The organism is Bacillus sp. GW821-FHT01G09 (assembly GCF_059422205.1).
Map to the genome: position 1 here is coordinate 633,195 of NZ_JBWKWL010000001.1, position 57,671 is coordinate 690,865.

Below are 57,671 nucleotides of genomic sequence, written 5' to 3' on the forward strand. Positions count from 1 at the left end.
CAATCCTGCTCCAGGTGTTTCAAGATCAACCATTTCAGCAATCGCATCAGCAGTTGCTGCAAACATAGCAGGTGTAATGATACGCGCTTCAGCTACAATTGAACCAAGTCCAAGACCAGGGAACGCGAATGCGTTGTTAGATTGTCCGATTTCATAAGAAACACCGTTGTATTCTACATTGTCAAATGGGCTTCCTGTTGCAATAAGCACTTTTCCGTCAGTCCATTTGAACAGATCTTCAGGAACAGCTTCAGCAAGGTGAGTCGGGTTAGACATCGGCATGATAACCGGACGGTCTACGTGAGATGCCATTTCTTTTACAATTTCCTCTGTGAATGCACCTGAAACCCCAGAAGTACCAATCAAGATCGTTGGTTTCGCTTGACGAACCACTTCATCGAATGGAATTTGACCTTTTTCATCGCGCTTCCAGTCTTTCACTTCATCCGCATTGCGAAGGTAAGGTTTTTGGAAATCAAGGATGCCTTCGATGTCTTCAGTCAGCAAGCCTCTGTAATCAAGTGTGTAGAAACGTTTGTTAGCTTCTTCTTCAGATAATCCGGCTAGCACCATTGTGTCACGGATTTGGTCAGCAATACCGATACCAGCAGAACCAGCACCGAAGATAACAACACGCTGATCTTTAATAGAAGCGCCGGTTTTTTTCATAGCGGCAAGCACACCTGCAAGTGTAATCGCGCCAGTACCTTGAATATCATCATTAAATGTCAGGATTTCATGATTGTATTTTTTCATGATGTTGCGTGCATTTTTGTTGCCAAGGTCTTCCCAGTGAAGAAGCGCTTTAGGGAAGAATTTCAATGCAGCTTTTACATAAGCGTCAATGAAAGCTTCGTAGCGTTCACCTTGAACACGTTCATGCTTGTTACCAATATATAAAGGATCGTTTAGAAGTTTTTCGTTGTTCGTACCGACATCAAGCACAACCGGGATAACACGGCTAGGGTCAATACCAGCTGCAGCAGTGTAAACAGCCAATTTACCGATTGCGATATTAATACCGCCTACACCCCAGTCACCGATACCGAGAATGCTTTCGGAGTCAGTAGCAACGATAAGATCAATATCGCCTGCTGTCGCATGAAGGTTTTCAAACGCTTTTTCAATACCGTCAATGTTGTCGATTGACAAGTAGATTCCTTGAGGTCTTCTATATTCATGGCTGTATTCCTGAATCGCTTCACCAACTGTTGGCGTGTACACAACAGGAAGCATTTCGCGAAGATGGTTTTTCAGCAATTTATAGAAAAGAACTTCGTTACGGTTTGCAAGATCACTTAAGTAAACATTTTGACGAAGGCGGTCAGGCTGCGCTTGGAATTGCTCGTACGCGCGTTGTGCTTGTTGATCAAGAGAAAGTACAGTTGGCGGCAGAAGCCCTTCTAAGCCGAGTTCTTGTCTTTCTTCTAGTGAAAAAGCAACGCCTTTATTTAAAGTAGGAATAGATAAAACTTCTTTTCCTCTAAGAGTTGTTTCTAAGTGGCCTTCTTTCGTTTTTTTTATGTTATTCAAGCAAATCTCCTTCTTTCTTGAAATAGTTAACCAAGTTAAGTAATAACCCATCTAAAATATGACCGATCATGATCTTTATGCGACTTTGTGACAATTATTCGAACAATGTCTCAAAACTATTTACATTACGTAAGCTATTGTATGCCTGTCAAAATCAAAATTCAAGGGAAGAAAATTACTTAATTTTTTAATATACTTATTTAAATTTTTTAATTGCATATTATCAGAATATAAAAAAAACACCGGTGTTTTTAGCCGGTGCATTCTATCTTTATACCCATGTTTTGGACTATTTTTTAGATTTTCCTGGGACTTCGTGATGATGTCTGCATCTTGCTTCATATGATTCAGATGCACCAACCAAAATGACCGGATCATCGTAAGAAGCAGGTTTGCCGTCAATGAGGCGCTGTGTTCTGCTCGCCGGTGATCCGCAAACAGAACAGACGGCTTGCAGCTTTGTCACACTTTCCGCAATCGCCATGATATTCGGGACGACACCGAACGGCTCTCCCCTAAAATCCATATCAAGGCCTGCTGCTATCACACGGTAGCCTTTATCGGCAAGAGATGATAAAACCTCAACAATTTCCTGATCAAAAAACTGCACTTCATCAACCGCAACCACATCTGTACTTTCACTGATGTGATCCCAAATGTCCGCAGCAGACGAAATGGCATAGCTCGTCATCGATGTTCCATTATGGGAGACAACAGCAGCTTCGCTGTATCGGTTATCAATTACAGGCTTAAATACCCTGACTTCCTGCTTGGCATAAGTTGCTCTCTTCACTCTTCTGATCAGCTCTTCAGATTTCCCTGAGAACATGCTGCCGCAAATCAGCTCAAGCCACCCGCTTTGTTTCATTATGTACATAGGCTTCGCTCCCCTCTCTCTGCCAGCTGTGTTTTAGACAATATAAAAAACAGGCAAGACTGCTGCTTGCCTGTTGAGAAATCTATTATTACTTAAGACCGTATTTTTTGTTAAAGCGATCAACACGACCATCAGCAGAAGCGAATTTTTGACGGCCAGTGTAGAATGGGTGGCATTCAGAGCAAATCTCAACGCGTACCTCTTCTTTTACTGAGCCTGTTTCAAATTCATTTCCGCAAGCGCATTTAACTGTTGCTTTTTTGAAATTAGGATGAATTCCTGCTTTCATTGTATCCATCTCCTTCCGCCCTGAATCCCGTGTGGAAACAGAGTTATTATTTCGGAGCATTGTCCGAAACGCATATGAGAAAATTATATCAGTGATTTACTTCTTTTGCAAATACAATTTACCTTCTTGCAGATGATAGATTTGCCTGTTTCCATTCTTGATTGAGAATATCGAAAAATTCCTGGTTTGTTTTGGTTTTTTTCATTTTTCTCATGAACTTTTCTGCGAAATCAGGTGAATCAGACATCGTTTTGCGGATAGACCATAAACGATCAAGATGCTCTTTAGGCACAAGCAGCTCTTCTTTGCGCGTTCCTGAACGGCGAATATCGATGGCAGGGAAGATGCGGCGCTCGGCAAGAGAGCGGTCAAGATGGAGCTCCATGTTGCCTGTTCCCTTGAATTCTTCATAAATGACATCATCCATACGTGAACCTGTATCGACCAGAGCCGTAGCAAGGATGGTTAAGCTGCCGCCCTCTTCGATATTTCTCGCAGCCCCGAAGAAGCGTTTCGGACGGTGGAACGCCGCTGGGTCAATCCCCCCGGAAAGCGTTCTTCCGCTTGGCGGAATCACTAAGTTGTAGGCGCGGGCAAGCCGTGTGATGCTGTCCATCAGAATAATGACGTCTTTTTTGTGTTCCACGAGACGCATTGCACGTTCAAGCACAAGCTCGGCCACTTTGATATGGTTTTCCGGCACTTCATCAAACGTTGAGCTGACGACATCCCCAGCTACAGAGCGCTCGATATCGGTTACTTCCTCAGGTCTTTCGTCAATTAAAAGCACGATCAGCTCTGCTTCAGGCTGGTTCGCTGTAATGCTGTTGGCAATTTCCTTCAGCAGCATCGTTTTTCCGGCTTTCGGCGGCGCAACAATCAATCCGCGCTGTCCAAATCCAACCGGCGCCATCATGTCCATAATTCTTGTAGACAAGAAGTTCGGCTTTGTTTCAAGCACCATTTGACGATCCGGATAAAGTGGCGTAAGAGCCGGGAAATGCACACGCTCTTTTGCAGATTCGGGATCATCCCCATTTACTGCTTCAACGTGCAAAAGTCCATAGTAACGCTCATTTTCTTTTGGCGGGCGAACCTTGCCTGATACTTTGTCTCCGTTCCGCAAATCGAAACGGCGGATTTGTGAAGCTGAGATGTAAATGTCTTCTGAGCTTGGAGAGTAGTTGATCGGTCTCAGGAAGCCGAAACCTTCAGACTGGATGATCTCAAGAACGCCTTCCATAAACAGCAGATCTTCCTGTTCTGCATTCGCTTTCAGAATGGCGAAAATGAGTTCTTTTTTTGTCAGTTTGCTGTAATAGGAGATTTTATAATGTCTTGCAAGTTCATAAAGCTCTTTCAATTTCATATTTTCCAAAGAGGAAATAGATACGTCTTTCATAAAAACACCACGCTTTTCATAGTCAATATCTTACTCTGAACATGTCATCTGCTGCTTTTGCACAACATCCGCCAAAGCACATTCTTTTTTTAACATAAAGGAACTTCTATCGGTAACACTTCCACCCATGATCGGCGCTTTTGTTAAAAGGATTGTCTTAATGAGTTTTGAAGGAAGCGAGGACAAAAACATGAGAAGATCAATACTTATATCGTCTGTATGCGGTAGAAATTGAAACTTTCCTAGTGCTTAAAAGAAGGTATTACGCAGTAAAATTCGCAGCACTCTTTATTTTTACCTTATTTCAAAAAATTATTCAACTGAAATAAGGTTTTGACACGGAATTGATAGAGTTGACGCTTTTCTGCAAAAGTTAAAGCGGGCTCACACCCGCTTTTTCTGTTTGTTATGGACGGATTACAAGATTTGGTTTCTTTTTCAAGCTGTGTCTGCCGTCAACGAAACGAACAGTGCCCGATTTTGCACGGATAACTAAGCTTTCAGTTGTACCGACAGAGCCTTTGAATTGAACTCCTTTTAACAGCTCGCCGTCAGTAACCCCTGTAGCTGCAAAAATCGCGTCATCACCCTTCACAAGGTCTTCCATGCGAAGGACTTTGCTTAAATCAAGGCCCATTTTGTGACAGCGAGTGATTTCTTCTTCGCTTTGCGGAAGAAGTTTACCAATGATTTCTCCGCCGAGTGCTTTTAGCGCAACAGCGGAAAGCACACCCTCAGGAGCGCCGCCTGATCCGAACAGGATATCAACGCCCGTGTGGTCGAAAGCCGTGTTGATGGCGCCTGCGACATCGCCGTCATTGATCAATTTGATTCTGGCGCCGGCCTCACGAAGCTCGGAAATGATTTTTGCGTGTCTTTCACGGTTTAAAATTGTGGCAACGACGTCCTCAACGTCCTTGTTTTTCGCTTTTGCCACCGCTTTAAGATTGTCAATGACAGGTGCTTCGATGTCAATGCAGCCCACCGCTTCCGGACCGACTGCGATTTTTTGCATATACATGTCAGGAGCATTCAGAAGCGTGCCATGGTCTGCGACCGCGATAACCGTCAGCGCATTCCAGCCGCCGCTTGCTAAGATGTTTGTGCCTTCAAGAGGGTCAACTGCGACATCCACGCGCGGGCCGTACCCGTTTCCGAGTTTTTCCCCGATATACAGCATTGGCGCTTCGTCCATTTCCCCTTCACCGATTACAACAGTCCCTTTCATCGGCACTGTATCAAAAACGTCTCTCATTGCACTTGTTGCCGCTTCATCAGCCTCATCTTTTTTTCCCCGGCCCATCCATCTTGCTGATGCCAATGCCGCAGCTTCGGTCACACGTACCAATTCCATTGATAAACTTCTTTCCATTTCAACACGATCTCCTCTCACAAGAAACCATTATGAATTTTGAAGCTGTTCTATTTCTTCGTCAGTCATTCTTTCACGCCAAATTGTCGCTCCAAGCCCCTCAAGCTTCTTCTCAAGGCTGCTGTATCCGCGGTCAATATGCTCCAGTCCCGTAATTTCCGTGACGCCATCAGCCATCAGTCCGGCTACCACCAAGCAGGCTCCGGCACGCAGATCACTCGCCTTCACTTTTGCGCCTTGAAGCTCGACAGGACCTGTGATGATGGCAGATCTGCCTTCTACTTTCATATTGGCACCCATTCGTCTCAGCTCATCAATGTGCTTGAATCTTGCCGAGTAGATGGTGTCTGTGACGACACTCGTCCCTTTCGCCCTTGTCAGTAGCGCCGTCATCGGCTGCTGTAAATCAGTCGGAAACCCCGGGTATACGAGGGTTTTAACGTCAACCGGCTTTAAGTTCTTCTGCCCGCCGACAATGAGGAGCTGGTCGTCGCTTGTTTCGATATGATAGCCCATTTCTCTCAACTTTGCCGTTAACGACTCTAGATGAGTGGGAATGACGTTATCGATAATGACTTCCTTGCCCATTGCAGCCCCTGCAATCATAAATGTCCCGGCCTCAATTCTGTCCGGAATGATCGTATGCTTGCAGCCGTGCAGTTCCTTCACGCCGTCGATTCGAATCACATTGGTGCCCGCACCTTTGATTTTGGCGCCCATGCTGGTAAGCAATGTCGCGACGTCAATGATCTCAGGCTCCTTGGCAGCGTTTTCGATGATCGTTTTCCCTTCTGCCAAAACAGCGGCGAGCATAATGTTAATCGTTGCCCCAACGCTTACGACATCTAAATAAATCCGTGCGCCTCTCAGCCTTTCAGCTCGCAAATAAATGGCGCCTTGTTCATTGGTTACTTCAGCTCCGAGTGCTTCAAAGCCTTTGATATGCTGATCAATCGGACGGGGCCCTAAGTGACAGCCGCCAGGCAATCCAATGACCGCCTGCTTGAAGCGGCCGAGCATCGCCCCCATTAAATAATATGACGCGCGAAGCTTTTTTACTTTCCCGTTAGGAAGCGGCATGCTGATCATCGACGTAGGGTCAACAACCATTTCCCCATTCTCAAAATGCACGTTGCCGCCGATTTCCTTTAACAGGTCACGCAGCGTTTCAATATCTGAAATCTCTGGAAGCCCTTCAATTGTCACCTCGGAATTTGCCAAAATGGTTGCAGGTATTAACGCAACAGCGCTGTTTTTAGCGCCGCTGATATGTACTGTACCGTTTAACGAGTCACCGCCGGCAATATTCAACTTTTCCATGATAGTCTCCTTCCATAAGAAGATAGCTGCGGAGCTAAATAAAATGTCATTTTATTCTGTCTCTGCAAATAAAGCTCATGTCCAAAATCTAGCCAATTCGAAGAGAAAGAATACAACACATTGTAAAATATCAGGAAGAAAATAGCGAAGCTTTGGGGGGTACAGGTTTCAAAAGATGCACAGAGACCCGCCGGCTCGAGAGACATCGTCGTCATCCGGCAAAAGCAGTACGCATACCCTTCATTCCGATATCAGCTTCTGCAGCCCAATGATTCCTTCTCTGTAAAGCGGCGTCAGCATCTGAAGATCCGCTGTATCAGGTCGGTGAAATACAAAGGCCGCGGCAAACAGGCATAAAGCTGTTTGCCGCCCCTTTCATTATTTGTTCCAGTCTGCCAGGAATTGTTCGATTCCTTTGTCTGTTAACGGGTGTTTAGTGAGCGCATGAATGACTTTCAGCGGCATTGTGCCGATATGAGCCCCTCTAAGAGCAGCTTCTGTCACGTGCTGCGGGTGGCGGATTGACGCTGCAATGATTTGCGTGTCAAGGCCGTGAATGTCAAAAATCTGTTTAACTTCTGAAATCAGGTCAAGCCCGTTGTGGCCGATGTCATCTAAACGTCCCAGGAATGGAGATACATATGTTGCCCCCGCTCTGGCAGCAAGAAGCGCCTGGTTTGCATTGAAGATCAATGTGACGTTTGTTTTGATGCCTAAGTCAGTAAGTGCTCTTACCGCTTTTAAACCGTCAGACGTCATTGGGATTTTCACCGTAATATTCGGAGCGATCTTCGCCAGTTCTTTTCCTTCCTCGATCATTTCCTCAGCTTTCAAAGAAATAACCTCTGCGCTTACAGACCCTTTCACGACGTCTGTGATCTCGCGAAGACGGTCGTGGAATGATACGTTAGCTTCCTTTGCTACTAAACTAGGATTCGTCGTTACACCGGCGAGAATTCCTAATTCATTCGCTTCTCTAATTTCATCGATATTGGCTGTATCAACAAAGAATAACATTTTCAAAAAGCCTCCCTGATTAAGAAATTTTCTGAACTGCGAATATGATTGCGCTTTCTAAAGATAGACGGAAAACCGCCTGTCAAGCTGTCAGGCGGCTATAAAAAGTTCCAATTGAATTAAGCTTGGTTTGAAGAACCAAATTCACGCATTTTACCGATAACTGTTTCTTTGATCGCTTCACGAGCTGGTCCAAGGTATTTACGTGGATCGTACTCGTCAGGCTTAGCTGCCAATGTTTCGCGAACAGCTTTTGCAGAAGAAATTTGGTTTTCAGTATTCACGTTGATTTTAGCTGTACCAAGTGAAATTGATTTTTTGATGTCAGCAGTCGGAATTCCAGTACCGCCGTGAAGAACTAATGGAAGACCAGTTGATTTTCCGATCTCTTCCATTTCTTTGAAGCCAAGGTTTGGCTCACCTTTGTAAGGGCCGTGAACAGAACCTAATGCTGGTGCAAGGCAGTCGATGCCAGTGCGCTCAACAAGCTCTTGGCACTCTTTAGGATCAGCGTAGATTACGCCTTCAGCGATAACGTCATCTTCTTGTCCGCCTACTGTTCCAAGCTCAGCTTCTACAGATACTCCGTGGAAATGAGCAAGCTCAACAACTTTAGCAGTTGTTGCTACGTTTTCTTCAAATGGATGGTGAGAAGCGTCGATCATTACAGATGTGAAACCTGCATGAATCGCTTTCGCACAAGATTCAAAGCTTGAACCGTGGTCTAAGTGAATCGCAACAGGAACTGTCACTTTGTACTCTTCCATAAGTGCTTTTACCATAGCAACGACTGTTTTGAAGCCGCCCATGTAGCGTCCCGCACCTTCGGAAACACCAAGGATCACTGGAGATTTTTCTTCTTCAGCTGCTTGTAAAATCGCTTGAGTAAACTCAAGGTTGTTTAAGTTAAATTGTCCTACAGCGTACCCTTTTTCTTTAGCTGTATTCAACATTTCCGTCATAGAAACTAAAGGCATGTCGAATGTCCTCCTTATGTAGCCTGATTGTCTTCTAGCGAAAAAAGCTTTCCACCCTAGCATGACCCATATATTGCTGTCATATGTAAATACTCAGATCGCTTTTTCTCCATAACTAGGATACCAACTTTTCGACAAATCGGCAACATAATGACATGATTCATTTATTTCTTCTTTTTGTCAGTTAGACTTCAGGGGCAGATATTTTTTGACGGCGTCTCTGATTTCGTCGATGTCAAACGGCTTGGCAAAGTGCGTCAGGGCGCCCAATTCCTTCGATTCCTGGATCATGTCGAGCTCTCCGTATGCCGTCATGATAATGACCCGGATGTTTTCGTCAATGACCTTCATCCGTTTTAAGATTTCGATTCCGTCCATGCCGGGAATTTTCATGTCCAAAAGCACAAGATCGGGCCGTTCTTTTGTCACAATGTCAAGCGCCTGCAGGCCGTTCGCAGCCTGAAACGTCTGGTAGCCTTCTTTATTGAACACTTCATTTAGCAAAATACGAATGCCGTATTGATCATCAACGATTAAAATTTTTTCATTCATCATTTTACACCCCAATATTATGATTTTCGTCAAAAGTAAGCAGTATTGTATGTATTCTGTTTGATTTTCCTATTTCCTTTAATTATAATAGTCTACTTTACGACATTTTCTGAGCATTTTCTCTTTTGTTGTATACTGATATTGTACGTTATAAAGGAGGATTCACTTATGTTGAAAATATTCACGACGCAGTTAACAGGTATTTTTTCCCGCATTCAGGATAAGGAATCTGACGCGATTGAAGATGGGGCGCGGCTGCTTGCTCAAGCGGTGATCAGCGGGCATTCCATTTATTTATACGGAGCGAATGAGCTTCAGGGCGTCTTTTATGAGGCCACCGAAAGCAAAGAACCCTTCCCATCTGTCAAAGCCTTTCCAGAAAGCGCTGAGGAAGTGACAGAAAGCGACAGGGTGCTGATGTTTTGCTCAGGGACGGGCACAGCCGAAGAACAGGCGCTCGCAAAAGAGCTTTATGAAAAAGGTGCGGGAGTCGTATGCGTATCGCCCGCAGCCAAAGACAGTGCGGGAATAGAACAGTATTGTGATGTGCATATTGATTCTAAATTAAAAATGCCGCTTGTTCCCGATGAAGACGGCACCCGTTACGGGTTTCCCTCTTTAATGACAGCACTGTATGTCTATCACGCTTTATCGTTTACACTAAAAGAAATTCTGCAAGAGTATGCATAATATCTTATTGTACATGCTGGAACTTGCCGGAAACAAATAAAAAAGACTTGCCCGCTTTTGACAAACGGCAAGTCTTTTTTATTACTTCTGATTTGCAGCTTCGACAGACGCTCCGATAAAGCCTTTGAATAGAGGCTGAGGTCTTGTCGGTCTTGACTTGAACTCTGGATGGAACTGAGAAGCCACGAACCAAGGGTGGTCTTTCAGCTCGATGATTTCAACAAGGCGTCCATCAGGGCTTGTGCCTGAGAATACGAAGCCTTGCTCTTCCATTTGCTGTCTGAATTCATTGTTAAACTCATAGCGGTGGCGGTGGCGCTCGTACACCACTTCATCCTGATACACTTCAAAGGCTTTCGTGCCTTCTTCAAGCTTACAAGGGTAAAGGCCGAGACGAAGCGTTCCCCCGAGATCCTCCACATCCTTTTGTTCAGGAAGAAGATCAATGATCGGGTATTGAGTTGACGGATCAATTTCTGCTGAGTGAGCGCCTTTTAAGCCCAATACGTTTCGTGCGTATTCAATAGACGCCACCTGCATGCCCAAGCAAATGCCCAAGAACGGAATGTTGTTTTCGCGCGCGTATTTTGTCGCGACGATTTTGCCTTCAACACCGCGGTCTCCGAATCCGCCCGGCACAATGATGCCGTCTGTTCCGCTTGTGAGTTCTGCGATATTGTTTTCTGTCACTTCTTCCGCGTTGATCCACTTCACTTTTACATCTGTGTCAAACGCATAGCCCGCATGGCGGAGAGACTCGACAACAGAAATGTATGCGTCAGGAAGCTCAACGTATTTGCCGACAAGGCCGATTGTAATCGTTTGAGACAGGTTGCTGACTTTGTTAACAAGCTCTTTCCACTCGGACATTTCCGCTTCTTTGCATGCCAATTTCATGTGCTCGCAAACAAGCTTATCAAGACCTTGTTTTTGAAGCTCCAGCGGAATGGAGTAAAGGTTGTCCGCATCTTCACATTCAATAACCGCTTTTGTATCGATGTCGCAGAAAAGCGCGATTTTATCTTTCATATCTTGAGAAATCGGCATTTCTGTACGAACGACGATGATGTTTGGCTGAATGCCCAAGCTGCGCAATTCTTTTACGCTGTGCTGTGTCGGTTTTGTTTTTAATTCGCCAGCAGCTTTAATGTAAGGTACGAGCGTACAGTGGATGTACATTACGTTTTCACGGCCGATGTCGCTCTTCATTTGGCGGATCGCTTCAAGGAATGGCAGTGATTCGATGTCTCCGACAGTACCGCCGATTTCTGTAATGACAACATCTGCGTTTGTCTCTTTCCCTGCGCGGTAAACACGGTCTTTCAATTCGTTTGTGATGTGCGGAATGACCTGTACGGTTCCTCCAAGGTAATCTCCGCGGCGTTCTTTTTTAAGAACTGTTGAATAGATTTTACCTGTTGTCACGTTGCTGAATTTATTCAGGTTAATGTCGATAAAACGCTCATAGTGACCAAGGTCCAAGTCTGTTTCAGCGCCGTCATCCGTTACGAATACTTCACCGTGCTGGTACGGGCTCATTGTTCCCGGGTCAACGTTGATGTATGGATCGAATTTTTGAATCGTCACGTTCAGTCCGCGGTTTTTCAGCAAACGCCCTAATGAAGCTGCTACAATACCCTTTCCAAGTGAGGATACAACTCCCCCGGTTACAAAAATATATTTCGTCATTTCGTTTGCTCCTCTCTTCGCTCTTAGCTACATTTTTAAAATGTACTATTTTATAAAAAATCATTTAGCCTTTTAAATGATTTATAAGAAAAATGAGGGGTGAAAATAAGAAAGCTCCCTTTCAATTTCTTGAAAGGGAGCATAACGTACTATGTTCTCTCTTCGTTTTTGAAGAGCCCAAAATACATACTACATAGTTCGACTATGAAAGTCAAGATCGTTTTGAAGATGAAATCTGATACTATTTAATTTCCTCTTCTTCATCATCATAGTCTTCATCATCTTCATCAACAATATCTTCTTCGATCTCAAGATCGTCGTCGTCTTCGTCAAGATCTTCATCGTCAAAATCGTCGGCTTCAAGATCGAGTTCTTCCTCAACTTCATCCAAATCAAGGTCGTCTTCGTCGATCTCTTCAAACTCGTCAAGATCAAGATCTTCTTCGACTGCTTTCTTCGCTTTTTTCTTTTTCGCCTTGACTGTCGGCTGAGTTTCTTCATCAAGCTGATCATACGGATACCAGCTGCGAAGCCCCCACGTCTGGTCAGATAGCGCCAGGAAGCGGCCGTCAATGTTTAAATCTGTATAAAATTGAGCGATGCGGTCTCCAAGCTCTTCTTTTTTCACGCCGAGCAAAGATGCGATTTCATTTAAAAGCTCCTGAAAAGGAACTGGTTTTTTATGTTCTTCAAATAATTCGTGAGCGATTTCAACTAAAGCCATTTCCTTTAGCTCTTCCTGTGAATATTGTTTGATACCCAAGGTCGGACACTCCCTTTCTATTACTTATATGTATCTGTTTTATCAATAATGAAAGCGATTTTGTATCGTTCTTATACAAACCATACCTCTCATTATAAACAAAATAAAACAGAATATGCTACCCTTAACAGCGTTAATTTAAATAATTTTACAAGAGTGATCCGACTGAGAGATGTTTTCCGTTAATCCGCGAGCATTCTGGAGATGACCAGTCTTTGAATTTCTTGAGTGCCTTCATAGATTTGCGTGATTTTTGCATCACGCATATAGCGTTCTACCGGATAATCTTTTGTATAGCCGTAGCCGCCGAAAATCTGCACGGCTTCGGTCGTTACCTTCATCGCCGTATCCCCAGCCATCAGTTTGGACATGGCGGAAGCTTTTCCATATGGAAGGCCCGATGATTCTAACCACGCAGCCTGATAGGTCAATAGCCTTGAAGCTTCTATCATTGTCGCCATATCCGCGAGTTTAAAAGCGATGCCCTGCTGCTCGCCGATCGATTTTCCGAATTGCTTTCGCTCTTTTGCATATTGAAGCGCCGCATCAAGCGCTCCTTGGGCGATGCCTACGGCTTGTGCAGCTATGCCGTTTCTGCCTCCGTCAAGCGTCTTCATCGCGATTTTGAAGCCTTCTCCTTCTTGTCCGAGACGCTTTGATGCGGGCACTACACAATCTTCGAACATGATTTCCGTTGTCGGTGAAGAACGGATGCCCAGCTTCTTTTCTTTCTTGCCTGTAAAAAATCCTTCAAAATCCTTTTCTACTATAAAAGCGGTAATGCCTTTTTTCTTTTTCTCGGGATCGGTGACGGCAAAAACAATGTAAATATCAGCAACGCCGCCGTTTGTGATAAACACTTTGGAACCATTTAACACATAGTCATCGCCGATTCGTTCAGCAGTTGTTTTCATGCTGCCGGCGTCAGAGCCAGACCGTGCTTCGGTCAAAGCGAATGCGCCGATTTTCTCTCCGAGGGCCAGCTGTGTTAAGTACTCTGTCTTCTGCTCCTCCGTCCCAAAGGCAAACAGCGGCCAGCTGCAAAGAGAGATATGGGCGGAAAGCGTCACACCGGTGGATGCGCACACTTTTGACAGCTCCTCCACCGCGATGACGTAGGCCAAATAGTCACTTCCGATTCCGCCGTAATCTTCAGGCCATGGAATTCCCGTCAGCCCCAGATTTGCCATTTCCCGAAACAGCTCGCGATCGAAGCGTTCTTGTTCGTCCCGTTCTGCCGCTGTCGGGGCCACCTCATGCTTCGCAAAATCGCGCACCAATTTTCGTATCATCTGGTGTTCTTCTGATAATGAAAAATTCATTGCTTCTCCCCCATTTTCAGATCAGCGCCTAAAACGGATTGAGCCAGAAGCTCGACGACGTCGTACGTTTTGACTTGGTCTTCAGCTTCCTTCGCCTTTGTGCCGTCCCCAAGCATTGTGAGACAGTACGGACAGCCGGAACTGATCACCGATGGGTTGACTGCGAGCGCTTGCTCTGTCCTGGCGACGTTAATCCTGTTGCCTGTTTCTTCCTCCATCCACATTAATCCCCCGCCGGCTCCGCAGCACATGCCGGTTTCCCGGTTTCTCTCCATTTCAACAAGCTGCACGCCCGGAATGGCTTTCAAAATCTCTCTCGGCGGATCATAGACTTCATTGTACCGGCCCAAATAGCATGAATCATGGAAGGTAATCGTCTCATGAAGCGGGTGCTGCGGCTTTAATTTTCCGTTTTTCACAAGCTCGGCCAGCACTTCTGTATGATGATAAACCTCGCCTTCAAATCCGAAATCCGGATATTCGTTTTTAAATAAATTGTATGCATGGGGATCGATCGTAACGATTTTTTTGACATCATTTTTTTCAAATTCAGAAATATTCTTCTCAGCCAGCTCTTGGAACAAAAATTCATTTCCGAGGCGGCGCGGCGTGTCTCCTGAATTTTTTTCTTTATTGCCGAGGATCGCGAAGGACACGCCCGCGTGATTGAGCAGCTTGGCAAAGGAAATTGCGATTTTCTGGCTTCTGTTGTCGTAAGACCCCATGGAGCCTACCCAGAAAAGGTACTCAAATTCTTTTCCTTCTTTTTTCATTTCTTTTACAGTCGGAATCTCAGCATCCGGCGCCTCGTCACGCCAATTTTCACGTTCCTTGCGGTTGAGTCCCCACGGATTCCCCTGCCGCTCAATACTTGTCATTGCGCGCTGGGCGTCACTGTCCATTTTTCCTTCTGTCAGTACGAGGTAGCGGCGGAGGTCGATGATTTTATCCACGTGCTCATTCATGACCGGGCATTGATCCTCACAGTTTCGGCAAGTGGTACATGCCCAAATTTCTTCCTCTGTGATGACGTCGCCGATCAAGCTTGGATTGTAATCAAGCGCCGCTGCGGCTTCCTGCGATCCGCTGCCCGCTGACGCCGCAGCCAGCTGATTGCCTCTCGTATGCCGAAACGCTGCTGCGGGCACCCATGGGGAGCGCGAGGTGACGGCAGCGCCTTTTTCAGTGAGATGGTCTCTGAGACGCAAAATCAAGTCCATCGGAGACAGCATTTTTCCGGTGCCTGTTGCAGGACACATATTTGTACAGCGGCCGCACTCGACACACGCGTACAGATCAAGCAGCTGAGACTGCCTGAAATCCTCAATTTTTCCCGCTCCGTAGCTTTCTTTCGTTTCGTCGGTAAAATCAATTTTTTCAAGTTTTCCGGCAGATTCCATTCTGTTGAAAAAGACGTTTGCCGGGCCGGCGATTAAATGGGCATGCTTCGACTGAGGCACGTACACTAAAAAGCTAAGCAAGAATAGGAGATGGATCCACCATGCGATATAGAAAATCACCGCCGCGCCTGTTTTCCCGACACCGCTAAGCATAAACGCAATACCTGAGGCAATTGGCTCGCTCCAAGAAAGCCCATGCTCATGCCAAATCAGATTCATCCCGTTCCCAAGCAGAACGGTCAGCATTAACCCTCCGATAAAAATGAGAACGAGTCCGGCTTTGAAACCGCGTTTCAGCCTCACTAGCTTTTCGATATAACGTCTGTAAAATGCCCACCCAACAGCAATCAAAATGAGAAACGTAACAATTTCCTGAAAAAAGGTGAAGGCGGGATAGACCGGGCCAAGCGGCAGATTCCGGCCGGGAGCCAGTCCTTTGATGATAAAGTCAATTGCTCCGAACTGAACCAATATAAATCCGTAGAAAAACATGACGTGAATGATTCCGCTTTTCTTGTCCTTGAGCAGTTTTTTCTGTCCGAATACATTCACCCATATGGCGTGAAGCCGTTCCTTGAACCGTTGATCAAATTGTTCTTTCTGGCCGAGCTTGATGTAGGCCAGTCTCGTTTTGACCAAGTACACAAACAAATAGACAGCGTAAGCGGTTACAATCAGAAATAATAATGCATTTGCGATGAGAAAGCCGCTCATTCCAATTCCCCCTTTTTACTGATAAAGACCGCGATCCCCTACCCCCGAATCTGTATAAGATTATCTTTATGATAAATAATGAATGAGTGTTCAGTCAATAATTAAATTCCTGCTGTTCGGGCACACTACCTTTACTACGGAAAGGAGTGCCGGTATGAAGGTATTTATCGTGATTATGATCATTGTCGTTATTTTCTTTGCCTTGATTCTGCTTGATATCTTCATGGGCCGTGCCGGATACAGAAAAAAGGCGTACGAGCCTGTTTTTTCAAAAAAGAAGAGTGACATCGAATTGATCCACTGCGGCGCTGATCTCGTTGAGCGGATGATGAATGATATTCGCCAGGCCGCCTCTTCTGTTCACATGATGTTTTTTATTATGAAAAATGATGAGGTCAGCCACAATATGTATACCTTGCTGAAAACAAAAGCCCAAGCTGGCGTATCCGTTTATTTGCTTCTGGATTGGGCGGGCTGCCGGGCAATTAAAAAAACGGCGCTGCAGACGATGAAAAATGCCGGCGTCCATGTCCATGTGATGAATCGTCCCCGTTTTCCTTTTTTCTTTTTTCACATGCAAAAACGGAATCACCGGAAGATTACGGTGATAGACGGAAAAATCGGTTATATCGGCGGGTTTAACATCGCCGAAGAATATCTTGGAAAGAAGGCGAAGTTCGGCAATTGGGAGGATTATCATCTGCGCATGATGGGAGAAGGCGTACATGATCTTCAAACGCTTTTTGCTTCTGATCTAAAACGAAATACCGGAATCGAACTGGGTTCGGATGTTTGGCCAAAGCTTCAGCAAGGGACTATTTCTCACAAGATATATGCGACTGACGGTTATTCCCTTGAAAACATATACTTGGCCAACATTGCCCAAGCGAAGAATCGCCTTACGGTTTGCACGCCTTATTACATTCCATCAAAACCGCTTCAAGAGGCCCTTATTAACGCAAGAAAAAACGGCGTATCCGTGAGAATCATTGTACCGATGAAATCAGACCATCCGCTGGTACGAGAAGCGGCTTTTACGTATTATTCGGAGCTCTTGGATGCCGGCTGTCTTATTTATCGTTATTATCAAGGGTTTTATCATGTAAAAGCCCTCATCATAGACGACCATCTCAGCATAATCGGAACAGCCAACTTCGATAAACGAAGCCTGTTTTTAAATGAAGAGGTGAATGTCGAAATTGATGACGAAGCGTTTACAAGTGAAGTCTATGCCACGATTGAGGAGGATATGAAAAAGTCGGCGCGGCTGACCATGGAGGATTTCAGCAAGCGCACATTCAGGCAGCGCCCGGCGGAATGGCTCGGCAGGGCATTATCTTATTTCTTATAAAGGAGAGTTCCTATGATTTTCAGATTCGGGTTCGTTTCAAATGCGATGAGCCTTTGGGATGCGTCTCCCGCTAAAACATTGACATTCGCGCGTTATTCAAAGCTTTCAAAGACTGAAAGAAAAGAAGCGCTTCTGACTGTGACAAAAGCCAATTTGCGCAATACGATGAGAACCCTTCACTATATCATCGGACACGGCATTCCTTTGTACCGTTTTTCCAGTTCGATTGTGCCGCTGGCTACGCATCCCGACGTGATGTGGGATTTTGTAACACCGTTTCAAAAAGAGTTTCGGGAGATTGGAGAGCTTGTTAAAACGCATCAACTGCGAACAAGCTTTCATCCAAATCAATTCACTCTGTTTACGAGCACGAAGGAATCCGTCACAAAAAATGCGGTAACCGATATGGCCTATCACTACCGCATGCTTGAGGCCATGGGCATTGCTGATCGCTCCGTTATCAACATTCATATTGGCGGCGCTTACGGAAATAAAGACACCGCCACTGCACAATTTCATCAAAATATAAAACAGCTGCCGCAGGAGATCAAAGAGCGGATGACACTTGAAAATGATGATAAAACATATACAACGGAAGAAACGCTTCAGGTCTGTGAGCAGGAGGATGTTCCGTTTGTCTTTGACTTTCATCATTTTTACGCCAATCCAGACGATCACGCCGACCTGAATGTAGCACTGCCCCGCATGATCAAAACGTGGGAGCGGATCGGCCTTCAGCCAAAGGTTCACTTGTCTTCCCCAAAATCGGAGCAAGCGATACGCAGCCATGCCGATTATGTTGACGCCAACTTTTTGCTGCCGCTGTTGGAACGCTTTAGGCAATGGGGAACAAATATTGATTTCATGATTGAAGCAAAGCAGAAAGACAAGGCGCTTCTCCGCTTGATGGATGAATTAAGCTCCATCCGCGGTGTCAAACGCATCGGGGGCGGTGCGCTGCAATGGAAGTCATAAATGTGCAAAAATAGGTTTACGACTTGTCAGCTTTGGGAACTTAGGCTATATAAGACAACAATCGATGGAGGAGAAAGATCATGAAAAATATCAAGTCTCTGAAAGTAGCCGCACAGGCCTTTACTTTAAGAAATTTGATTCATCTTTATAAAATGTGCCATTCCGGAAGCCACGAGGTTTATATTTATTCAAAGAAAACGATGTGCAAAATCAAAAGCTTAATTGAGCTTGAAACATTCCGCATGGCTCATAATGAAAAGGAATATTTGATCGTAGTTGAAGGAACAAAAGCATCGCAGCTCATTGAAAAATTCCAAAATCTCATCGAGCCTGCTGAGAGAGAAGCGCTCTAACTTACATAATGGAGCTGAACCGCTTGTCCAAATTGTTTTGTCCCTATTAACCGCAGTTTTGTTTCATATGTTAGTTCGTGAAACAGCGGGATGCCGCTTCCTAAAACGACGGGAATAACAGTGATGATGAATTCGTCGATGGCATCTTCTTTCATAAAGGCATTCACCAGCTCCGCCCCGCCAGCTATCCAGATGTTTGAGCCTTTTTCCTGTTTCAAACGGTCAGTGAAGGCTCTGGCTCCCTCATTGATAAACGTCACATGTTCATCTTGATAACTGTCGGGCGATCCTGTAAAAACATAGCAGGTTTTATCCTGATACGGGAAAACCGGTGTTAGCACTTTTACGTGCTCATATGTGCTCCGCCCTAAAATGACTGTATCAACAGTCTGATAAAAATCACTGTAGCCGTTGTCGCCCTCACCTTCAAATTCATCCAGCCAATCGATGCTTCCATCTTCTTTTGCGATCATCCCGTCCAATGAAACAGCAATGTACAGCACAGTTTTTCTTTCCATGTTCTCCTCCTATCGCTGCACCATTTGCCCGAATTGCGCTTGATGCAGCCTGCTGTATAGGCCTCCGGCTTCGATCAGGTCTTGATGACGGCCTTGTTCTTCAATACCGTTGTTTGTGACGACTACAATTCTGTCCGCGTCTTTGATCGTCGCCAGCCTGTGGGCGATGACAAGCGTCGTGCGCCCCTCAGACAACTCTTGAAGCGCCTTTTGGATCGCCGCTTCCGTCTCTGTATCAAGGGCTGAGGTGGCTTCGTCGAGAATCAAGATCGACGGATTTTTCAAGAACATCCTTGCAATTGACAGACGCTGTTTTTGCCCGCCGGAAAGCTTCACGCCGCGTTCGCCAATCATAGTATCCAACCCATCGGGCATGTTATGGACGAGCTCTTCCAGATGCGCCTGCTTCACAGCTTGCCAAATGTCTTCTTCTGATGCGCCTAATCGGCCGTAGGCGATATTTTCTCTAAGCGTGCCCGAGAATAAGAAAACGTCCTGCTGTACGACGCCAATCTGCCCGCGCAACGAAGAAAGCGTCATGTCTTTTATACTGATGCCGTCAATCGTAATGTCGCCCTCCGATGCTTCATAAAAACGCGGAAGCAGACTGCAAAGCGTTGATTTCCCCGCACCTGACGGACCGACGAACGCCACCGTTTCCCCCGCTTGAATGGATAGGTTGATGTCATTGAGGACATTGTGATGGCCATCATAGCCAAACGAAACATGTTTATAGCGGATATTGCCCTTCAGGCCGGAAACATCTTTCGAATCAGGTGAGTCCTGAATATCCGGCTCTGTCTCCATGAGCTCCATATAGCTTTTGAAACCCGCGATCCCCCTCGGATACATTTCGATAATGGCATTAATTTTGTCAATAGGCCTGAACAGCACATTCGTCAAGAGTACAAACGCCACAAATTCCCCGTACGATAAGGAGCCGCGAATGACAAACCACGTCCCGCACAAAAGGACAAACAGCGTGACAAACCGGGTCAGCATATAGCTGATTGAACCGTTTTTCGCCATGATTTTGTAGGAAGAAAGCTTTGTGACACGAAAACGCTGGTTGTTGACGGCGAAGCGTTCTTTTTCAAATGCTTCATTTCCGAACGCCTGCACAAGCCGGATGCCGCCGATGTTATTTTCTACACGCGCGCTGAAGTCTCCGATATCCTTGTTCAGCGTGGTAAATGCTTTGGTCATTTTTTTGTTAAAATAAAGCGCTAGCCAAATGACGATCGGCATAATGATAAACGTTAATAAAGCAAGCTGCCAGTTAATAAACAGCATCACTCCGAACGCCCCGAGAATGGTCATGACCGCAATGAATAAGTCTTCCGGTCCGTGATGGGCGACTTCACCGATATACATTAAATCGTTCGTGAGCTTCGACATCAGCGTTCCCGTCTTGTTGTTGTCGTAAAATTTGAACGAGAGCTTTTGCAAATGGTCAAAAAGCGACTTTCTCATATCAGTCTCAATATTGATACCAAGCATGTGTCCCCAGTAGGTCACGATATACTGAAGAGCCGAGCTGAGCGCGTACACCGCAAATAACCCGATTGAGGTCGCGATGATCAGTCCCCAATCCCTGCCCGGCAGCAAGGTATCAATAAAATAATTGACGATCAAAGGAAAACTCAGCTCCATTAAACCTCCCGCGATCGCTGAGAAAAAGTCGAGAAAGAACAACGTTTTATATGGTTTATAATATGAAAAAAATTGCCGCAGCACCCTATCTTCCCCCAATGTATAAATAACTGATAATATTTCTCAATTATACTATACACGGGCTGTTTTGAAAGATCAGATTTCTTTTTTCTTACAGAACACCTGAAAACAGGCGGGCAAATGACTCTTTTGTCCGGTCAGCCACGCCTCTTTTATAAAAGCCGACAGGGCTGAGCTTTTCACTTTCCTGCATATCCTCCTCAAAATGGGCCTCAAGGGTTCGGATCGCTTCGGCATCCGTGAAGAACACATTCACTTCAAAGTTGAGCTGAAAGCTGCGCATATCCATATTCGCGGTACCGACGGAGGCGAGATCGCCATCAATGATCATGACTTTTTGATGCATGAAGCCTTTTTGGTAGGAGTACACTTCAATGCCCTCAAGGAGCAGCTCCGGGAAATAGGACCTCGACGCGTATTGGGTCAAAAAGCTGTCGTTCTTCTCCGGCACCATAACCCTTACCTCTACCCCCTTTGTCGCCGCTGCTTTTAGCGCCGTGCGAATGGATTCATTGGGGACAAAATAGGGCGTGGCGATCCATATTGATTTCTGTGCTGAAGAAATCATTTCATAATAAAGGTCGCTCATGCTTTCCTTCATGTCAGGGCCTGTTGCGACAATTTGATAAATGCCTCCTCCTTCCACGGGAACCGGGGTATTGTACTCCTCTTGATCAATTAGCACTTCATTGGAGACATATTCCCAATCCAGCATAAAGATAGCGTGGAGCGTTTGCACAATTTCCCCCTCAAGCCGCAGGTGTGTATCTCTCCAAAATCCGATGTACGGATCTCTGCTGATATATTCCTTCCCAACATTTAATCCGCCCACAAAACCGGTTTTCCCATCGATGATCACGATTTTCCGGTGATTTCTGAAATTCAGCTTCTGGTTGAAAAACCCGTATTTCAGCGGAGAAAACGGGACGATGTCCACCCCCGCTTGTTCCATTCTCATAATATCTCTTCTTGCCAGCTTCATGCTTCCTGCCGCATCGTATAAAAACCTCACCTCGACACCCTGGCGCGCTTTCTCCATCATAATATCCATCATGCCGCGTCCGAGCATGTCTGATTTAAACATGTAGTATTCAATATGTATGTAAGATTCCGCTTTTCTCATTGCTTTGAAAATGTCCGGGAAGGTTTCTTCGCCGTTTTTCAGCACTTTGATGTTGCTTTTCGTATTGATATTCATATGGGCAGCCCTGATGGAATATGTAAAGAACCTCTCTTGATTGTCCTTCAGCCCTGTCACTTCGGGCGTTTCCTCCTTGTCAAACAGCTTCCTGAGCTTTTCCCTGTTGTACATTCGTTTTGTCTTAAACAGCTTTCCCTTTACATAAAGCTGTCCCGAAAACAGATAAAACACGTAGCCGACGATTGGAAAAAAGACAAGAATATGGATCCATAGCAGCGTGTGCTGCGAGGTGCGGTTTTCAAGAATTAATGAATAGATGCTGAACAAAATAATGCTTATATAGCAAAGCAATCCTCCGTAAAACTCAAGCCTGGAAACCGGGAAAAACCAAATGACATATGCCCCGATGAGCATCATATATAAAAAGAAAAATTCCAGTCTCCTTTTCAGCATCCTGATTCTCTCCAATCTGATTCAATTACCTCTGTATTACCTCTTTTTTCTAATCGATAAACCTTGTAAGCAAAAAACCTCTCCGCCAAAGGAGGAGAGGTTTAGAGAAAACTAACTGTCAAGGGGTTCATCCGCATCGTTTCTGCAGAAATAAAGCAAGACTATTGACAACGCCGAGTGAAGCCTGATGCTACAACATGAACGGCAGGCCGAACCCGCTCAGCACTCCGGCAAGCGCCGAAAAAGAGGCGGCGCTGTGACTGCAAATACGGTGGATAGAGTAAATTTGATACCCATTCTGATGAGAGAAAATATATAAAACGGGATATTGATCACAAAGGTATAAGGAGTTAGTCAGGCTGAGTCATAATCTGCTGTTCCGCCGGTTTAAAATGAGTAAAATCCGTTTTATTCTTGATGTTATTTCCAAATACAAACACAACAGGATTCCCGGTCGCCCAGCGATTACCTTGGCAGAAAATATCTTATGTTTCCATCAAGATAAAAAAATCCCCCTCTTGCAAGGGGGATTTTCACGAGCGTTTCCGATATACAACGTAGCTGCGGGTCAGATACTTGAGCGGCAGACTGAACACATGAACCAATCTTGTAAACGGCCACAGGATAAAAACGACGTATCCTATTACAATATGAAACTTAAACCATAGCGGGACACTCTCCATCAACGAGGGGTCAGGCCGGAACAAAGCGATTTCCCTGAACCACGGTCCGACTGTTGTCCGGTAATCGAAGCCTTTCGAATCAATGTTGAGAAACGTGGCCGCAACGCCTGACAGCATCATGAACAGCAGCAGGAGGAGCGTAAGGATATCTGATGGCGAGCTGGTTTTGCGGATCCTTTTGTCAAACAGCCTTCTGTACGTCAGGATGACAAGTCCGGTACATGCCGCAATGCCCGCCGGCAAGCCAGCGCCAATCGCCATTTTGTGATACATATGCTCTGAAATGCCAAGGGAAGCATACACGCCTTCCGGGATCAGAATCCCCATGACATGCCCGCCGACAACGCACAGCAGTCCCCAGTGAAAAAGTGTGCTGCCCGCGGCGAGTTTTTTCTTTTCTAACAGCTCGCTTGATTTCGCCGTCCAGCCAAATTGGTCATGCTGGTAGCGGTAAATATGGCCGCCGATAAAGATTGTCAATACAATGTATGGCATAATACCCCAGAGGATCTGCCCGCTCATGCCTGAACAGCCCCTTCAACGCTTTCACGTACGCCAATGTTTTCAAGCGCTGCCAGCAGCACGTGCAGCAGTTCAGCGTATATACTGTCATTTTTTTCGAGACGGGATGCCAGCTCCCTCACATTGGACAGATATTTCTCAAACACGCTTCTCGCTGCTTCAATTTCTGCAGCCGCAGCAAATTCCAGCATCAGCGGCAGATAATCAGGCAGCTCTTTCTCTGTCGGCAGGAAACCGGATTGCTCGTATGTGTTTTTTAAATGCAGCAATTCAACGCCGCGTTCCCTTTGCTCGCCCGAGTTAAAGTAGGTGACATACATATTTGTTTTTTTCCCAAAGTCGAATGTATAGACATAGTGTTCAATCAGCGCTTCCGGTGAAAAGCTGGCTGACGCTTCGAAAAAGTGCAGCAGCTTCTCCCGGATTTGCCGGTTGCTGATTTCATGGATAAGAGCCTTCCAATCGGGAATCTCGGCTCTCCACTCTTCATCCGGATAAGAGAGAAGAGTGGAAAGAGCGGAGAACGTCATTTGCCGGTCTGTGGTGTTCATCTTGTTACACCTCATTTATCAAAAGTTAGAAACAGGAGCCGGGGCCGCCTGAAAATGATAAGCCGCAGCTCCCTTGTTCAGCATATAAATCTGAAACTTCTTCTCGATGACTGCTCGGTATCACAAAGCGGTCATCATATTTGGCAATCGCAAGCAGCCGATACATATCTTCAATTTGCTGTTCTGTTAAGCCGACACTGGAGATCAGTTCCGGGTCGATTGATTTATTCGTCTGGATCGCTCTCATATACTGGCGCATGACAGACATTTTCTTCAACGTTGACCGAATATGATCCGTATCACCGGCTGTTAACAGCTGCGCCAAATAATCTATCGGGATTCTCATTTGGTCGATAGCCGGAAAAATATCTTCCGCGGATTGCCGGCTGCCTTTTCCTTCAAAGAGATTCATAATCGGGCTGAGCGGCGGAATGTACCACACCATTGGCAGGGTGCGGTACTCAGGATGAAGCGGCAGCGCAATCTTCCAGTCAATGATCATTTTATAAATCGGCGATTGCTGCGCAGCCTCTATCCATTCAGCCGGAATGCCTTGTTCTTTTGCCAGTTTGGCAACCTCAGGATCATTCGGATCAAGAAAAACGTCCAATTGGGAATGGTAGAGATCCTTTTCATTTTCAACAGATGCCGCTTCCTCCACTTTGTCCGCGTCATACAGCATGACGCCGAGGTAGCGGATTCTGCCAACACACGTCTCAGAGCAGATGGTTGGCAGTCCCGCCTCCAAACGCGGAAAGCAGAGTGTGCATTTTTCCGCTTTGTTCGTTTGCCAGTTAAAATAGACTTTTTTATAAGGACAGGATGAGACGCAATATCTCCATGAACGGCATGCGTTTTGATCCACAAGCACAATGCCGTCCTCCTCGCGTTTGTACATGGCGCCGGATGGACAGGATGAGACGCACGCCGGGTTGATGCAGTGCTCGCAAATACGGGGCAAATACATCATAAAAACCTCATCGAATTCTGTTTTGATCGATTCCTCCATCTTTTGTACGTTGGGATCTTCAAGTCCCGTTATGTGGCCGCCCGCGAGATCATCCTCCCAGTTCGGTCCCCATTCGATATTCATGAAATCCCCCGTCAAGGACGATTTCGGGCGTGCAACCGGCTGGTGTTTTTTCTGCGGGCTGTTCGTTAATGTTTCATAATCATAGTTCCAAGGTTCATAGTAATCATCAATCGACGGCTGATTCGGATTATAGAAAAGGCCTGCAAGCCGATTGGTTTTCGAGCCCGATTTCAGCTCGAGCTTTCCTTTTTTCAATGTCCAGCCGCCTTTATATTTGTCCTGGTCCTCCCATTGCTTCGGGTAGCCGATGCCCGGCTTTGTTTCTACATTATTGAAGTACATATATTCCGCACCGGAACGGTTTGTCCACGTGTTTTTGCAGGTGACGCTGCACGTGTGGCAGCCGATGCATTTATCCAAGTTCATGACCATACCGATTTGCGCTTTAATCTTCAAGCCAATCGACCTCCTTCAGCTTGCGGATGACGACGTTCAGGTCGCGCTGATTCCCCGTTGGACCGTAATAATTAAAGCCGTAGCTGAGCTGGGCATAGCCCCCGATCATCTGGGTCGGCTTGACGTGAATCCTTGTCGGGCTGTTATGGGTGCCTCCGCGGTTATTCGTTAGCTTTGTGCCGGGCACGTTGATGTGGCGGTCCTGGGCATGATGCATAAACGCCATTCCTTTAGGAATCCGATGAGACAAAACCGCTCTCGCGACGACAACACCGTTTCGGTTAAAGCATTCAATCCAATCGTTGTCTTTGATATCCGTGTCCTCTGCATCATCTTTATTCATCCACACGGTCGGCCCGCCGCGGAACAGCGTCAGCATCGGCAGAGAATCAAAATACATGCTGTGGACAGACCATTTATTATGCGGCGTCAAATAATTGAGGACGATTTCTTTTCCCTCTTGATCAGGCCGCTTGCTCAGAAACGGGCGATGCTGGAGGATCGGTTTGAATGTCGCCATCGTTTCACCGAATTCCATCATCAGTTCATGATCGACATAATAGGATTGTCTGCCTGTCAGCGTCCGCCACGGGATTAATTTTTCAACATTTGTCGTAAACGGCGAATACCTGCGCCCTCCTTTTTCAGAGCCTGAAAACGCTGGAGACGTGATCACCGTTTTCGGCTGGGCTGTAATTTGTTCGAACGTAAAGCATTCTTCCTCGCGTTCTTCCGCCAGGTCTTTCAGTTTCAGGTTCGTGATGTTTTCAAGTGATTCCCATGCTTTGACGGCGACCTTTCCATTCGAAGTGGATGATAGGGTTAAAATCGCTTCTGCTGCCTGCTTTGCTTCACTTATATTTGGACATCCCTTTGCGACACTGTCCGAGGTGATTTCTCCCAATCTCTGTTTGAGTGATTCATATTCATCGGCTATTGACCAGCTCATCCCTTTTGTTCCGCTCGGCTTTAAAGCAACGTTCGGACCAAGTGCAGTCATTTTATGAAAAATGTGTTTGTAATCCCGTTCAACGACTTGGATGTTCGGCATCGTTTTTCCCGGAATGGCTTCACATTCGCCTTTGCTCCAGTCATTGATTTTGCCGAATGGCTGGGCCAATTCCTGCATGGTGTCGTGGAGGAGCGGCGTCGCAACCACTTCTTTCACGGGCTCCATATCGACTTCTTCTGCCAGATCGGAAACGGCTTTTGACAGCGCCTTGAAAATATCCCAGTCTGACTTCGATTCCCACGGAGCCGAGATCGCAGGAGCAAAAGGATGAATGAACGGGTGCATATCCGTGCTGCTGAGATCGTGTTTTTCATACCATGTCGCCGCCGGCAGCACGATATCGGAATACAGCGCCGTACCGGCCATTCGGAAGTCAAGATTGATTAACAAGTCGAGCTTTCCTTCCGGCGCCTGCTCCCGCCATTTGATTTCTTCAGGGCGGATGCTGTCGCTGTCGTCATTCATCAAGCCGTTCGTCGTCCCTAACAAATGCTTGAGAAAATATTCATGCCCTTTTCCTGAGCTTGAGATCAGATTTGCCCGCCATACGAAGAGATTTCTTGGGAAATTCACTTCATTGTCAGGATCTTCAATCGCGAATTTCAGTTTTCTCTTTTGGAGCTGTGAGGCCACGTACGCACCAACGTCTTCAGGTGTTGCTGCCCCTGCTTTTTCAGCTTCTTTATACAGATCGATGCCATTTTGATTGAAAGTCGGGTAAGACGGAAGCCACCCCAGCCGCGCGGCCAGCACATTGTAATCAGCGTGGTGCTTGTAGCGGGATGACGCAGCAATCGGTGATGCCAAATCACTGATCGGCTGGTCCTCATAACGCCACTGATCTGTCGCAAAGTAGAAAAATGAGGTGCCATTTTGCAGCTTGGGCACGCCTTCCCAGTCCTTTGCAGTTGCAATCGTCTGCCACCCTTCAGCAGGTCGGAGCTTTTCCTGCCCCACATAATGGGCCCAGCCTCCGCCGTTTACGCCTTGGGCGCCTACAAGTAAAACAAGATTTAACACCGCTCGGTAGATCGTGTCGGAGTTGAACCAGTGGTTAATGCCGGCCCCTACGATAATCATGGACCGGCCGTCTGTATCGATCGCATTTTGGGCAAACTCTCTGGCAATCTTAACGACAGCTTCTTTTTTGATTCCTGTCATTTGTTCCTGCCAGGCAGGCGTAAACGGCTCAGGATCATCATAGGAGACAGCCGATCGTTCGCCGATGCCCCGGTTCACGCCGTAGTTAGCCAGTATCAAGTCAAACACGGTCGTGATGTACGTTTCTTCACCGTTCAGGTTCATTTTTTTAATAGGAAGATCCCGCTCGAGCACTTTGTTTCCGTCATTTGAAAAATACGGGATGCGCACCGTGCCGATCTCGTCCTCTATTCCCAGAACAGAGAGACGGGGTTCAATCGGTTCCCCGGTTTCTTCATCAATCATGTGCAGGTTCCATTTCTGCTGCCCGTCCCAGCGCGAGCCCATTGTCCCTTGGGGTATGGCAAATGAACTTGTCTGTTCATCCCAAACCGCAGGCTTCCACTGATCATGCTTTGTCTGCCGCCCGATGTCCTTCGCATGCAGAAACCGTCCCGCTGTGTATACGCCATTTTCTTTTGACAGAGTGACGAGAAATGGAAAATCAGTGTATTGCTTCGCGTACTCAATAAAACGTTCAGTTTCTTGGTTCACGTAAAATTCCTGCAGAATAACGTGACCCATCGCCATCGCAAGCGCCCCGTCAGTCCCTTGGCGAATACTCAGCCAGTCATCCGCGAACTTTGAGGATTCCGCAAAATCTGGACTGATCGAAATGACCTTAGCGCCTTTATAGCGGGCCTCCGCCAAAAAATGCGCGTCAGGCGTTCTCGTTAACGGAACGTTGGAGCCCCATGTGATAATATAGCCGGAATTGTACCAATCACTGCTTTCCGGAACGTCCGTCTGGTCACCCCAAATTTGCGGGGATGCTGGAGGAAGATCCGCATACCAGTCATAAAAACTGAGCATAGGGCCTCCGATTAACGACATAAACCGGGAGCCTGATGCGTGGCTGATCATGGACATGGCCGGAATCGGAGAAAAACCGACGTTTCGGTCAGGCCCGTATTTCATCACTGTATACAGCAGAGAGGCTGAAATCAGCTTCAGCACCTCCGGCCATTCAGCGCGCACAAAACCGCCTTTCCCTCTCGCCTGTTTATAGGACTTCGCTTTTTCAGGGTTTTCGACGATCGATTTCCAGGCTTCCAATGGATTTTGATGCGTCTGCAATGCCTCCCGCCACAAATTGATCAGCACACCGCGCACGTATGGATATTTCACACGGAGCGGGCTGTAGATATACCATGAAAAACTGGCCCCCCGCGGGCAGCCTCTCGGTTCAAAATCAGGCATATCCGGGCCTGTTGATGGATAATTCAAATTTTGCCCTTCCCACGTGACAATTCCGTTTTTCACATAAATATTCCAGCTGCAAGACCCTGTACAGTTGACGCCGTGGGTGGAGCGAACGACTTTGTCGTACTGCCATCTGTTTCTGTATACATTCTCCCAATCGCGATCCTCGCGGGTAGTTTGGCTATGTTTATTTGAATGGTGTTCGATAGGAGAGAAATAATTCAATCTCCTAAACAACGGACTCATTTTCTTTTTCTTCATGAGAGTTCACTCCTTCCGAGTCAGGTGATGCTAAGTTCACTATAAACAGAGACAGCGTGTTTCCTTGTGAACTATGTCACACACTCTGCTTTTTTCACAAAATGTTCACACAAAGGAGAAGGAAGGCTGCGTTCAGGCAGGACGCTTGGGTTATTAGCTGCCTTTTATTCAAAGATCAAAAAAACCGGCTCTATTTAAGAACCGGGCTCAGCGTTTTCATCCTGTGATGTATACAGATACCGCAAAAATAATTGATAGGAACAAAAAACATTTTGCTGAAGCATAGCCAAAAAGTTCATTTGCAGCTGCGGATGATAAGACATCATTTTCTTAAATATGTAATATGGGATATTGAGAATCAGAATGTCTGAAGTGGCATTGACTGAGATAAAGGGCGATAAATAAAGCCCGCCTTTTTCATCAATCGGAAACACATCGCCTTTTTCCCACAGCGCAACGGTTTTCGACCCTTCAGGGAGCCTTGTGTCCATAAAACGGACACTGCCTTTTAATACAATATAAACAGATTGAGAATGAAGAAAAGATGGAGACTGATCACATGAGCCGCGGATAAACGTGCCGTTTTTCAGCAAGGTTTCGACAATGGATAGAGGCACTTCATTAAACATAGGAAGTTGTTTCAGAAATAATAAATAGTCACACTGATTCATAGGAAAACCTCCTGTGCTAAGGATAGCTTTAGTGTAGCTCGATCGAGCCTGTACAGCAGTGATGTATTTCACAGCCTGTATGATGAATGTCACTTATCAGGAGGGTGACTGCATTTATAATGAAAGAAAAAAGGAGGATTTCGATGAAGGCGCTGATTTCGAAGCAGCACGGCGCGTGGGCGATGCTGCTGATCCCATTTTTACTCGGCATGGTCAAGGGAGGCCCCGTTATTTGGCATATTCCGCTCTTCCTTGGCTGGCTTTTCCTATACTTAGCGGTTTATCCCGTTACGCTTGCCTTAAAAAAGAAACAAAGCAAACCATATCAAAAGTGGATGTGTTATTACGGTTTTCCCGCCTGCTGCTTTTTGATGATCTCGGTCTTTCATAAGCCGCCTCTCATCTGGGTGGGCGTTTCTTTACTGCCGCTGTTTCTCATACATATGTATTTTGCCCGCAGAAAAAACGAACGAGCCTTATTGAATGATGTTGCAGGTGTCTTGTTCTTTTGTTCGGGCGGGTTTGCGAGCTGCTGGCTGGGGATGGGAACCCTTGACGGCTGGGCTTGGTTTATTTTCTTGCAGTCTGCTTTATTTTTTATCGGGAGTTCCTTTTATGTGAAATCGGTGATTCGTGAAAGAAAGAACAGGGCATTTGCATACTGGTCATGGGGGTATCACCTGCTGCTCCCCTTTTTATCCGCTCTTTTCGGAGCAGGATGGGCGTTTCTCGCTTTTATCCCGAGCAGCTTGCGGGCATGGTTTTTTCATGGAAGGGATTGGCCCGTGAAAACGATTGGCATTCTGGAAATCGTGAATGCCTGCTTCTTTCTTGCCGTCATGTGCCTGTTTATCACAAGGTAAAAAAACAAGGACATCACTGTCCTTGTTTTTTCAGTCAATATTGCAAATCTCCAGCGGGCAATTTTCACACTCAATCTCACATCGTAAATAGTCCCGCTTGTGCAAAATAATTTTTCCGGATTCGTCTATCGAAATAACCCCTTTTTTGCGGAGATCTCCGAGCATACGATTGACGCTTTCCCGTGCAGCCGCGCAAAACTTTGCCAAATCCTGATTTGTCAGGACAATGTTAATCAGAATGCCGTCGCTTCGCTCCACTCCGTAGCTGTTTGATAAGCGGATAAGGGTAGAATAGAGCGCCCCCTTTTTGCCATGAAGAAGCAGATCCCTGATTTTGGACTGAATCTTCCGGAGGTGCGTGCTCATCCATTTCATGAACTCAAATGTCAAAGCGCCGTTTTGGATTAATTCTTTTTCCAGCTTATTTTTATTAATGACGAGCACCTCGCCATCCTCTAGCACTTTTGCACTGAGCATATACCTTGGTTCTTCAGTGAAAAGTGTTAATTCACCGACGATATCATGCTTTTGGCAGATTCTAAGCGTCAGGTCTTTTCCGTCAGATGTCAGCTTGCCGATTTCAATGAGTCCTGATTGAATCAGATAAAGCTCTTCTGCATCCATTCCTTCTCGAAACAAATACGTGTGTTTTTCCATTTTTCTTTTCGTGCTGATCGATTCCAGCAATTCATGCAGATCGCTGGATATAAGATCACTATCAGATGGTCGAACAGAGAGAAAATTCATGAGCTCACCTCGAAGAAAGTCACGTTGTGTGTTTATTGTAACGTGAATTGATTTGTACCCATCGAGAAAAAACTAACAATCTTGTGAATGCCCCAGTGTTAGTTGATGCTCTGGCTGTTTCTCTCCGTGTGTGTTTTCATTCTTTCCTGCCAATACATCCATATGACAAGGACAAAACTGGCTAACGCCACCTCTGAAAGCGCCATAAACCCGATCGCGTACTGGCCTGTTGCCTGAAACACACTCGCCAATATGAGCGGAGGAAAAAAGCCGCCTAATCCGCCCATGGCAGACACAATCCCATTGGCAATCCCCGCTTGCTTCGAAAAATAGAAAGGCACCAGTTTAAAAACAGTCCCGTTTCCTATGCCTGAGCAGACGGCCACGGTTAATGATCCAAACGTATAAAGGCCGATTGTCGGCGAGAATGATAGGATAATGCCTGATAATGTAAGCCCGGCAAAAACAAACATCAAGATGCGGAGCGGGCTCATTTTATCAGCCAGGAATCCGCCTGCAGGCCTGAGCAGCGTAGAAACCGCAATAAAGCCAGCCGTCCGCAAGCCGGCATCTGCAGGATTCAGCCCAAAATGCTCCACCAGAAAGTTCGGCAGATAGATAGTGAAGGCGACAAAGGCACCGAACGTAATAAAATAAAACAGGCTCAGAAACCATAGCACATGATTTCGGTAAACGGCTTTGATTTGAGTCTTAACAGAAACTTTGACCTTCTTCTCATGCCTGTCACCGAACAAAACGTGCAGTAAGGCAAAGACAGCCAGCAAAACCAGATACATCTGCACGGTTGATTTCCACCCGACAGCTTGAGCGATAACCGGCGCTGCAAATGTCGTAACGGCTGTCCCGATATTTCCTGCACCGTAAATCCCATTGACGACACCGTGCTTTTCTTTCGGATAATATTTCGGGAGGGAGGTCACCCCAATGGAAAACACCGCTCCCCCGATCCCTAAGAAAAAGCCGCCTGCGATTAAATCAAACAGAGAATCCGCGATACTGATCCAAAATACAGGAAATAAAAGCAGGATGAAGCTGACCATAAACATGAGCCGCGCGCCAAACCTGTTCGTTAAATACCCTAAAGGAATGCGGAGAAGCGACCCGAGGATCACAGGAATCGCCGTCACCAAAGAAATCTCACCCTTGCTTAAATGAATATCTAATGTGATTTGGGATATGAGTGATGAAATCAGCACCCAAACCATAAACCCTGCCACCAAGCTTAATGACTGTAACGATAATTGAATGTGTTGACGGTTGATCATTTGGCTTGCCCCTTTCAATGATTCAATAATCAGTCTTATCATACAAAAACTCGCCAAACAGGATTGTGAATTACATCACACGTTTTTCTCATAAAAAAGGACAAAGCCCGAAGACTTTGTCCTTTTGATCGTGATTACATTTTTTCCGGAGCCGATACGCCGATCAGCTGAAGCGCATTGTTCAGCGTAATTTGCGTTGCCTTCATTAAAGCCAGGCGCGCGCGGCTTTTCTCTTCATTTTCAGGGTCGATGACTTTCTCTGCGTTGTAGAAGCTGTGCAGAGCAGAAGCCAGATCATAAATATAGTTAGTGACACGGTGCGGAATTCGTTTTTCCGCTGCTTCCGCCACTGCCTCTGGGAAGCCGCCGATCGTTTTCAGCAGATCGTATTCTTTTTCTGATTGAATATGGCTGAAATCAAGATCTGCCGCCGGTTTAAGTCCCTGCTCTTCCCCTTGGCGAAGCATGCTGCAAATACGTGCATGCGCGTATTGTGCATAATACACAGGGTTTTCGTTAGATGTTGATACAGCAAGATCTAAGTCAAAATCCATATGGGTGTCTGCACTTCGCATTGCAAAGAAGTAACGCACGGCATCCAAGCCGACTTCTTCAATCAGGTCACGCATCGTTACGGCTTTACCGGTCCGTTTGCTCATTTTCATTTTCTCGCCGTTTTTGTAAAGGTGAACGAGCTGAATGATTTCTACTTCAAGCGTTCCTTTTTCATAGCCCAGCGCTTCGATTGCCGCTTTCATACGCGGGATGTAGCCGTGGTGATCGGCGCCCCAAACGTTGATCAGCTTATCAAAGCCGCGGTCAAGCTTGTCCTTATGATACGCGATATCAGGAAGAAGGTACGTGTACGTGCCGTCCTTCTTGATCAATACGCGGTCTTTATCATCGCCGAACGTCGTGGAACGGAACCAAGTCGCGCCGTCTTCTTCATAGACATGGCCTTTTTCGCGGAGCGCTTCAAGCGCCTTGTCAATTTTTCCATTTTGGTACAGTGAAGTTTCTGAATACCACACATCAAACGGCACACGGAAGTTTTCCAAGTCCTTGCGAAGCTTTTCCAGCTCGTATTTCAGGCCGTATTCACGGAAAAACGCGAGGCGTTCACTTTCCTCTTCGTTAACGAAACGATCACCGTATTCCTCAGCGAGACGCTTTCCGATCGCAATGATATCCTCACCGCGGTAGCCATCCTCCGGCATCGGTTTTTCCAATCCGAGTGCTTCAAAGTAACGGACTTCAACAGAGAGCGCCAGATTGTTGATTTGGTTTCCCGCATCGTTAATGTAGTATTCGCGGCTTACATCGTAACCCGCTTTTGAAAGCACGTTGCACAAGGAATCGCCGACAGCCGCCCCGCGCGCATGCCCGAGGTGAAGGTCTCCCGTCGGATTCGCTGATACGAATTCTACCTGAACTCGTTCACCGTTTCCGATGTTCGTTTCCCCGTATGCTTCCCCTGCTTCCAGTACAGACGGAATCAGCTTTGTTAAATACTGATTGTTCATATAGAAATTGATAAAACCCGGGCCGGCGATATCCAGTTTTTCAATCGAAGCCTTCCCTTTATCAAAATGGGCGACAATCTCTTCAGCGATTTGACGCGGCGCTTTTTTTGCCACTCTTGCCAGCTGCATCGCCATATTCGTTGAGTAGTCGCCGTGTGTTTTATCTTTCGGTGTTTCTAAAACAACATTGGGAATCTGGCTTTCTTCAGCCAGTCCCGCTTTCAGAACGGCCGCTTTGATTTCTTCTTTCAGCACGTCCTTCATTTGTTCCGCAATGTTCATGCGTGAGTTCCTCCCTCATACGTGATCGTCATATTATGTAAATGCTCCTGCTCGTCTCCGACATGCATGTCATATGCGATGCTGATACGGCCTTTTTCTTCATCGAGATCAGATTGAATCGATTTTGTGCTTGTTTTCAGCTCAAGCTCACCAAATGACATTTTATATTTAGCAATTGTGGAAGCTCCCGTTACGAAACGCTGATTCATTTTGACAGCGCCTGACCTCATGACCAGGACTTCGCCTTCGCTTACTTTCACAATCGTTTTGACTTTGCCTAAGTCGTGTTCTTCATAATAAGATAGATACACTTTATTTTGTTTTACATAGTAAAATCCGGTGGTGCGGAATTCGATGACTTCTTGGTTTCCGTCATCCTCGATCACAGACTTCACATGGAGTGTTATCGGTGTCTCTTGCTTCATTCTGACACGTCCTTTTCATCATTCCACTTTGACTTGAATAGTATAATCATTCGGTTTGTAAACTTCAACTGCTTCTATCTTACCATCATTGCTCATCAGATTTGAAGATAAACCTCATAAAAAGCATTTCCTTATATAGAAGAGAAAATCATATCACTAATTACCTTTAGGAAATGTTACATTTTTCCGAAATCTATCATTTCCTTTTCACATTTTTTTCAAAATATATGTATTGAATTAGTAATTTGATAGTTTTAAGATAAAAGTACAACATAGATCTGCTAGAAAAACAAAAAAAGGGAGGATTCAATTATGAAAAAAGCTGTCATTGTAGAAAACAAAGGTTGTGCAACATGCTCGATCGGAGCCGCTTGTCTAGTGGACGGTCCTATCCCTGATTTTGAAATTGCCGGTGCAACAGGTCTATTCGGTCTATGGGGGTAAGGATCTCCCAAAAGGGCATAGTCATTCTACTATGCCCTTTTTAAGTAAATTACAATTTTTAACTAAAATCTACCTCTTGGATATACATACACAACCGTTTTTCATTTGAATCATATGTATAGGGGATGGTATTTTGTTTATAGAGCAGATGTTTCCATTTATTAATGAAAGTGTAAGAGTTCACCAGCTTCCTGAGGGCGGCGTGTTAGAAATCGACTACTTGCGCGATAATGTCTCCATTTCTGACTTTGAGTATTTGGATCTCAACAAAACGGCTTACGAGCTCTGCATGCGCATGGATGGCCAAAAAACAGCTGAGCAGATTTTAGCTGAGCAATGTGCAGTGTATGATGAATCACCGGAAGACCATAAAGATTGGTATTACGACATGCTCAACATGCTCCAGAACAAGCAGGTGATCCAGCTTGGAAACCGGGCCAGCCGCCATACAATCACCACGAGCGGAAGCAATGAATTTCCGATGCCCCTGCACGCCACCTTTGAACTGACGCACCGCTGTAATTTGAAATGCGCCCACTGTTATTTGGAAAGCTCGCCTGAAGCGCTCGGCACCGTGTCGATTGAGCAATTCAAAAAAACGGCTGATATGCTGTTTGATAACGGTGTATTGACATGCGAAATCACAGGTGGAGAAATTTTTGTCCATCCAAACGCCAATGAGATTCTTGACTATGTGTGTAAAAAGTTCAAAAAAGTCGCTGTCTTAACAAACGGAACACTCATGCGAAAAGAGAGCCTGGAGCTTTTGAAGACTTACAAGCAAAAAATCATCGTCGGCATTTCTCTTGATAGTGTCAATTCCGAGGTCCATGACTCCTTTAGAGGGAGAAAAGGCTCTTTTGCCCAAACTTGTAAAACGATAAAATTGTTGAGTGACCACGGTATATTTGTCAGAGTCGCCATGTCTGTCTTCGAAAAAAACATGTGGGAAATCCACGATATGGCCCAAAAGGTTCGGGATCTCGGGGCGAAGGCGTTCTCTTACAATTGGGTTGATGATTTCGGAAGAGGCAGGGATATTGTCCATCCAACGAAAGACGCCGAGCAGCACCGCAAGTTTATGGAATACGAGCAAAATGTGATTGATGAGTTTAAAGATCTGATTCCGATTATTCCCTATGAAAGAAAACGCGCGGCAAATTGCGGCGCTGGCTGGAAGTCCATTGTGATCAGCCCGTTCGGCGAAGTACGTCCTTGCGCCCTCTTTCCAAAGGAATTTTCATTGGGAAATATTTTTCATGATTCCTATGAAAGCATCTTTAACTCCCCTCTCGTCCATAAACTGTGGCAAGCGCAAGCGCCGCGGTTCAGCGAACATTGCATGAAAGACAAATGCCCGTTCAGCGGCTATTGCGGAGGCTGTTACTTAAAAGGGCTGAACTCTAACAAATATCACCGAAAAAACATTTGCTCTTGGGCGAAAAATGAACAATTAGAAGACGTGGTCCAGCTTATTTAGGAGGGAAACGATTTGTCACCAGCACAAAGAAGAATTTTACTGTATATCCTTTCATTTATCTTTGTCATCGGCGCAGTCGTCTATTTTGTCAAAAGCGATTATCTGTTTACGCTGATTTTCATTGCCATTGCCATTCTGTTCGGGATGCGCGCGCGGAAGGCTGACTCGCGATGAGCATTTTGGATATACACGATGTATCCGTTTGGTATGAACGGGACAACGTCATCTTAGAACAAGTGGATTTACATTTAGAAAAAGGCGCCGTTTACGGGTTGCTTGGGGTAAACGGCGCCGGAAAAACGACACTGATTAATACGCTGACAGGCGTGAACCGCAATTTCAGCGGGCGCTTTACACTGTGCGGAATTGAAGCGGAGGCCGGCATGCCGCAGAAAACATCAGATCAGCTGAAGACTCACCGTTACTTCGCCGCCGATTATCCGCTGCTATTTACAGAAATTACGGCGAAGGACTATGTGTCTTTCGTCCATTCGCTTTATCAAAAGGATTTTTCAGAGCAGCAGTTTGCCAGTTTGGCCGAGGCCTTTCATTTTTCAAAATACATCAACAGGAGAATTTCGGAGCTGTCCTTGGGGAACAGGCAAAAGGTTGTATTGATGACAGGCTTATTGCTGCGCGCTCCCCTATTTATTTTGGATGAGCCGCTCGTCGGTTTGGATGTGGAATCGATAGAGGTTTTTTATCAGAAAATGCGCGAGTACTGTGAAGCAGGCGGGACCATTTTGTTTTCTTCTCACCTGCTCGATGTCGTGCAAAGATTTTGTGATTATGCGGCTATTCTTCACAACAAACAGATCCAAAAGGTCATTCCGATTGGAGAGGAGACCGATCTGCGGCGGGAATTTTTCGAGGTGATCGGCCATGAATAACATAATCCCCATCATGTCTTTGCTGTTCAAACAGCTTTACAGCCGGCAAGGGAAAAAGGACGCCATCCGCATTGCCGCAGGCCTTGTCATTCTGGCCGTGTTTGAAATCGGGCTGATCCGCCAGGCCGGCATTGATGAATCGGTGTTGCGCAAAACGTATATCATACTCGCGCTTCTCTTAATGAACGCATATATGGTGTTTCTTTCTGTGACATCTCAATGGAAGGAATCTTATATGAAACTGAGCTGCCTGCTGCCGATTTCTTCACGGAGCTTTTGGCTCGCCCAGAGTGTCGTTTTGTTTGTCGATACCTGTTTGAGAAGAACTTTATTCTTTTTTATTTTACCGCTGTTCTTATTTGGAAACGGAACGCTGTCAGGGGCGCAGACATTGTTTTGGCTCGGCAGGTTTTCGTTTTTTACCGTTTACTCCATTATTTTCGGAGTTGTGCTAAGCAACCACTTCGTCAAAAAGAAGAACTGGATGTTTCTGCTGCATGTGGCGATATTCGCCTGTGTATGTCTCAGCGCCGCTTTGATGCCGGCCGCCACGATTCCGCTTTGCGCGGTCCATATCCTGTGGGCGGTGGTCATTGACTTTCCTGTCTTTCTGCAGGCACCTCCGCAGCAGGGCAAGATGCATTCATTTATGCGGCGATCTGAATTTTCGTTTTACAAAAGAGAATGGAACCGATTTATCTCTTCTAAAGCGATGCTGTTAAATTACGCGGTAATGGCGGCGTTCAGCGGCTTCTTTTCGTTCCAGATGATGAATACCGGCATCTTTAATCAGCAAGTGATTTATATCGTGATTTCCGCGCTTTTGCTCATCTGCTCGCCGATCGCCCTTTTGTACTCGATTGAAAAAAATGACCGGATGCTGCTCATCACGCTTCCGATCAAGCGGAAAACGATGTTTTGGGCGAAATATCGCTTTTATTCAGGCCTATTGGCAGGCGGATTTCTCCTTGTCGTGATGATTGTGGGTTTCATCAGCGGCCGTCCGATTTCAGTTCTCACTTTTTTGCAGTGCATTGAGTTGCTGCTGGCGGGAGCTTTTATCAGGTTAACTGCGGATGAAAAAAGGCCCTCCTTCAGCTGGCAGACGGAGCAGCAGCTATGGAGCGGTTTCTCAAAATATCGGTCTTATCTGTTTTGTCTTCCCCTATTCTTAGCCACATTAGCCGGCACCGCTGTATCCTTGGCGGTCATTCCGATAGCCGGTCTGGTCATAGTCTATTACCTGCAAAAACAGGATGGTGGTTTCTTTGATACAAGCAAAAGAGAACGGCTTGGAAGTTAACCTGCTGAAGACTCATCAATTTTCAACTATTTCAATCGCCGCGAGCTTTCTGAAACCGATCGAAAGCGCGGCGGAACCTGAGGAAGAAACAATTTATTTTTACGGCGCCGCCGCATACCTGAAGGAGCAAATCATTGACGCTTTTGGTTATGCTGCCGGCAGCCGTTTCATGTACTCAGCGAATCTCTTTTTTGATCAACAGCTGAAAACCTGCGGGACCCGTTTGATTCACCCATTATATAACGGGAATCTTCATGTTGACGCCCTGATGAAAACTTTTGCAGACTTGTCTTTCCCTTCTTCTCTTTCATTCGAAGCAGTTGAAAAGGCCAGGAATGAGCTGCTGCTGAAAATCGAAAAGAAATTCACTGATCCCTTCTCCTACTCTGCGGCTCGCTTGGCTGAGGAGGTCTTTGGAAACCCGATGTACGGCACAGGCATGTTTGGCCGGAAAGACAGGATAAAGGCGATTCATCCTAAACGGTTTCTCGACGCAACGGACTTTATCGTTGATTTAGTGTCCCAGCAAAAACAGCTGAACATATTGGGACAAGTACATGCATGTGATGTTCGGGGACATGCCCCGCAAACGTCCGCTATAACGTCCGGAAGAATACCCGTAAACCGGCATGTGTTTGAAACAGAGACACGCAGCGCTGCAGGTCCTTCCGTCTTGACACTCGGATTTTACTGCGGAGAGATGAAAGATGCCAGCGATTATATCAAAATACAGCTAATAGACGGATTACTGGGAAAGTACGGCCATTCCGCTTTATTCAAGCACTTCAGAGAGAAGGATCTGGCAGTCTATCACGTTATCACCCGTTACGATGTCATGAACAATTTGCTGCTTGTTTCAATATGTACAGATCAGCTTCATGAGAAAGACATTCCCCCGCGCGTTTTGGAAGCTGTCTCAGCTTTTCATACAGATGAGCGGGAACTAGAACAGGCAAAGCAGTTTTTACGCAATGAATTGCTGCTGCAATTCGATTCTCCCGAAGGTCTATTGGCCTATATGGGGGTCCTACGCCGCTTCTCCTGCACGAAAGAAGCCTTGCTGGATGGCATCTCAGCGGTTACATGCCGCGATGTATTGCAATTCATAGCGACCATCAATTATATCGGAGCTCATGTAGTAAGGGGATGAAGAGATGGAAAAGAAAGCCTTTTTTCAACAGCTGGATGAACGAACCGATATCAGATACACAGACAGCGGACTAAAAATATTCAGATTGAAATTCCCCCGCGCCCACCTGCGGCTGTGCAATGTAAAAATCGATTTTGGAAGCCGGGATGTATGTATACGGGCAGAATCCGGTGATACACTGCTTCCGTATGGCACAGCGCATTTTTTAGAGCATCTTCTCTTCTGGCATAACGGCCGCAATCTGTACAGTGATTTTTTTGCGCATGGCGCGCTTTTAAACGCATTCACTACCTACACCGATACCAATTTCATGTTTACCTCATTACCGGATCGGCTCAGACAAACGATTCCCATCCTGCTTGATGCTTTATGGAACCACTCATTTGACAAGAAGATTGTCGCTCAGGAAAAAGCTGTGATTACAAGCGAAATTCAAACAGCACACCTTAACCATCAGCTCTCATATCATTATCAGCTGATCAGCATGCTTTCTCCCTCCTCACCAGCTGCCGTTTTCCCCGCAGGCAGAATCGAAGATATTGAGGCGCTGGACATCAGTGATTTACAAAAAGCCTATAAGGCTGCCTATCAAGCCCATCGGATGACGCTGTTTTTGATTGGGGGCTCAGAAAATACAGAAACGCTTTTGCCTCCTCACCTCCAGCTGGAAAAGCGTCCGGATTATCATGCTGAAAGAAAAATCATCCCGGCATGCCCTCCAGCCCTCTCACAAAAAATGGTGCTGGGTGATGAGGAGCGGATGGAAGATACCTGGACCGGATTACAGATCGGCGCACTTCCCGGGCAAAACGATCTGTTGACGATAAAGCTTTATTGGGATATCGCGGCTCGTATTCTATTTCAATTAGATTCACCGTTTTTTCAAGAGATTCAGCAAACGTACCGCCTAGAAATCGATCGCTTGTCAGCCGAGACTTATATATATGAGGATGGCGGTTTCTTGATCCTTCACAGTCATGGGACCCATTCTTCAGCTTATATCGATGTGGCTTCATACTATGTTACACAGAAGAAAGAACAGGTTGCCGCCTGGCTTCAATACGGCAAGGACTCTTTGACAGACGCGATCATTTATGACAGCGATTATGTGCGTAAATGCTTCGAGTGGGCAGCCGAGTGTGACAGGTGCGATTGCTCGTTTCTTGACATGTACCACATCATTCAAGATATGGATACGCAGGTTTTCTTGTCTCTCATTGATGCAATGGCATCTTCTAACAAAGCGATCATTCACGTTTCTCAGAAAGAGGCGATCAGACAATGAAAAAAAACACTGTCTTTACCCTTTTATTGCTGCTTATAGGTATGGCGGCTTATTCCTTCGGCTGGGTTCAGGCCGTGGCCGAAGCCGCCGCCCAATATGTACAGATGATCAACAATGACGCTGTGCGGCTCGGGCTGCTGGCTTGTACCGCTGCCCTCCTGATGCTGCCTGCTTTTCTATATCTTCATTATGTCACCCAATCCGTGAAAAACATGACAGCAGCTTTTCAGAAACTCACACAGTCTCATCAAAGCTGCTGTGACTTTCAGCAACACAACTTGTGCAGCCGATATGCAGAAGACGTCAAATCGCTGCGTGACAGCTATAAAAACGTCCGCCAAACATACGTGATGGCTGCCGTGTTGTGCCAAGTCATCATATTCGGCTGCATGTTCGAAATCGTTAAAGCCGTCCCTTTCCGCCTTCACACGCCCCCTGCCCTTTCAATGGGACTTGCGATGCTACTGATTCTGTATTTATTGTTTTGCATGCGAACATATTTGCGGCAGCTTTTCCGGCACGGCAGCCTGTTCAGAAAAGTGTTTGCGGGAGCGCTGGCAGCAGCCGGGATTTGGTGGATGCTCAGTTTCTCTATAAGTGAACTGCTGTTTCTGATTATCCTGGCTGCCATTCAGCAAATCGGATCATTTATTTATAAACGATTCTCTTATCGCAGCACCGCTTCTCTTGATCTATAAAATAGCTACATCGCAATCGCAGACGGACCCGCGCCAACCGGAATCACCGTCACGGCTGTATAATCACTTGTGCGGTACACGGTCACAGCATTGTCGTTGGGCTGTGCCGCATAAATATACTGTTTGTCCGGCGTTACGGCGAGGTCAAAAGCGCCGGGGAGAGACACGTTTGCAATGATCCTCTGTCTGGCCGTATTAACTACGTATAAGTTATTAATGAGAAACGGTTCACTATATGGCTCTAGAAAATAAGCTCTAGTGCTATCGAGAGAAAATACAATCGTCCTCAGCGTTTCAAATAAACGGCTGAAGTCCCCTCCCCTGCTTAATGGAGACAATCTAATCTCCGTTACACCTTTCGGCCACAGCTCACCATTCAACACGTACGCAAAATTTCCAGCGTAAGGAGTTGCAATTAAACTGGGAAATTCAAATGAATCTATGATACTTTCTACCAACTGCCCAGTATTTACATCATATTTATCAACCGACCAACTGCTTCCATTAGCGGTATAGAAATACTGTCCATTCGGATCAAGAGCAAAGTCTAAAGCGCCGGGTATCGGAATGACATCAATGACCGATTGAGAGGCCGTGTTAATCACATATATAGATCCGGCGGCCATCACGTATGCGAACTCATCTGTTGGATCAAATTCAATCTTTCTCGGCCCTCCTCCAACAGTGATAGTATTTATGATGGTTAATGTTTTATTATCAATCACTGAGACAAGGTTGGTATTCCCATGGAGGATATACGTGAATGCTTTATCGAAAGTAACGCCTAGATTAGTTGGCACAGCAGAAAACGGGATTGTTTTTACAATAGTGTTTAAATCTGCATCAATGACCGAAACCGTGCTGTCTCCAGTATTGGCAGTAAACACATACGATTGAGGGTCTGGCGATGGCGGCAAAACAAGTGTCCCGGCCACCGTGAGCGGACTGCCGTAGAAAGGCGGCACGATGAGAAGATCTTCCACTGTCATTTGACTAAAATCAGGACAGCGGCCAGACTGTGCTGCATAATAAACAACTTGATCAATCTCTTCAGTATGAATCACAGAAACAGCCCCGTCTCCTTGTCCATATTGATTTCGCACAGGCGACACACTGACAAGAAGCGTAATGGCCCCTTGTACTCTCACGGCATATCGAACACCGATATCTTCTGGTTCCGACCCAGTCTGGATTAAGCAAGGCTCACTGATACAGGACAAATTGTCTGTACTCCATGTAACAGCCGCTGACGCTTCGGCCGAATCAACCTTGAAGCCCTCAGGGATATCTATCGGCACTTGAAACGGCGCTTCCCGGCTAATTTCCTCATCACAAAAACAGAAACAATTTTCCTGTAAAGCAGAAAGATCATTCTTTTTCATGATTTCACGTCCTTTTAGAAATGCACCACACATAGTTGATTAAATCGCAATAGCTCCCGGTGAAACCCCAAGAGATATGACAGTCTCCACGGAGTAATCATCCGTGTTGTAAACAGTGATGCTCTGTTCTAGGACATGAGTTGCATACAGAAACTCGCCATTCGGGGTAAACGCAAAGTCTCTTGCCGACTGTGGAACATTTCCTATAACGCCTGCTCCATTTGGACTGACAGAATATAAATTGCCAGTGAAGCCGTCATGTAAATACACACCTGTTCCGCTCGTAAACATTCGATATTCCCCTTCATACTCCAGCTCTTGGGTGCTGCTGATGGTAAACGTATTTAAATCAATAACCGTCAAATAATTAAAAAAGAATTCTTGTTCTAATACATAGGCATACCGCTCCGGCCAATTTGTTTCTATGGTTGATACGATAAGCTCTCGTTCAATTGTTCCTGTGACTTCACCGGTAGTTAGGTCCACTTTTTGCACTATACCAAAATTAAGAACATAGGCGAATAACCCATTGGGATCGATTGCAACATCATACCCTTCCACAGGAATCGACCTATCCACAGTTAACGTATCAATTCCAATCACAGAAACCGCAGTACCGGTGAAAACATAAGCAAACTCATGATTAGGGATAAATCTAATCAATCGAGGCGGCTGATCCAGCAATATAGATGCTGTCACTGTTAATGTGTCATAATCGATGACAGAAATCACATTATTGTTGGGATGTAAGAGAAACACAGCGCTTTTATCTGGGGTAATTTCAATACCTGCCGGATTGTACGGAAGAGCAATCGTTGTCACAACAGTATGAGTGTTTGTATCAATCACAGAAACTGATTGATCATTTGGATTCGCTGTAAACGCGTAGACGGGTTCCGGCTCCGGTACAAGCACAATCGTCCCCGTCACCGATAAAGGACTGCCGTAAAACGGCGGAACAACAACAAGGTTCTCAATCGTGATGTCACTGATATCCGGGCAATCATCCGGTTCATCGGAATAATAGACGACTTGATCGATCTCTGCATTGTGAATGACGGAAACAGCCCCGTCCCCTTGTCCATATTGATTTCGCACAGGTGAGACACTGACGAGTAGCGTAACGGTTCCCTGCAGGCGCACTGCAAATTGAACACCGACCTCATCAGGCTCAGGCCCCGTTTGAATTAAGCAACGGTCACTGACACAAGAAAGGCTGTCTGCATTCCACGTCACGTTTGCAACAGCTTCAGCCGGATCAACGACAAACCCTTCAGGTAATTCAATCGGTGCTTGAAACATGGCTTCTCGGCTTGCTTCTCCCTCACAAAAACATAAGCACTCTTCTTGTTCTGCTCCTGCTTTTTCTTTAAAGGAAAGCTTGTTTTTTCTCATTCCTTCACTTCCTTTTCAGACATACACTGCTCACGCAGATACAACAGAATATGGAAGGTTAACGTGTTTGCTTGTACAAATTGCTGAGGGTAAAAGCTTCTTTTTGAAAATATATCTCCAAACATGCGGTGTAACGAAAGAAAAAATTGCGGTTTTTTTGCGCTTCTCACAAGAATGTTGATGATAAAATATGACATATATAGAATTATGAAGGGAGGGATTTGCAAACGTGACAGGTGTCATATCTTCTTCTTCCATCGGAGAAAAGATTAACGAATGGTATATGTACATACGCCGATTCAGCATACCCGATGCAGAATATTTGCGACGAGAAATCAAGCAAGAGCTGGATCAAATGGAAGAAGATCAAGACCTTCATTTGTACTATTCACTAATGGAGTTTCGGCACAACCTGATGCTTGAGTACCTTGAACCGTTAGAAAAAATGAGGATTGAGGAACAGCCGAGACTGTCTGATCTGCTGCTTGAGATTGATAAAAAACAGGCTCGTTTAACTGGTCTGCTTGAGTACTATTTTAATTTCTTCAGAGGCATGTATGAGCTGGACCAGCGGGAATATCTGTCGGCTATTAAATTTTTCAAAAAGGCCGAAAGCAAGCTGATATTCGTTAAGGATCAGATAGAGAAAGCTGAGTTTTTCTTTAAGATGTCTGAATCTTATTACTATATGAAACAAACGTATTTTTCAATGGACTATGCACGGCAAGCATATGAAATATACAAAGAACATGAAGCTTATAATATAAGATTGCTGCAGTGTCATTCTTTATTTGCCACCAATTTTTTAGATTTAAAACAGTATGAGGATGCCATCTCACATTTTCAAAAAGCTTATTCTATGGCAGAAGCTGAAAAGCAGCCCCAATTAATGGGGAGAACTTTGTACAATATCGGGCTTTGTAAAAACAGCCAAAGCCAATATGAGGATGCCATAACTTATTTCAAAAGAGCAATAGCTGTTTTTGAAGAATCAAATATTCTTCCTTCCTTACCTCAAGCGTATTTTTTAATTACACAGATCCATTATAAATTAGGAAAAATGGATAAAGCTCATGAATATCATAGTAAGGGAATGGCTTATTCACAAAAGGCCGGAGATGTAATATATTTATCAGAGTTTGAATTTTTGAAATCTTTATACTTATCAGGCCCGGATGAAGAAGCAATTCAAGGATTTTTTGATTTTCTCGAAAGTAAAATGTTGTATGCTGATCTTGAAGATTTCGCTATTGATGTGGCAAAATATTATCATGAACGTAAAAATTTTCAAAAAGCTTCTGCTTATTTTTTGAAGGTGGAACAAGTAAGGCAACTTATTCAAGGAGGAGTGAGTTTGTATGAAATTGAAGTCTAAACTATTACTCTCTTGTCTGGCTCTATGCACTGTGTTCGTGGCAACAACTATTGCAAATGCACCTACACACCAAATTGAAGTTGCACAACGAGGAATGATTTAATGAATACAACCGGTTTTCACCGGTTGTTTTTTTGTTAAATAAACAATCGGGACAAAAGTTTTATTTTTTGAATCTCTAAATATTATTACTAACTAATTTAAATTGGTTACCTAACCCACAAACATAGGAAACAAGATAATTTTTATTATATGAAAATAAAAATATGTTTACTTTTCCTTTTTTTTGAACTAATATATATATGACTTAAGTTCAGTATCACTTCAATTGAAGTTTAAAAATGGAGGATTTATTTTGAAAGTTCAATTCAAAAAAAGGATTAGTTTACTCATCATCATGTTTGGGATCGCAGTTTCCTCACTGGGTGTTACACAGGCGGTTCATGCAAAAGCAAATACGAGCGATTCAAGGGTGCATTTTACTTTCAGATGGTACAGCCCTTACGACTATACAACTGCTCGAAGAAAACAAAATAGAAGCTACATGTATATGCATCTCCTAAAGAAAGATGATGGAGGTAAATTTAATGTATGGGCAGAGGCAGATAAAAACGTTCACTCTGGCGGGCGCGACTGGCACAATGTATCCGGTGGTGGAACTCACGAAGGAACAGTACACCCGGGTCATACATACTTATTTTCCAACACTGCTGTTGAAGATTACGGGAGAAATGTACCCGTAAGGTTTGGCGGTTACAGCCGCAGCAGTGATTCCTTCTCAACTGATTGGAGTCCTGACAGCGTAAAACCTAAGGGAAATTACACAATCTATTAATAGCTTTCTCAAAACAAAGCGATCTTACATTAAACATGTAAGATCGCTTTTTAAGGTAAAAATAATATCCACTCTTCAAGATTGTTTATTAAAATAAAACTATCCAAAACTCACACAGAGTTTTAATAAAAAAAACAGGAGCCTCGCACATGATTTCTTTCTTTTTAAAGCGTTTATTGAAAAATAAAGAGATTTATTTTTCTTTATTCATTAGTATCGTTCTTATGATCGTCAGTTATCTAGGTATACTCTTCTTTCATCAGAAGATCAATCTTCCTTATGAAATCCATAACTCACCGTTTTTATCGAATATTGCAGAAGGAAATACAACCTCAGCTCAGACTGTCTGGATTCTCATTCTTCCGTTATTAGCATCACTTCCAATGTCCGGTATGTACCGTGAAGATAAAAATACTGGATTTTTTATGAATGTTATAACAAAAACAACTAAAAAGAAATACTTTACAGTATTATTCGGATTGAATGTTGTGATTTCTTTTTTGGTTATTTTTTTACCGTTATTATTAAACCTTTACTTGCTGATGATGACATATCCTTCAGTAAATCCGGACGGAATCGTCAATTATATGGACCCAATCGTTTTGGGCGGAACTGATTTAGCAAACCTTTATTATGAAAACTCGCTGATTTATACTCTCATTTTATTTATACTAAATGGTTTGTACGGTGCCATTCTCTCTTCCATTGGATTAGCTTTATCATTTTTTATTAAAAAGAAATATTTTGTTTATATCATACCTTTCTTAATCAATTTAATAGGCTTTACTTTACTCAACAACCATTACAATCCAATGAAATATATTGTTAACGATGGAGGGTTTTTGAGTGTAGATAAGTTTATTTATTTGAACCTTAGCGTGTTCATTGTAACTACTTTACTTTATATGTGGGGAAAAAAACGCCGTGTTTTATTATAATACTCTAAAATCAACATTAAGAATGAAGTGGCCGGGTATCACCGTCGCATTACTGCTGCAGTTAATTGCTGTTTATTTCTTTTTTCATCAAGAAAATGGTAGTGATGATGGTTTTGTACTGGAAAATATTTTTTCCTATTGGCATCTCGTTTCTATTTTATGCCCTGCTGCCGTTGTATTTTCTGTTTTGATCTCATCCGATTACTTTTCAATTTACACTGTAATCCGAGTAAACAATGCACCTTATCTAACAATGATATACCTTTTAAAAACACTTTTATTTTCAGCAGTATACGGGATTATCATTATGGGTGAATTATATACTTTATGTGTATTCAATGATACGGGACTATTGTATGTGACCCCGATATCTTTCATCACTCATGTCTTTGCATTTATTTTCATTTGTTATGTTGTTTCATTTATTTTACTGTATTTGAATCAAATCATTGTAGTTTTTCTATTCATTCTTTTATTTTTGATTGATTACCTTGCATGTAATGGTATGCTCTTTTTAAATGGTTTTGTGCTGGAATTAAGTGATTCGGCTGAATTATTATTGATTAGATTAGGGATTATGTTGTTATTATTCGGGATTTCTATAGAATCTATAAAGCGACGCAATTATTTACAGCAGGTTGAGGAGAAAGGAGCAAACTGATTGTCTTTTATGAATATGCTGAAACGTGATATTGTCATGCGTTTCAATGAAAGTAAGATTACATACTTTGTCATTAGCTTAGCTGTTGCCCTCCTTCTTTTATGCTTCCTCTGGAATAGCAATAAGACGGGACAGCTAGAATATCAAAGTTTTTCCGACAGCCTGACCACACTATTTCATTCGATGAATTTCTTTGATCTACATATCTTATATACACAGCATAGATTATCTATCCCTCTACAATGGATTAGTTTTCAAGTGCTGCCTTTGTTGATTGTGGGTAATTTTATGTTTAGTGACATTCAAATTTCTGGAGCTTATATCCTTCCAAAACTCCCCAAAAAAGGAGTATATATATTCAGCAAACTTCTGTCACTGTTTGTTCTGATTGGATCTATTTGGTGCGTATGGCTTTTTATATACATTATGTTATTTACCTCATTTAATGGCTTTACAGCAGAGCTGAACAGCAAGGTAATATTATTTATGTTAATTCAAATCTTAGTTTCGTTTATGTATGCAGTTTTGCTAGAAACTTTAACTTTCATGATATCTTTTATATCAGCATTTATTATTATTGTTGCTTATATTGTAATATCTATTTTTTTTCACAGCTCTTTATTCATCGCTTCATTTGCTATGGCTGGAAAGTGGGCTTTTATTGATTATTCGCGCATGAACATTAACTACTCAGATGGTCGTTTTTTTCATGCCTCTGACTTTTTATTAATTGCACTTATTTTCTGTGCAGCTTGTACTTTTATCAGCCTAGTTTTTATTAAAAAAACAGATATTTTAGGAGAGTAATTATGACGTCGTATATCGAGTGTAAAAATATAGTAAAAAAATTAAAGGGAAATCATGTATTAGATGATATCAGTTTTTCAATTAAAGAAAACGAATTTGTCGTGTTAAGAGGCCATAATGGATCTGGAAAGACAATGATTTTAAGAGCCATCGCCGGACTTCTAACATTAACAAAAGGCGAAGTTTCTGTTAACGGCCTCGTGATCGGAAAAGATATTGACTTCTCGGAACATACAGGTCTGTTAATTGAATACCCGAGCTTCATCCCTGTCTATTCGGGATTTCAAAATCTGAAATTCCTTGCTTCTATCAAGAAAAAAGTATCTGATGAAGAAATCAAAGAAGTAATAAGAAAAGTTGGGTTAGACCCCGAAGATAAGCGTAAAGTCAAACGCTATTCTTTAGGGATGAAGCAACGCTTAGGAATTGCTCAAGCAATAATGGAAAAACCCAAATTACTTCTTTTAGATGAACCGACAAATGCATTAGACAAAAAAGGGATTAATCTTATACTGGATATCCTAAAAACCGAAAAAGAAAACGGCACAACGATTGTAGTGGCTAGTCATGATGATACACTATGTGAAAATAGTGTTGTCGACAGAATTATTGATATTAGTGAAGGTAAACTGGAGGATACAGATGAATAAACGTTGGATTTTCTTTATTGTTTTATTAATAATAGTAACATTCAGCTGTGTTCGTTTCTATACAGTGAATGCCCAAAATGATAAATATACTCCAAAAAATATTAATATTGCCGCAAACCAAACAATCGATACAGGAAAAGGAATAAAATTTCATATTTTAAAACCATTAAAGCCGGTCAAGTCATTTGATAAAGATACAAATTCCATAAAATATATATACATTTTGCCTTTTAATGCTGAAAATACTTCTAATCATAAAATTACTCTAGAAGATCTTTCACCGGACGGAAAAAACTTTTTATTTTTTGGTCAGTATCAATATAATAAACAATTGATGCCTTATAATTATGATTTGCCGGATAAGTATCAATTCAATACAGAGATTCCATCAGGGAAAACAGTACTAGGATATGTAGGATTAAGTTTGTATCCCGACGAAAAAGTAAATTATAAAAATTTCAATCCTGAATCATCAAAAGTATCTGCTTATTATACTGTAATAGACGACGAATCTAATAAAAGAATTTCTTATAAAATGACTTTAAATAATTAAAAGATAAAAAAGGGCCTGGATGTAATTCAGACCCTTTTTTATTAAAAACTATTTCACAAAACCAAGCAGCATCTCACGGATGATTTTGCTGGCTGTGTTTGCCGTTTGCTCTGAGTGGTCATACACCGGTGCGACTTCCACTAAATCAGCGCCCTTTACGTTTACCTCTGAACGCGCAATTTCATGGACGGATGCAAGCAGTTCTTTAGACGTGATGCCGCCGGCGTCAACCGTTCCTGTACCCGGTGCGTGTGCAGGGTCTAATACGTCAATGTCAATTGTGACATAAACCGGACGGCCCGCCAGCTTCGGAAGCACCTCTTTCAGCGGTTCAAGCACTTCAAATTTTGAGATGTGCATGCCGTTTTCCTTCGCCCATTCAAACTCTTCTTTCATGCCGGAACGGATTCCGAATGAATACACATTGTGCGGTCCGATCAATTCTGCCGCCTTACGGATCGGCGTGGAGTGAGAAAGCGGTTCTCCCTCATAATCAACACGAAGATCTGTATGTGCGTCAAAATGGATAATCGCAAGGTCTGGGTATTTCTTGTACATCGCTTTAATGACAGGCCATGACACGAGGTGCTCCCCGCCCATACCCATCGGGAACTTCCCTTTTTCTAAAATGCTGTCCACGTATTCCTCAATCATATCAAGGCTTCTCTGCGGATTTCCGAACGGCAGCGGAATGTCGCCCGCGTCAAAGAAGTTCAGGTCGGCCAGATCACGGTCTAAATACGGGCTGTATTCTTCAAGGCCGATTGATACCTCACGGATTCTGCTTGGGCCAAAGCGTGAGCCCGGGCGATAGCTGACTGTCCAGTCCATCGGCATGCCGTAAAGAATGGCGTCCGCTTCTTCCCACTCGGGACGGCTCGCGATAAATACTTTTCCTGAATAAGCTTCATCAAATCTCATCTATAATACCCTCGCTTTCCTGTAAAAAAGCGCAAGATTCGCTCCTGCGCCATACCTTCATTATTTAATCAGGTCACTCACAAATTTCGGCAGAACAAACGCCGCTTTATGAATATCTTTTGTGTAATATTTCGTCTCAATATCGAAGAAACGGCTGTCTTCCACTGCAAGCGGATCATATTTTTTCGAGCCAATTGTAAATGTCCACAAACCGCTTGGATATGTCGGAATGTTCGCCGTATACAGCTTCGTAATCGGGAAGATTTCCTTCACGTCGCGCTGTACATTTGTGATTAATTCCGGTGTAAACCATGGGTTGTCCGTCTGCGCAACGAAAATACCGTCTTCTTTCAGCGCTTTTGCGATTCCTGCGTAGAATCCTTTTGTAAACAGGTTTACAGCCGGTCCGACTGGTTCAGTTGAATCTACCATGATGACGTCGTATTGATTTTCAGATTTTGCAATGTGCATAAATCCGTCATCTACCTGCACGTCAACGCGCGGATCATCCAGTTTGCCTGCGATAGAAGGAAGGAACTTTTTAGAGTATTCGATAACCTTGCCGTCAATGTCTACAAGTGTCGCTTTTTTCACGCTTGGGTGCTTCAGGATTTCTCTGATAACGCCGCCGTCACCGCCGCCGACTACGAGAACGTGCTCCGGATTTGGGTGCGTAAATAATGGCACATGCGCCACCATTTCGTGATAAACGAATTCGTCTTTTTCAGATGTCATCACCATGCCGTCCAAAAACAGCATGTTGCCGAACTCTTCTGTTTCCACCATTTCTAAATGCTGAAACTCCGTTTGTTCTGTATGTAACGTTTTGTTAACCTTCATCGTAATGCCAAAGTTTTTCGTCTGCTTCTCTGTGTACCAAAGTTCGCTCAATTGTCATCTCCCTTTCGAGGCTGTATTCATTTATTGTAAGCGTCTTATCAGCTTTTATTCTCGGTTGAAATCTCATTTTCACCTAAGGAAAAAGTATAGAGGATGGCGGGGAAAAAGTAAAGATGCGTCCTGTTCTGCGATGTTTAAAAACGATCTTTTTTTCTCATAATAGTAGAAACATAAAAAAAGGGGGAACCCGTTGTGGATGCAATGACAAATAAACGGCTGAGACTGACGCTGAAAACCGTTCGCGCCTTTATCTTTTTAGGGGCTTTCGCGGCCTTTGCGGCAGCGGCCGTGTTTATGACTGTCATTTTGATAGCCAAATACCAGGGCGCTCCCTCGGTGCAGGTGCCGCAATCCACGATTTTGTATGCGAGTGACGGATCAAAGCTCGGGGAAACGAACTACGGCGAAAAGCGCTATTGGGTCCCCTTAAAGGACATGAATCCGACGATCGTAAAAGCGACAGTGGCGATTGAAGACCAGAATTTCTACGATCATCACGGCTTTGATTATAAACGCATGGCAGGCGCGGCGCTTGCTGATCTGAAAGCATTTGCCAAGGTTCAGGGCGCAAGCACCATCACCCAGCAATATGCGAGAAACTTATACCTTGAACACGACAAAACGTGGAAACGGAAATGGAATGAGGCGTTCTACACGATCCGTCTGGAACAAAACTATTCTAAGGACGAGATATTAGAAGGCTATTTAAATACGATTTACTACGGACACGGCGCCTACGGCATTGAAGCAGCTTCCCGCCTGTATTTCGGCAAGCATGCCAAAAACCTGACGGATGCGGAGGCGGCGCTTTTGGCAGGAATCCCGAAAGGCCCTTCCGGCTATTCACCGTATGTCAATGAGACGAAGGCCAAGGAACGCCAGAAAACGATTGTGCGGATGATGGAAAAGCAGCAGATGATCAGCCAAAAGAAAGCGGATGAATTGATCAAGGAACCTCTTTCCTATCAGCCTTTGAATAAACAAGTTTCCAAGAGAAAGGCTCCTTATTTCTATGACAATGCGATGAGAGAGCTGGAGAAAAAGCTCGGCATGACACGGGAGCAAATTGAAACGAGCGGGTTAAACGTCTATACAACGGTAGATAAACGGATGCAGCGCATCGCCGAGGAGACCATTACCGAAACGGTTAACGCGGGCTCTGACATTCAAGTCGGGTTTTCAGCCATTGATCCCCGCACCGGAAACGTTCTCGCCCTTGTCGGCGGCAGGGATTATCAAAAAAGCCCGTTTGACCGGACGACACAGGCGAAGCGCCAGCCTGCTTCGACGATCAAGCCGTTGCTGTACTATAAAGCGATTCAGAGTGGATTTACGCCAGTCACTTTGATGAAAAGCGAAGAAACCGAGTTTCAAATTGATGCAAAGGGAGAAACCTATTCTCCAAGCAACTATAACGGATACTATGCCAACAAGCCGATTACGCTTCTGCAGGCGCTGGCGCTTTCAGACAATATTTACGCTGTGAAAACGCATCTTTTTCTCGGCACGAACAAACTTGTAAAGACGGCAAAGGAATTCGGCATTACCACCCATCTTCAAGCACTGCCGTCTCTGGCACTCGGCACCGAACCCGTGCGTCCGATTGAGATGGTCAACGCCTATGCCATGCTCGCAAATGGCGGAAAGAAAATCGAACCGACTTTTATTTCAAGGGTAACGGACGCAGCCGGCCACGTGCTGTACGAAAACCCGAATCAGCATAAACAGGTGCTTGATGAAAAAGCCGCTTTTGTCACAGCGAGTATGATGACAGGCATGTTTGATACCGATTTAAATGGATACACGTCGGTTACGGGGCGAACGATAGCCAACCGCCTGACAAGAACGTATGCCGGAAAATCAGGAACCACCAGCGCAGACAGCTGGATGATCGGCTTCAATCCGAAGCTGGCCGCAGGTGTTTGGACCGGCTATGACAAAAACAGCACCATCGACTCGGTCGAAGAAAAAAGCTATGCTAAAACCATTTGGGCGGACTTCATGGAGGACGCGCTCAAAGGCGAACCAGAAACCGCGTTCAAGCCGCCAAAAGGCGTAACCGGTGTGTACATTGATCCGGAAACAGGCTACTCATCAGGTCCCGGCTGCGCCGCTAAGCATTACACATATTTTGTGAAAGGCACAGAACCAGCAAACGTGTGCTACGGGGCAGAACCCGCAAAACAAACAAAAGACCGGCTTCCATCCAAAGAAAAGCCCGCTTCCGAGAAAAAGTGGTGGGACAAATGGCTGGGGCGACATCATTGAAAATAACCCGGCTCCTCGGAGACCGGGTTATTCGTATGGTTCCTTCATAATCGATGGAAGAATGTTAGACAATCGAGCTGAACAATCAGTTTTGGGATAAAGTGGTGAATTTCTCATTTCTTCGACGCCGGCTTTCATCTCCCAGTCGCCGACTCATATCCCCCTAAAAATGAAAAACCCCGAGTCTTGTTTCGGCTCGGGATTTTCCATGTCCTATTTCTGTATCACCAGTTTACTCAATGTTTACGAAAAATATCTCAAATACTTTAAAATTTCACAGAAAATTCACAAATTAATTATCTTCCGGAAGCAGGCTTGTTTTTAATTCATCTGAGGAACGGTCCCATAGGCCCTGATCATGCTTTTTCAGAAATTCGCCTAGTACACGCTTCGAGCTGTCGTCCATTTTATCAACGATGATTTTCCGTTTCATGGATTTATCCATCAAATTCACATGCTCAGGCAGCGACTTGTAGCCTCTTCTGATGCTTCTGTCGACCGTCATTTCACAAGCTGTCACACCAGCGTAATAAGGCCCCTCTTCTTTTCTGTCAATCGTTACCCACACAAGCCAGTATAGTTTTCCGTTCGGCACTTCTTCTTTATTCGGGAGAAATTTAATTCCTTTTTCAACGGTGCTGCGGGCATGCATGGCGCCGATGTCTACGAACGCTTCTTTTTCCTCTACATCAACGAATACGGGAGAAATGTTATCAAGGCTGAGTGCCCCTACGCCAAAACCGCCGTGTCCGTCTGTCGGATCACTTTTGATAATATTAAACCCGATTGATTTTTTCTTTTTTTCTTCCATGAAGTTCTACCTCCTACAAAAGCGGTTGAAATATCGCTGAAAACAGCTTTAAAATCGAATCTCTTCCTGCATTGAGCATCGGCCACAGCACGTAAGATCCGAGCGGTGTCACAAACAGCACCAAAAATACGATAAAGCCGTAGCTCTCCGCCTGCGTCATTTTGGCACGCACGCCCGGCGGAACGAGATCTTCTATAATTCGATAGCCATCGAGCGGAGGAAGCGGCAGCAGATTAAATAAAAACAAGACAAGATTCAGCTGTATCCAAATAGAAAAAAACTGATCCAGCCCCGTGCTGAACGCCGCAAGCATTTCCATTCCGTACGCATGCATCAACACTAACAAAAAGAAACCAATAAACGCAAGAATCAGGTTACTGACGGGCCCGGCTATAGATACGAGCACACCGGCAAGCCGGGGTTTCTTAAAGAAGCGGCGATTCACGGGAATGGGGCGCGCCCACCCGAATCCGGCCACCAGAATCAAAATGGTTCCGAACGGATCAAGGTGTTTAATGGGATTCAGCGTCAGTCTTCCTTGTTTTTTCGCCGTATCGTCACCGAATTTGTATGCGACATAAGCGTGGGCAAGCTCGTGCATCGTAAACGAAACAATTAGCGTGATGACGAGGTATGGCATTAAAGATAACGGATAATATAAAAAACGGTCCAAGTGAGATATCCCTCTTTCTCAAAATGCAAGAATTTACTTTATTCAGTATACTATAAGAAGCCTCTTTTTCTAAAGAGAGGAAACGAGATAAAGGAGGATTCAGCACCCATGCCATACGTAACTGTCAAAATGCTCGAAGGCCGTACAGACGAGCAAAAACGCAATCTTGTCGAGAAAGTAACAGAAGCCGTAAAGGAAACAACCGGTGCTTCTGAAGAAAAAATTGTTGTCTTTATAGAAGAAATGAGAAAAGACCATTATGCCGTGGCAGGCAAACGCCTGAGCGATATGGAATAATCTCTATAAAGCCGGCGCTTCGCGCACCGGCTTTTTTATCCCTATTGAGCCAGCTTCGCAATAATCGCCAAGAACGTCTTTTTCTCTTCGGCTGTTAAACGTTCAAACATCCCGTCAATCAGCTGCTGGCGGTTTTCGATCATTTGTTCAGCCGCTCCCCGGCCCGATTCAGAAAGCGTAATCCATACAGTGCGGCGGTCATTGTTATTTCTGGATCTCTCAATAAACCCTTCCTGCTCTAAATGATTCAGAGCTGTGGTCGTGGCAGAGGGAGACAGTGTGACCTCCTTCAAAATATCCTTTATGGTGCAGCTCCCATGTCTGTATATGATCCGCAGAATAAATCCTCTTACATTATTCACGTGTTTCGGAACGGTGGCTTCATCTAATTGCTTCGTGCTTTTCAAATATTTTGTAAGTGCGTGATCCAGCAAATTTGCTTCCAGTTTGTCATGGTCCATGTAAATTTCCCCATTTCGAGATGCATTCATAACATACGAACGATATGATTTACTTATTATTTTACTGATTCCGAATAGGGAAAGTCAAAAAAGCAAAATGTGAATTCACAGCTTTTATCCTACATGCCTCGATTTTCCACCTGTTTGACAAGTTTATCTTTAAAAGTTTGGAAAGGAACGTGTTCACTCTGCTGATGTCCGAATTGGCGGACGTTTACCGCATTCTCCTGCTCCTCATGATCTCCAAGCACCAGCACGTACGGGATTTTCTGCACCTGCGATTCTCTGATTTTATAGCCGAGCTTCTCATTGCGCTCATCAATGCCGGCTCTTA

General features: G+C 44.7%; 59 protein-coding genes and 1 pseudogene (2 of these 60 cut by a window edge). 24 read left to right on the top strand and 36 right to left on the bottom strand.

Annotated elements, in window-relative coordinates:
• The 10 genes from malS to spo0F all read right to left on the bottom strand — a co-directional run.
• Positions 1–1,533: the 5' portion of an oxaloacetate-decarboxylating malate dehydrogenase gene (gene malS / locus AC07VD_RS03170; protein WP_003244309.1), read on the bottom strand. It extends 165 nt beyond the left edge of the window; 1,533 of the gene's 1,698 nt are visible here — the first part of the coding sequence; its start codon is at positions 1,531–1,533; its stop codon lies off the left edge, out of view.
• A 289-nt stretch (positions 1,534–1,822) separates the two neighbouring features.
• Complete coding sequence (locus AC07VD_RS03175; RefSeq protein WP_024572668.1) at positions 1,823–2,410, bottom strand: thymidine kinase; 588 nt, start codon at positions 2,408–2,410, stop codon at positions 1,823–1,825.
• A gap of 88 nt (positions 2,411–2,498) precedes the next feature.
• Positions 2,499–2,699 (bottom strand): 50S ribosomal protein L31, encoded by a 201-nt coding sequence (gene rpmE / locus AC07VD_RS03180; RefSeq protein WP_003151132.1) that lies wholly within the window; start codon positions 2,697–2,699, stop codon positions 2,499–2,501.
• A gap of 118 nt (positions 2,700–2,817) precedes the next feature.
• Positions 2,818–4,101 carry a transcription termination factor Rho gene (rho, locus tag AC07VD_RS03185; protein WP_003221939.1) on the bottom strand — a complete coding sequence of 428 codons (1,284 nt, stop codon included), beginning with the start codon at positions 4,099–4,101 and terminating at the stop codon, positions 2,818–2,820.
• Positions 4,102–4,131: 30 nt separating this feature from the next.
• Positions 4,132–4,293: a hypothetical protein gene (locus AC07VD_RS03190; protein ID WP_003227632.1), complete on the bottom strand. Its 162-nt coding sequence runs from the start codon at positions 4,291–4,293 to the stop codon at positions 4,132–4,134.
• A 214-nt stretch (positions 4,294–4,507) separates the two neighbouring features.
• Complete coding sequence (gene glpX / locus AC07VD_RS03195; RefSeq protein WP_003242962.1) at positions 4,508–5,473, bottom strand: class II fructose-bisphosphatase; 966 nt, start codon at positions 5,471–5,473, stop codon at positions 4,508–4,510.
• A 30-nt stretch (positions 5,474–5,503) separates the two neighbouring features.
• Positions 5,504–6,793: a UDP-N-acetylglucosamine 1-carboxyvinyltransferase gene (gene murA / locus AC07VD_RS03200; protein WP_003227628.1), complete on the bottom strand. Its 1,290-nt coding sequence runs from the start codon at positions 6,791–6,793 to the stop codon at positions 5,504–5,506.
• Between the two features lie 378 nt (positions 6,794–7,171).
• Positions 7,172–7,810, bottom strand: a complete 639-nt coding sequence (gene fsa, locus AC07VD_RS03205) for a fructose-6-phosphate aldolase (RefSeq protein WP_003227626.1) — start codon at positions 7,808–7,810, stop codon at positions 7,172–7,174.
• A gap of 119 nt (positions 7,811–7,929) precedes the next feature.
• Entirely contained in the window at positions 7,930–8,787 is an 858-nt protein-coding gene (locus AC07VD_RS03210; protein ID WP_003243339.1) for a class II fructose-bisphosphate aldolase, read from the bottom strand.
• Positions 8,788–8,967: 180 nt separating this feature from the next.
• Positions 8,968–9,342 (bottom strand): sporulation initiation phosphotransferase Spo0F, encoded by a 375-nt coding sequence (gene spo0F, locus AC07VD_RS03215; RefSeq protein ID WP_003227621.1) that lies wholly within the window; start codon positions 9,340–9,342, stop codon positions 8,968–8,970.
• Positions 9,343–9,507: 165 nt separating this feature from the next.
• Between spo0F and AC07VD_RS03220 the strand changes: the two genes are divergently transcribed.
• Entirely contained in the window at positions 9,508–10,029 is a 522-nt protein-coding gene (locus AC07VD_RS03220; RefSeq protein WP_024572667.1) for a DUF2529 domain-containing protein, read from the top strand.
• Between the two features lie 81 nt (positions 10,030–10,110).
• Here AC07VD_RS03220 and pyrG read toward each other — a convergent pair whose 3' ends face one another.
• From pyrG to AC07VD_RS03240, 4 genes are all read right to left on the bottom strand, one after another.
• Complete coding sequence (pyrG, locus tag AC07VD_RS03225) at positions 10,111–11,718, bottom strand: glutamine hydrolyzing CTP synthase (protein ID WP_003227612.1); 1,608 nt, start codon at positions 11,716–11,718, stop codon at positions 10,111–10,113.
• A 241-nt stretch (positions 11,719–11,959) separates the two neighbouring features.
• On the bottom strand, positions 11,960–12,481 hold the full coding sequence (gene rpoE / locus AC07VD_RS03230; RefSeq protein WP_014665742.1) for a DNA-directed RNA polymerase subunit delta: 522 nt from the start codon (positions 12,479–12,481) through the stop codon (positions 11,960–11,962).
• 182 nt (positions 12,482–12,663) lie between these two features.
• Complete coding sequence (gene acdA, locus AC07VD_RS03235) at positions 12,664–13,803, bottom strand: acyl-CoA dehydrogenase AcdA (protein WP_014481201.1); 1,140 nt, start codon at positions 13,801–13,803, stop codon at positions 12,664–12,666.
• Positions 13,800–15,917 carry a heterodisulfide reductase-related iron-sulfur binding cluster gene (locus tag AC07VD_RS03240; RefSeq protein WP_029318706.1) on the bottom strand — a complete coding sequence of 706 codons (2,118 nt, stop codon included), beginning with the start codon at positions 15,915–15,917 and terminating at the stop codon, positions 13,800–13,802. The genes acdA and AC07VD_RS03240 overlap by 4 nt, the downstream gene beginning before the upstream one ends.
• 154 nt (positions 15,918–16,071) lie before the next feature.
• On the opposite strand from AC07VD_RS03240, the gene cls (AC07VD_RS03245) reads away from it, so the two are divergent.
• The 3 genes from cls (AC07VD_RS03245) (at position 16,072) to AC07VD_RS03255 (ending at position 18,596) form a co-directional block, all read left to right on the top strand.
• A complete protein-coding gene (gene cls, locus AC07VD_RS03245; protein ID WP_124059344.1) occupies positions 16,072–17,268 on the top strand; it encodes a cardiolipin synthase in 1,197 nt (398 codons plus the stop codon).
• A gap of 12 nt (positions 17,269–17,280) precedes the next feature.
• Complete coding sequence (gene uvsE, locus AC07VD_RS03250) at positions 17,281–18,243, top strand: UV DNA damage repair endonuclease UvsE (protein WP_124059346.1); 963 nt, start codon at positions 17,281–17,283, stop codon at positions 18,241–18,243.
• 80 nt (positions 18,244–18,323) lie between these two features.
• Positions 18,324–18,596 carry a hypothetical protein gene (locus tag AC07VD_RS03255; RefSeq protein ID WP_003227597.1) on the top strand — a complete coding sequence of 91 codons (273 nt, stop codon included), beginning with the start codon at positions 18,324–18,326 and terminating at the stop codon, positions 18,594–18,596.
• Here AC07VD_RS03255 and AC07VD_RS03260 read toward each other — a convergent pair.
• The 9 genes and pseudogenes from AC07VD_RS03260 to arfM all read right to left on the bottom strand — a co-directional run bounded on the left by AC07VD_RS03260 (position 18,593) and on the right by arfM (position 30,034).
• Positions 18,593–19,114 (bottom strand): dihydrofolate reductase family protein, encoded by a 522-nt coding sequence (locus AC07VD_RS03260; protein ID WP_494721553.1) that lies wholly within the window; start codon positions 19,112–19,114, stop codon positions 18,593–18,595. The genes AC07VD_RS03255 and AC07VD_RS03260 overlap by 4 nt on opposite strands.
• Positions 19,115–19,123: 9 nt before the next feature.
• Positions 19,124–20,851, bottom strand: coding sequence for an ABC transporter ATP-binding protein (locus AC07VD_RS03265; protein WP_076457463.1), 1,728 nt, complete (start codon positions 20,849–20,851; stop codon positions 19,124–19,126).
• 88 nt (positions 20,852–20,939) lie between these two features.
• The gene (gene cls / locus AC07VD_RS03270) at positions 20,940–22,442 is read right to left on the bottom strand and encodes a cardiolipin synthase (RefSeq protein ID WP_003227591.1); all 1,503 of its coding nucleotides are present in this window, start codon (positions 22,440–22,442) and stop codon (positions 20,940–20,942) included.
• 104 nt (positions 22,443–22,546) lie between these two features.
• Positions 22,547–22,781: pseudogene (locus tag AC07VD_RS03275) on the bottom strand (YitT family protein); the annotation flags it as partial.
• 194 nt (positions 22,782–22,975) lie between these two features.
• Positions 22,976–23,647 carry a respiratory nitrate reductase subunit gamma gene (narI, locus tag AC07VD_RS03280; protein ID WP_024571808.1) on the bottom strand — a complete coding sequence of 224 codons (672 nt, stop codon included), beginning with the start codon at positions 23,645–23,647 and terminating at the stop codon, positions 22,976–22,978.
• Positions 23,644–24,198, bottom strand: a complete 555-nt coding sequence (gene narJ, locus AC07VD_RS03285; protein WP_017696266.1) for a nitrate reductase molybdenum cofactor assembly chaperone — start codon at positions 24,196–24,198, stop codon at positions 23,644–23,646. The genes narI and narJ overlap by 4 nt, the downstream gene beginning before the upstream one ends.
• Positions 24,199–24,223: 25 nt before the next feature.
• Positions 24,224–25,687 carry a nitrate reductase subunit beta gene (gene narH, locus AC07VD_RS03290; RefSeq protein ID WP_014481212.1) on the bottom strand — a complete coding sequence of 488 codons (1,464 nt, stop codon included), beginning with the start codon at positions 25,685–25,687 and terminating at the stop codon, positions 24,224–24,226.
• Entirely contained in the window at positions 25,677–29,363 is a 3,687-nt protein-coding gene (locus tag AC07VD_RS03295; RefSeq protein WP_494721552.1) for a nitrate reductase subunit alpha, read from the bottom strand. The genes narH and AC07VD_RS03295 overlap by 11 nt, the downstream gene beginning before the upstream one ends.
• A gap of 194 nt (positions 29,364–29,557) precedes the next feature.
• Positions 29,558–30,034, bottom strand: a complete 477-nt coding sequence (gene arfM, locus AC07VD_RS03300) for a Crp/Fnr family transcriptional regulator ArfM (RefSeq protein ID WP_285299344.1) — start codon at positions 30,032–30,034, stop codon at positions 29,558–29,560.
• Between the two features lie 143 nt (positions 30,035–30,177).
• Between arfM and AC07VD_RS03305 the strand changes: the two genes are divergently transcribed.
• Entirely contained in the window at positions 30,178–30,897 is a 720-nt protein-coding gene (locus AC07VD_RS03305; protein WP_494721551.1) for a YwiC-like family protein, read from the top strand.
• A 30-nt stretch (positions 30,898–30,927) separates the two neighbouring features.
• On the opposite strand, the gene fnr is transcribed toward AC07VD_RS03305, so the two are convergent.
• The 4 genes from fnr to AC07VD_RS03325 all read right to left on the bottom strand — a co-directional run bounded on the left by fnr (position 30,928) and on the right by AC07VD_RS03325 (position 35,160).
• Positions 30,928–31,644, bottom strand: a complete 717-nt coding sequence (gene fnr / locus AC07VD_RS03310; RefSeq protein WP_003227573.1) for a fumarate/nitrate reduction transcriptional regulator Fnr — start codon at positions 31,642–31,644, stop codon at positions 30,928–30,930.
• A 98-nt stretch (positions 31,645–31,742) separates the two neighbouring features.
• Positions 31,743–32,930, bottom strand: coding sequence for a nitrate transporter NarK (gene narK, locus AC07VD_RS03315; RefSeq protein ID WP_014478287.1), 1,188 nt, complete (start codon positions 32,928–32,930; stop codon positions 31,743–31,745).
• A gap of 134 nt (positions 32,931–33,064) precedes the next feature.
• Entirely contained in the window at positions 33,065–34,735 is a 1,671-nt protein-coding gene (gene argS, locus AC07VD_RS03320; protein WP_003227570.1) for an arginine--tRNA ligase, read from the bottom strand.
• The gene (locus AC07VD_RS03325; protein ID WP_003243604.1) at positions 34,732–35,160 is read right to left on the bottom strand and encodes a YwiB family protein; all 429 of its coding nucleotides are present in this window, start codon (positions 35,158–35,160) and stop codon (positions 34,732–34,734) included. The genes argS and AC07VD_RS03325 overlap by 4 nt, the downstream gene beginning before the upstream one ends.
• A 312-nt stretch (positions 35,161–35,472) precedes the next feature.
• Between AC07VD_RS03325 and sboA the strand changes: the two genes are divergently transcribed.
• From sboA to albG, 9 genes are read left to right on the top strand one after another with little or no spacing between them, the layout of a single operon-like run.
• Entirely contained in the window at positions 35,473–35,604 is a 132-nt protein-coding gene (gene sboA / locus AC07VD_RS03330) for a subtilosin A (protein ID WP_003222002.1), read from the top strand.
• Positions 35,561–35,713: a bacteriocin-like protein SboX gene (gene sboX / locus AC07VD_RS03335; RefSeq protein ID WP_010886632.1), complete on the top strand. Its 153-nt coding sequence runs from the start codon at positions 35,561–35,563 to the stop codon at positions 35,711–35,713. The genes sboA and sboX overlap by 44 nt, the downstream gene beginning before the upstream one ends.
• A gap of 24 nt (positions 35,714–35,737) precedes the next feature.
• A complete protein-coding gene (gene albA, locus AC07VD_RS03340) occupies positions 35,738–37,084 on the top strand; it encodes a subtilosin maturase AlbA (protein WP_024573031.1) in 1,347 nt (448 codons plus the stop codon).
• Between the two features lie 12 nt (positions 37,085–37,096).
• Complete coding sequence (albB, locus tag AC07VD_RS03345; protein WP_003222006.1) at positions 37,097–37,258, top strand: antilisterial bacteriocin subtilosin biosynthesis protein AlbB; 162 nt, start codon at positions 37,097–37,099, stop codon at positions 37,256–37,258.
• Complete coding sequence (locus AC07VD_RS03350; RefSeq protein ID WP_003227564.1) at positions 37,255–37,974, top strand: ABC transporter ATP-binding protein; 720 nt, start codon at positions 37,255–37,257, stop codon at positions 37,972–37,974. Before albB ends, AC07VD_RS03350 begins: the two co-directional genes overlap by 4 nt.
• The gene (gene albD, locus AC07VD_RS03355; protein WP_160832158.1) at positions 37,967–39,277 is read left to right on the top strand and encodes an antilisterial bacteriocin subtilosin biosynthesis protein AlbD; all 1,311 of its coding nucleotides are present in this window, start codon (positions 37,967–37,969) and stop codon (positions 39,275–39,277) included. Before AC07VD_RS03350 ends, albD begins: the two co-directional genes overlap by 8 nt.
• The gene (gene albE, locus AC07VD_RS03360; RefSeq protein ID WP_080262599.1) at positions 39,267–40,427 is read left to right on the top strand and encodes an antilisterial bacteriocin subtilosin biosynthesis protein AlbE; all 1,161 of its coding nucleotides are present in this window, start codon (positions 39,267–39,269) and stop codon (positions 40,425–40,427) included. Before albD ends, albE begins: the two co-directional genes overlap by 11 nt.
• A gap of 4 nt (positions 40,428–40,431) precedes the next feature.
• A complete protein-coding gene (locus AC07VD_RS03365; protein ID WP_494721550.1) occupies positions 40,432–41,712 on the top strand; it encodes a M16 family metallopeptidase in 1,281 nt (426 codons plus the stop codon).
• A complete protein-coding gene (gene albG, locus AC07VD_RS03370) occupies positions 41,709–42,410 on the top strand; it encodes an antilisterial bacteriocin subtilosin biosynthesis protein AlbG (RefSeq protein WP_029726080.1) in 702 nt (233 codons plus the stop codon). The genes AC07VD_RS03365 and albG overlap by 4 nt, the downstream gene beginning before the upstream one ends.
• Before the next feature lie 5 nt (positions 42,411–42,415).
• Here albG and AC07VD_RS03375 read toward each other — a convergent pair whose 3' ends face one another.
• Genes AC07VD_RS03375 through AC07VD_RS03385 form a run of 3 tightly spaced genes read right to left on the bottom strand, consistent with a single transcriptional unit; the run spans position 42,416 to position 45,414 of the window.
• A complete protein-coding gene (locus AC07VD_RS03375) occupies positions 42,416–43,792 on the bottom strand; it encodes a YncE family protein (protein WP_494721549.1) in 1,377 nt (458 codons plus the stop codon).
• Positions 43,793–43,831: 39 nt separating this feature from the next.
• Positions 43,832–45,187, bottom strand: a complete 1,356-nt coding sequence (locus AC07VD_RS03380; RefSeq protein ID WP_494721548.1) for a YncE family protein — start codon at positions 45,185–45,187, stop codon at positions 43,832–43,834.
• On the bottom strand, positions 45,184–45,414 hold the full coding sequence (locus AC07VD_RS03385) for a hypothetical protein (protein ID WP_038429796.1): 231 nt from the start codon (positions 45,412–45,414) through the stop codon (positions 45,184–45,186). Before AC07VD_RS03385 ends, AC07VD_RS03380 begins: the two co-directional genes overlap by 4 nt.
• Positions 45,415–45,416: 2 nt before the next feature.
• On the opposite strand from AC07VD_RS03385, the gene rapF reads away from it, so the two are divergent.
• The 8 genes from rapF to AC07VD_RS03425 all read left to right on the top strand — a co-directional run bounded on the left by rapF (position 45,417) and on the right by AC07VD_RS03425 (position 51,006).
• Entirely contained in the window at positions 45,417–46,562 is a 1,146-nt protein-coding gene (gene rapF, locus AC07VD_RS03390; protein WP_217017213.1) for a response regulator aspartate phosphatase RapF, read from the top strand.
• The gene (gene phrF / locus AC07VD_RS03395; RefSeq protein WP_041334633.1) at positions 46,546–46,665 is read left to right on the top strand and encodes a phosphatase RapF inhibitor PhrF; all 120 of its coding nucleotides are present in this window, start codon (positions 46,546–46,548) and stop codon (positions 46,663–46,665) included. Before rapF ends, phrF begins: the two co-directional genes overlap by 17 nt.
• A gap of 252 nt (positions 46,666–46,917) precedes the next feature.
• Positions 46,918–47,397 (top strand): DUF2712 domain-containing protein, encoded by a 480-nt coding sequence (locus AC07VD_RS03400; protein ID WP_015714892.1) that lies wholly within the window; start codon positions 46,918–46,920, stop codon positions 47,395–47,397.
• A 149-nt stretch (positions 47,398–47,546) separates the two neighbouring features.
• On the top strand, positions 47,547–48,335 hold the full coding sequence (locus tag AC07VD_RS03405; RefSeq protein WP_015714893.1) for a membrane protein: 789 nt from the start codon (positions 47,547–47,549) through the stop codon (positions 48,333–48,335).
• Entirely contained in the window at positions 48,322–48,996 is a 675-nt protein-coding gene (locus AC07VD_RS03410) for a hypothetical protein (protein ID WP_217017214.1), read from the top strand. The genes AC07VD_RS03405 and AC07VD_RS03410 overlap by 14 nt, the downstream gene beginning before the upstream one ends.
• A 9-nt stretch (positions 48,997–49,005) precedes the next feature.
• A complete protein-coding gene (locus AC07VD_RS03415; RefSeq protein WP_254149906.1) occupies positions 49,006–49,803 on the top strand; it encodes a hypothetical protein in 798 nt (265 codons plus the stop codon).
• 2 nt (positions 49,804–49,805) lie between these two features.
• Positions 49,806–50,453, top strand: a complete 648-nt coding sequence (locus AC07VD_RS03420) for an ABC transporter ATP-binding protein (RefSeq protein ID WP_015714896.1) — start codon at positions 49,806–49,808, stop codon at positions 50,451–50,453.
• On the top strand, positions 50,446–51,006 hold the full coding sequence (locus tag AC07VD_RS03425) for a hypothetical protein (protein WP_217017220.1): 561 nt from the start codon (positions 50,446–50,448) through the stop codon (positions 51,004–51,006). Before AC07VD_RS03420 ends, AC07VD_RS03425 begins: the two co-directional genes overlap by 8 nt.
• A 48-nt stretch (positions 51,007–51,054) precedes the next feature.
• Here AC07VD_RS03425 and speB read toward each other — a convergent pair whose 3' ends face one another.
• The gene (gene speB / locus AC07VD_RS03430; protein ID WP_003227545.1) at positions 51,055–51,927 is read right to left on the bottom strand and encodes an agmatinase; all 873 of its coding nucleotides are present in this window, start codon (positions 51,925–51,927) and stop codon (positions 51,055–51,057) included.
• A gap of 60 nt (positions 51,928–51,987) precedes the next feature.
• Complete coding sequence (gene speE, locus AC07VD_RS03435) at positions 51,988–52,818, bottom strand: spermidine synthase (protein ID WP_003227543.1); 831 nt, start codon at positions 52,816–52,818, stop codon at positions 51,988–51,990.
• Between the two features lie 201 nt (positions 52,819–53,019).
• Here speE and AC07VD_RS03440 point away from each other — a divergent pair, with 201 nt between their 5' ends.
• Positions 53,020–55,095, top strand: coding sequence for a transglycosylase domain-containing protein (locus AC07VD_RS03440; RefSeq protein WP_217017222.1), 2,076 nt, complete (start codon positions 53,020–53,022; stop codon positions 55,093–55,095).
• A gap of 292 nt (positions 55,096–55,387) precedes the next feature.
• On the opposite strand, the gene AC07VD_RS03445 is transcribed toward AC07VD_RS03440, so the two are convergent.
• Positions 55,388–55,906 (bottom strand): YwhD family protein, encoded by a 519-nt coding sequence (locus AC07VD_RS03445; RefSeq protein WP_217017225.1) that lies wholly within the window; start codon positions 55,904–55,906, stop codon positions 55,388–55,390.
• Between the two features lie 13 nt (positions 55,907–55,919).
• Positions 55,920–56,579: a site-2 protease family protein gene (locus AC07VD_RS03450; RefSeq protein ID WP_003243167.1), complete on the bottom strand. Its 660-nt coding sequence runs from the start codon at positions 56,577–56,579 to the stop codon at positions 55,920–55,922.
• Between the two features lie 108 nt (positions 56,580–56,687).
• Here AC07VD_RS03450 and thmT point away from each other — a divergent pair, with 108 nt between their 5' ends.
• A complete protein-coding gene (gene thmT / locus AC07VD_RS03455; protein WP_003222038.1) occupies positions 56,688–56,876 on the top strand; it encodes a 2-hydroxymuconate tautomerase in 189 nt (62 codons plus the stop codon).
• Between the two features lie 41 nt (positions 56,877–56,917).
• Here thmT and AC07VD_RS03460 read toward each other — a convergent pair whose 3' ends face one another.
• Together AC07VD_RS03460 and thrS are read right to left on the bottom strand one after the other, a co-directional pair.
• Positions 56,918–57,337, bottom strand: a complete 420-nt coding sequence (locus tag AC07VD_RS03460) for a MarR family transcriptional regulator (protein WP_003242889.1) — start codon at positions 57,335–57,337, stop codon at positions 56,918–56,920.
• A 119-nt stretch (positions 57,338–57,456) separates the two neighbouring features.
• A protein-coding gene (gene thrS, locus AC07VD_RS03465; RefSeq protein ID WP_494721547.1) for a threonine--tRNA ligase crosses the window boundary here: on the bottom strand, positions 57,457–57,671 show its final stretch. It continues 1,702 nt past the right edge of the window; 215 of the gene's 1,917 nt are visible here — the last part of the coding sequence; its start codon lies beyond the right edge, outside the window; the stop codon is at positions 57,457–57,459.

Excerpts from the sequence above, each read along its gene's own strand:
- AC07VD_RS03175 (WP_024572668.1), bottom strand. The coding sequence starts at position 2,410 with ATGTACATAATGAAACAAAGCGGGTGGCTTGAGCTGATTTGCGGCAGC.
- rpmE (WP_003151132.1), bottom strand. The coding sequence starts at position 2,699 with ATGAAAGCAGGAATTCATCCTAATTTCAAAAAAGCAACAGTTAAATGC.
- rho (WP_003221939.1), bottom strand. The coding sequence starts at position 4,101 with ATGAAAGACGTATCTATTTCCTCTTTGGAAAATATGAAATTGAAAGAG.
- AC07VD_RS03190 (WP_003227632.1), bottom strand. The coding sequence starts at position 4,293 with ATGTTTTTGTCCTCGCTTCCTTCAAAACTCATTAAGACAATCCTTTTA.
- glpX (WP_003242962.1), bottom strand. The coding sequence starts at position 5,473 with ATGGAAAGAAGTTTATCAATGGAATTGGTACGTGTGACCGAAGCTGCG.
- murA (WP_003227628.1), bottom strand. The coding sequence starts at position 6,793 with ATGGAAAAGTTGAATATTGCCGGCGGTGACTCGTTAAACGGTACAGTA.
- fsa (WP_003227626.1), bottom strand. The coding sequence starts at position 7,810 with ATGTTATTCTTTGTTGATACAGCCAATATCGATGAAATTAGAGAAGCG.
- AC07VD_RS03210 (WP_003243339.1), bottom strand. The coding sequence starts at position 8,787 with ATGCCTTTAGTTTCTATGACGGAAATGTTGAATACAGCTAAAGAAAAA.
- spo0F (WP_003227621.1), bottom strand. The coding sequence starts at position 9,342 with ATGATGAATGAAAAAATTTTAATCGTTGATGATCAATACGGCATTCGT.
- AC07VD_RS03220 (WP_024572667.1), top strand. The coding sequence starts at position 9,508 with ATGTTGAAAATATTCACGACGCAGTTAACAGGTATTTTTTCCCGCATT.
- pyrG (WP_003227612.1), bottom strand. The coding sequence starts at position 11,718 with ATGACGAAATATATTTTTGTAACCGGGGGAGTTGTATCCTCACTTGGA.
- acdA (WP_014481201.1), bottom strand. The coding sequence starts at position 13,803 with ATGAATTTTTCATTATCAGAAGAACACCAGATGATACGAAAATTGGTG.
- AC07VD_RS03240 (WP_029318706.1), bottom strand. The coding sequence starts at position 15,917 with ATGAGCGGCTTTCTCATCGCAAATGCATTATTATTTCTGATTGTAACC.
- cls (WP_124059344.1), top strand. The coding sequence starts at position 16,072 with ATGAAGGTATTTATCGTGATTATGATCATTGTCGTTATTTTCTTTGCC.
- uvsE (WP_124059346.1), top strand. The coding sequence starts at position 17,281 with ATGATTTTCAGATTCGGGTTCGTTTCAAATGCGATGAGCCTTTGGGAT.
- AC07VD_RS03255 (WP_003227597.1), top strand. The coding sequence starts at position 18,324 with ATGAAAAATATCAAGTCTCTGAAAGTAGCCGCACAGGCCTTTACTTTA.
- AC07VD_RS03260 (WP_494721553.1), bottom strand. The coding sequence starts at position 19,114 with ATGGAAAGAAAAACTGTGCTGTACATTGCTGTTTCATTGGACGGGATG.
- cls (WP_003227591.1), bottom strand. The coding sequence starts at position 22,442 with ATGCTGAAAAGGAGACTGGAATTTTTCTTTTTATATATGATGCTCATC.
- narI (WP_024571808.1), bottom strand. The coding sequence starts at position 23,647 with ATGAGCGGGCAGATCCTCTGGGGTATTATGCCATACATTGTATTGACA.
- narJ (WP_017696266.1), bottom strand. The coding sequence starts at position 24,198 with ATGAACACCACAGACCGGCAAATGACGTTCTCCGCTCTTTCCACTCTT.
- AC07VD_RS03295 (WP_494721552.1), bottom strand. The coding sequence starts at position 29,363 with ATGAAGAAAAAGAAAATGAGTCCGTTGTTTAGGAGATTGAATTATTTC.
- arfM (WP_285299344.1), bottom strand. The coding sequence starts at position 30,034 with ATGAATCAGTGTGACTATTTATTATTTCTGAAACAACTTCCTATGTTT.
- AC07VD_RS03305 (WP_494721551.1), top strand. The coding sequence starts at position 30,178 with ATGAAGGCGCTGATTTCGAAGCAGCACGGCGCGTGGGCGATGCTGCTG.
- fnr (WP_003227573.1), bottom strand. The coding sequence starts at position 31,644 with ATGAATTTTCTCTCTGTTCGACCATCTGATAGTGATCTTATATCCAGC.
- narK (WP_014478287.1), bottom strand. The coding sequence starts at position 32,930 with ATGATCAACCGTCAACACATTCAATTATCGTTACAGTCATTAAGCTTG.
- argS (WP_003227570.1), bottom strand. The coding sequence starts at position 34,735 with ATGAACATTGCGGAACAAATGAAGGACGTGCTGAAAGAAGAAATCAAA.
- AC07VD_RS03325 (WP_003243604.1), bottom strand. The coding sequence starts at position 35,160 with ATGAAGCAAGAGACACCGATAACACTCCATGTGAAGTCTGTGATCGAG.
- sboA (WP_003222002.1), top strand. The coding sequence starts at position 35,473 with ATGAAAAAAGCTGTCATTGTAGAAAACAAAGGTTGTGCAACATGCTCG.
- AC07VD_RS03350 (WP_003227564.1), top strand. The coding sequence starts at position 37,255 with ATGAGCATTTTGGATATACACGATGTATCCGTTTGGTATGAACGGGAC.
- albD (WP_160832158.1), top strand. The coding sequence starts at position 37,967 with ATGAATAACATAATCCCCATCATGTCTTTGCTGTTCAAACAGCTTTAC.
- AC07VD_RS03365 (WP_494721550.1), top strand. The coding sequence starts at position 40,432 with ATGGAAAAGAAAGCCTTTTTTCAACAGCTGGATGAACGAACCGATATC.
- albG (WP_029726080.1), top strand. The coding sequence starts at position 41,709 with ATGAAAAAAAACACTGTCTTTACCCTTTTATTGCTGCTTATAGGTATG.
- AC07VD_RS03375 (WP_494721549.1), bottom strand. The coding sequence starts at position 43,792 with ATGAAAAAGAATGATCTTTCTGCTTTACAGGAAAATTGTTTCTGTTTT.
- AC07VD_RS03380 (WP_494721548.1), bottom strand. The coding sequence starts at position 45,187 with ATGAGAAAAAACAAGCTTTCCTTTAAAGAAAAAGCAGGAGCAGAACAA.
- phrF (WP_041334633.1), top strand. The coding sequence starts at position 46,546 with ATGAAATTGAAGTCTAAACTATTACTCTCTTGTCTGGCTCTATGCACT.
- AC07VD_RS03405 (WP_015714893.1), top strand. The coding sequence starts at position 47,547 with ATGATTTCTTTCTTTTTAAAGCGTTTATTGAAAAATAAAGAGATTTAT.
- AC07VD_RS03415 (WP_254149906.1), top strand. The coding sequence starts at position 49,006 with ATGAATATGCTGAAACGTGATATTGTCATGCGTTTCAATGAAAGTAAG.
- AC07VD_RS03420 (WP_015714896.1), top strand. The coding sequence starts at position 49,806 with ATGACGTCGTATATCGAGTGTAAAAATATAGTAAAAAAATTAAAGGGA.
- AC07VD_RS03425 (WP_217017220.1), top strand. The coding sequence starts at position 50,446 with ATGAATAAACGTTGGATTTTCTTTATTGTTTTATTAATAATAGTAACA.
- speB (WP_003227545.1), bottom strand. The coding sequence starts at position 51,927 with ATGAGATTTGATGAAGCTTATTCAGGAAAAGTATTTATCGCGAGCCGT.
- AC07VD_RS03445 (WP_217017225.1), bottom strand. The coding sequence starts at position 55,906 with ATGGAAGAAAAAAAGAAAAAATCAATCGGGTTTAATATTATCAAAAGT.
- thmT (WP_003222038.1), top strand. The coding sequence starts at position 56,688 with ATGCCATACGTAACTGTCAAAATGCTCGAAGGCCGTACAGACGAGCAA.
- AC07VD_RS03460 (WP_003242889.1), bottom strand. The coding sequence starts at position 57,337 with ATGGACCATGACAAACTGGAAGCAAATTTGCTGGATCACGCACTTACA.